54 protein-coding genes and 1 tRNA gene (1 of these 55 cut by a window edge) are annotated in these 56,797 nt (G+C 63.5%); 9 read left to right on the top strand and 46 right to left on the bottom strand.

Translation table 11 applies throughout. From position 1 onward, the window contains the following. From glnL to FUT88_RS01420, 3 genes are all read right to left on the bottom strand, one after another. Positions 1–45: the 5' end (the start) of a nitrogen regulation protein NR(II) gene (glnL, locus tag FUT88_RS01430; protein WP_147213507.1), read on the bottom strand. 1,158 nt of this gene lie to the left of the window's left edge; only the first 45 of its 1,203 coding nucleotides appear in the window; the start codon lies at positions 43–45; its stop codon lies off the left edge, out of view. 7 nt (positions 46–52) lie between these two features. Continuing rightward, positions 53–577 carry a hypothetical protein gene (locus FUT88_RS01425; RefSeq protein ID WP_024975940.1) on the bottom strand — a complete coding sequence of 175 codons (525 nt, stop codon included), beginning with the start codon at positions 575–577 and terminating at the stop codon, positions 53–55. A gap of 158 nt (positions 578–735) precedes the next feature. Continuing rightward, the gene (locus FUT88_RS01420; RefSeq protein WP_147213506.1) at positions 736–2,151 is read right to left on the bottom strand and encodes a 3-hydroxylaminophenol mutase; all 1,416 of its coding nucleotides are present in this window, start codon (positions 2,149–2,151) and stop codon (positions 736–738) included. 468 nt (positions 2,152–2,619) lie between these two features. Between FUT88_RS01420 and FUT88_RS01415 the strand changes: the two genes are divergently transcribed. After that, the gene (locus tag FUT88_RS01415; RefSeq protein ID WP_147213505.1) at positions 2,620–3,096 is read left to right on the top strand and encodes a rhodanese-like domain-containing protein; all 477 of its coding nucleotides are present in this window, start codon (positions 2,620–2,622) and stop codon (positions 3,094–3,096) included. 11 nt (positions 3,097–3,107) lie between these two features. Here the strand turns inward: FUT88_RS01415 and FUT88_RS01410 are convergent, their stop codons facing one another. The 6 genes from FUT88_RS01410 to hrpA all read right to left on the bottom strand — a co-directional run bounded on the left by FUT88_RS01410 (position 3,108) and on the right by hrpA (position 11,821). Then, positions 3,108–3,926, bottom strand: coding sequence for a competence/damage-inducible protein A (locus FUT88_RS01410; RefSeq protein ID WP_147213504.1), 819 nt, complete (start codon positions 3,924–3,926; stop codon positions 3,108–3,110). A gap of 23 nt (positions 3,927–3,949) precedes the next feature. After that, positions 3,950–4,807: an EI24 domain-containing protein gene (locus tag FUT88_RS01405; protein ID WP_147213503.1), complete on the bottom strand. Its 858-nt coding sequence runs from the start codon at positions 4,805–4,807 to the stop codon at positions 3,950–3,952. Between the two features lie 77 nt (positions 4,808–4,884). Continuing rightward, on the bottom strand, positions 4,885–5,859 hold the full coding sequence (locus FUT88_RS01400) for a sterol desaturase family protein (RefSeq protein ID WP_147213502.1): 975 nt from the start codon (positions 5,857–5,859) through the stop codon (positions 4,885–4,887). Position 5,860: 1 nt separating this feature from the next. Next, positions 5,861–6,691, bottom strand: coding sequence for a polysaccharide deacetylase family protein (locus FUT88_RS01395; protein ID WP_147213501.1), 831 nt, complete (start codon positions 6,689–6,691; stop codon positions 5,861–5,863). 16 nt (positions 6,692–6,707) lie between these two features. Continuing rightward, positions 6,708–7,703, bottom strand: a complete 996-nt coding sequence (locus FUT88_RS01390; RefSeq protein ID WP_147213500.1) for a cytochrome D1 domain-containing protein — start codon at positions 7,701–7,703, stop codon at positions 6,708–6,710. 116 nt (positions 7,704–7,819) lie between these two features. Further along, on the bottom strand, positions 7,820–11,821 hold the full coding sequence (gene hrpA, locus FUT88_RS01385) for an ATP-dependent RNA helicase HrpA (RefSeq protein ID WP_147213499.1): 4,002 nt from the start codon (positions 11,819–11,821) through the stop codon (positions 7,820–7,822). A gap of 113 nt (positions 11,822–11,934) precedes the next feature. On the opposite strand from hrpA, the gene argA reads away from it, so the two are divergent. After that, the gene (argA, locus tag FUT88_RS01380; RefSeq protein ID WP_261796847.1) at positions 11,935–13,290 is read left to right on the top strand and encodes an amino-acid N-acetyltransferase; all 1,356 of its coding nucleotides are present in this window, start codon (positions 11,935–11,937) and stop codon (positions 13,288–13,290) included. A gap of 107 nt (positions 13,291–13,397) precedes the next feature. Further along, entirely contained in the window at positions 13,398–13,673 is a 276-nt protein-coding gene (locus FUT88_RS01375) for an oxidative damage protection protein (RefSeq protein ID WP_147213497.1), read from the top strand. A gap of 146 nt (positions 13,674–13,819) precedes the next feature. On the opposite strand, the gene rpiA is transcribed toward FUT88_RS01375, so the two are convergent. Further along, positions 13,820–14,506, bottom strand: a complete 687-nt coding sequence (gene rpiA / locus FUT88_RS01370; RefSeq protein ID WP_147213496.1) for a ribose-5-phosphate isomerase RpiA — start codon at positions 14,504–14,506, stop codon at positions 13,820–13,822. A 150-nt stretch (positions 14,507–14,656) separates the two neighbouring features. Here rpiA and tal point away from each other — a divergent pair, with 150 nt between their 5' ends. After that, positions 14,657–15,616: a transaldolase gene (tal, locus tag FUT88_RS01365; RefSeq protein ID WP_092971445.1), complete on the top strand. Its 960-nt coding sequence runs from the start codon at positions 14,657–14,659 to the stop codon at positions 15,614–15,616. 14 nt (positions 15,617–15,630) lie between these two features. Here the strand turns inward: tal and FUT88_RS01360 are convergent, their stop codons facing one another. Genes FUT88_RS01360 through rnr form a run of 3 tightly spaced genes read right to left on the bottom strand, consistent with a single transcriptional unit; the run spans position 15,631 to position 19,774 of the window. Then, positions 15,631–16,380, bottom strand: a complete 750-nt coding sequence (locus tag FUT88_RS01360) for an SIR2 family NAD-dependent protein deacylase (RefSeq protein ID WP_147213495.1) — start codon at positions 16,378–16,380, stop codon at positions 15,631–15,633. Beyond that, positions 16,380–17,063: a 23S rRNA (guanosine(2251)-2'-O)-methyltransferase RlmB gene (gene rlmB / locus FUT88_RS01355; RefSeq protein ID WP_261796867.1), complete on the bottom strand. Its 684-nt coding sequence runs from the start codon at positions 17,061–17,063 to the stop codon at positions 16,380–16,382. Before rlmB ends, FUT88_RS01360 begins: the two co-directional genes overlap by 1 nt. Continuing rightward, on the bottom strand, positions 17,006–19,774 hold the full coding sequence (gene rnr / locus FUT88_RS01350; protein ID WP_261796844.1) for a ribonuclease R: 2,769 nt from the start codon (positions 19,772–19,774) through the stop codon (positions 17,006–17,008). The genes rlmB and rnr overlap by 58 nt, the downstream gene beginning before the upstream one ends. Before the next feature lie 70 nt (positions 19,775–19,844). On the opposite strand from rnr, the gene FUT88_RS01345 reads away from it, so the two are divergent. Then, positions 19,845–19,929, top strand: a tRNA-Leu gene (locus tag FUT88_RS01345). A 371-nt stretch (positions 19,930–20,300) separates the two neighbouring features. Here FUT88_RS01345 and FUT88_RS01340 read toward each other — a convergent pair. The 17 genes from FUT88_RS01340 to ndk form a co-directional block, all read right to left on the bottom strand. Next, complete coding sequence (locus FUT88_RS01340; protein WP_147213493.1) at positions 20,301–20,873, bottom strand: phosphoribosyltransferase; 573 nt, start codon at positions 20,871–20,873, stop codon at positions 20,301–20,303. Positions 20,874–20,988: 115 nt separating this feature from the next. After that, entirely contained in the window at positions 20,989–22,329 is a 1,341-nt protein-coding gene (locus tag FUT88_RS01335) for an adenylosuccinate synthase (protein ID WP_147213492.1), read from the bottom strand. A 95-nt stretch (positions 22,330–22,424) separates the two neighbouring features. Beyond that, on the bottom strand, positions 22,425–23,588 hold the full coding sequence (locus FUT88_RS01330) for an ATP phosphoribosyltransferase regulatory subunit (RefSeq protein WP_147213491.1): 1,164 nt from the start codon (positions 23,586–23,588) through the stop codon (positions 22,425–22,427). A gap of 54 nt (positions 23,589–23,642) precedes the next feature. Then, positions 23,643–23,843, bottom strand: a complete 201-nt coding sequence (locus FUT88_RS01325; protein ID WP_147213490.1) for a DUF2065 domain-containing protein — start codon at positions 23,841–23,843, stop codon at positions 23,643–23,645. A gap of 76 nt (positions 23,844–23,919) precedes the next feature. Then, the gene (gene hflC / locus FUT88_RS01320) at positions 23,920–24,834 is read right to left on the bottom strand and encodes a protease modulator HflC (RefSeq protein ID WP_147213489.1); all 915 of its coding nucleotides are present in this window, start codon (positions 24,832–24,834) and stop codon (positions 23,920–23,922) included. A gap of 12 nt (positions 24,835–24,846) precedes the next feature. Beyond that, positions 24,847–26,223 carry an FtsH protease activity modulator HflK gene (gene hflK / locus FUT88_RS01315; RefSeq protein ID WP_147213488.1) on the bottom strand — a complete coding sequence of 459 codons (1,377 nt, stop codon included), beginning with the start codon at positions 26,221–26,223 and terminating at the stop codon, positions 24,847–24,849. 55 nt (positions 26,224–26,278) lie between these two features. Continuing rightward, on the bottom strand, positions 26,279–27,532 hold the full coding sequence (gene hflX, locus FUT88_RS01310) for a GTPase HflX (protein WP_147213487.1): 1,254 nt from the start codon (positions 27,530–27,532) through the stop codon (positions 26,279–26,281). 73 nt (positions 27,533–27,605) lie between these two features. Next, positions 27,606–27,845 carry an RNA chaperone Hfq gene (gene hfq, locus FUT88_RS01305; protein WP_004626316.1) on the bottom strand — a complete coding sequence of 80 codons (240 nt, stop codon included), beginning with the start codon at positions 27,843–27,845 and terminating at the stop codon, positions 27,606–27,608. A 301-nt stretch (positions 27,846–28,146) separates the two neighbouring features. Then, on the bottom strand, positions 28,147–29,490 hold the full coding sequence (gene der / locus FUT88_RS01300; protein WP_027677626.1) for a ribosome biogenesis GTPase Der: 1,344 nt from the start codon (positions 29,488–29,490) through the stop codon (positions 28,147–28,149). A 194-nt stretch (positions 29,491–29,684) separates the two neighbouring features. Further along, positions 29,685–30,863, bottom strand: a complete 1,179-nt coding sequence (gene bamB, locus FUT88_RS01295; RefSeq protein WP_147213486.1) for an outer membrane protein assembly factor BamB — start codon at positions 30,861–30,863, stop codon at positions 29,685–29,687. Positions 30,864–30,911: 48 nt separating this feature from the next. Next, entirely contained in the window at positions 30,912–31,547 is a 636-nt protein-coding gene (locus tag FUT88_RS01290) for a YfgM family protein (RefSeq protein WP_147213485.1), read from the bottom strand. Positions 31,548–31,611: 64 nt separating this feature from the next. Next, positions 31,612–32,934, bottom strand: a complete 1,323-nt coding sequence (hisS, locus tag FUT88_RS01285) for a histidine--tRNA ligase (RefSeq protein ID WP_147213484.1) — start codon at positions 32,932–32,934, stop codon at positions 31,612–31,614. 98 nt (positions 32,935–33,032) lie between these two features. Further along, entirely contained in the window at positions 33,033–34,319 is a 1,287-nt protein-coding gene (ispG, locus tag FUT88_RS01280) for a flavodoxin-dependent (E)-4-hydroxy-3-methylbut-2-enyl-diphosphate synthase (RefSeq protein ID WP_147213483.1), read from the bottom strand. A 49-nt stretch (positions 34,320–34,368) separates the two neighbouring features. Continuing rightward, positions 34,369–35,451 carry a helix-turn-helix domain-containing protein gene (locus tag FUT88_RS01275; protein WP_147213482.1) on the bottom strand — a complete coding sequence of 361 codons (1,083 nt, stop codon included), beginning with the start codon at positions 35,449–35,451 and terminating at the stop codon, positions 34,369–34,371. After that, on the bottom strand, positions 35,444–36,241 hold the full coding sequence (pilW, locus tag FUT88_RS01270; RefSeq protein ID WP_147213481.1) for a type IV pilus biogenesis/stability protein PilW: 798 nt from the start codon (positions 36,239–36,241) through the stop codon (positions 35,444–35,446). The genes FUT88_RS01275 and pilW overlap by 8 nt, the downstream gene beginning before the upstream one ends. Next, on the bottom strand, positions 36,238–37,389 hold the full coding sequence (gene rlmN, locus FUT88_RS01265) for a 23S rRNA (adenine(2503)-C(2))-methyltransferase RlmN (protein ID WP_102067006.1): 1,152 nt from the start codon (positions 37,387–37,389) through the stop codon (positions 36,238–36,240). The genes pilW and rlmN overlap by 4 nt, the downstream gene beginning before the upstream one ends. 42 nt (positions 37,390–37,431) lie before the next feature. Next, on the bottom strand, positions 37,432–37,857 hold the full coding sequence (gene ndk, locus FUT88_RS01260) for a nucleoside-diphosphate kinase (protein ID WP_004626298.1): 426 nt from the start codon (positions 37,855–37,857) through the stop codon (positions 37,432–37,434). Between the two features lie 368 nt (positions 37,858–38,225). On the opposite strand from ndk, the gene FUT88_RS01255 reads away from it, so the two are divergent. Beyond that, positions 38,226–38,927: a Bax inhibitor-1/YccA family protein gene (locus FUT88_RS01255; RefSeq protein ID WP_147213480.1), complete on the top strand. Its 702-nt coding sequence runs from the start codon at positions 38,226–38,228 to the stop codon at positions 38,925–38,927. A 94-nt stretch (positions 38,928–39,021) separates the two neighbouring features. Here the strand turns inward: FUT88_RS01255 and rlmD are convergent, their stop codons facing one another. After that, positions 39,022–40,374 (bottom strand): 23S rRNA (uracil(1939)-C(5))-methyltransferase RlmD, encoded by a 1,353-nt coding sequence (gene rlmD / locus FUT88_RS01250; protein ID WP_147213571.1) that lies wholly within the window; start codon positions 40,372–40,374, stop codon positions 39,022–39,024. A 160-nt stretch (positions 40,375–40,534) separates the two neighbouring features. Between rlmD and FUT88_RS01245 the strand changes: the two genes are divergently transcribed. Next, the gene (locus FUT88_RS01245) at positions 40,535–41,398 is read left to right on the top strand and encodes an endonuclease/exonuclease/phosphatase family protein (RefSeq protein ID WP_147213479.1); all 864 of its coding nucleotides are present in this window, start codon (positions 40,535–40,537) and stop codon (positions 41,396–41,398) included. A gap of 37 nt (positions 41,399–41,435) precedes the next feature. On the opposite strand, the gene rpoS is transcribed toward FUT88_RS01245, so the two are convergent. Genes rpoS through surE form a run of 4 tightly spaced genes read right to left on the bottom strand, consistent with a single transcriptional unit; the run spans position 41,436 to position 45,125 of the window. Next, a complete protein-coding gene (rpoS, locus tag FUT88_RS01240; RefSeq protein ID WP_147213478.1) occupies positions 41,436–42,572 on the bottom strand; it encodes an RNA polymerase sigma factor RpoS in 1,137 nt (378 codons plus the stop codon). An 8-nt stretch (positions 42,573–42,580) separates the two neighbouring features. Next, a complete protein-coding gene (locus tag FUT88_RS01235; protein WP_147213477.1) occupies positions 42,581–43,408 on the bottom strand; it encodes a peptidoglycan DD-metalloendopeptidase family protein in 828 nt (275 codons plus the stop codon). A 1-nt stretch (position 43,409) separates the two neighbouring features. Next, positions 43,410–44,354, bottom strand: coding sequence for a protein-L-isoaspartate(D-aspartate) O-methyltransferase (locus FUT88_RS01230; RefSeq protein WP_147213476.1), 945 nt, complete (start codon positions 44,352–44,354; stop codon positions 43,410–43,412). Between the two features lie 15 nt (positions 44,355–44,369). Next, positions 44,370–45,125: a 5'/3'-nucleotidase SurE gene (gene surE, locus FUT88_RS01225; protein ID WP_009238415.1), complete on the bottom strand. Its 756-nt coding sequence runs from the start codon at positions 45,123–45,125 to the stop codon at positions 44,370–44,372. 211 nt (positions 45,126–45,336) lie between these two features. Here surE and FUT88_RS01220 point away from each other — a divergent pair, with 211 nt between their 5' ends. Next, positions 45,337–46,311 carry an NADPH:quinone oxidoreductase family protein gene (locus FUT88_RS01220; protein ID WP_147213475.1) on the top strand — a complete coding sequence of 325 codons (975 nt, stop codon included), beginning with the start codon at positions 45,337–45,339 and terminating at the stop codon, positions 46,309–46,311. A 76-nt stretch (positions 46,312–46,387) separates the two neighbouring features. On the opposite strand, the gene FUT88_RS01215 is transcribed toward FUT88_RS01220, so the two are convergent. The 7 genes from FUT88_RS01215 to FUT88_RS01185 form a co-directional block, all read right to left on the bottom strand. Beyond that, positions 46,388–47,494: an alkene reductase gene (locus tag FUT88_RS01215; protein ID WP_102066998.1), complete on the bottom strand. Its 1,107-nt coding sequence runs from the start codon at positions 47,492–47,494 to the stop codon at positions 46,388–46,390. Between the two features lie 107 nt (positions 47,495–47,601). Then, positions 47,602–48,231, bottom strand: coding sequence for a TetR/AcrR family transcriptional regulator (locus FUT88_RS01210; RefSeq protein WP_147213474.1), 630 nt, complete (start codon positions 48,229–48,231; stop codon positions 47,602–47,604). Positions 48,232–48,322: 91 nt separating this feature from the next. Further along, the gene (locus FUT88_RS01205) at positions 48,323–49,114 is read right to left on the bottom strand and encodes an ABC transporter permease (RefSeq protein WP_027677644.1); all 792 of its coding nucleotides are present in this window, start codon (positions 49,112–49,114) and stop codon (positions 48,323–48,325) included. Positions 49,115–49,137: 23 nt separating this feature from the next. Continuing rightward, entirely contained in the window at positions 49,138–49,950 is an 813-nt protein-coding gene (locus tag FUT88_RS01200; protein ID WP_147213473.1) for an ABC transporter ATP-binding protein, read from the bottom strand. Between the two features lie 65 nt (positions 49,951–50,015). Then, positions 50,016–51,065: an ABC transporter substrate-binding protein gene (locus tag FUT88_RS01195; RefSeq protein WP_147213472.1), complete on the bottom strand. Its 1,050-nt coding sequence runs from the start codon at positions 51,063–51,065 to the stop codon at positions 50,016–50,018. Positions 51,066–51,154: 89 nt separating this feature from the next. Then, a complete protein-coding gene (locus FUT88_RS01190) occupies positions 51,155–52,363 on the bottom strand; it encodes a CaiB/BaiF CoA transferase family protein (RefSeq protein ID WP_147213471.1) in 1,209 nt (402 codons plus the stop codon). A 22-nt stretch (positions 52,364–52,385) separates the two neighbouring features. After that, positions 52,386–53,300, bottom strand: coding sequence for a LysR substrate-binding domain-containing protein (locus tag FUT88_RS01185; RefSeq protein ID WP_027677648.1), 915 nt, complete (start codon positions 53,298–53,300; stop codon positions 52,386–52,388). Between the two features lie 163 nt (positions 53,301–53,463). Here FUT88_RS01185 and FUT88_RS01180 point away from each other — a divergent pair, with 163 nt between their 5' ends. Continuing rightward, the gene (locus FUT88_RS01180) at positions 53,464–54,822 is read left to right on the top strand and encodes a carbohydrate porin (RefSeq protein ID WP_147213470.1); all 1,359 of its coding nucleotides are present in this window, start codon (positions 53,464–53,466) and stop codon (positions 54,820–54,822) included. A 17-nt stretch (positions 54,823–54,839) separates the two neighbouring features. On the opposite strand, the gene recR is transcribed toward FUT88_RS01180, so the two are convergent. The 4 genes from recR to FUT88_RS01160 all read right to left on the bottom strand — a co-directional run. Further along, positions 54,840–55,460 (bottom strand): recombination mediator RecR, encoded by a 621-nt coding sequence (gene recR, locus FUT88_RS01175; protein WP_102066993.1) that lies wholly within the window; start codon positions 55,458–55,460, stop codon positions 54,840–54,842. Next, entirely contained in the window at positions 55,460–55,759 is a 300-nt protein-coding gene (locus FUT88_RS01170; protein WP_147213469.1) for an antibiotic biosynthesis monooxygenase family protein, read from the bottom strand. The genes recR and FUT88_RS01170 overlap by 1 nt, the downstream gene beginning before the upstream one ends. Positions 55,760–55,782: 23 nt before the next feature. Then, complete coding sequence (locus tag FUT88_RS01165; RefSeq protein ID WP_009238427.1) at positions 55,783–56,130, bottom strand: YbaB/EbfC family nucleoid-associated protein; 348 nt, start codon at positions 56,128–56,130, stop codon at positions 55,783–55,785. An 85-nt stretch (positions 56,131–56,215) separates the two neighbouring features. Next, a partial coding sequence (locus FUT88_RS01160; protein WP_325205659.1) for a DNA polymerase III subunit gamma/tau C-terminal domain-containing protein occupies positions 56,216–56,797 on the bottom strand: 582 nt, incomplete at its 5' end.

Below are 56,797 nucleotides of genomic sequence, written 5' to 3'. Positions count from 1 at the left end.
TTCCTGTTCATCGCGGCGTGCCGCTTTGCGGATCAGTCGACGCATGGTTCATCTAGTCCTTGAGATTGCCCAGCTCCCGGCGGATGGAATCGACATTGGCCTGGCTGCGTTCGATGTCGCCCTTCAACTGCGCGGTGCGGTCCAGATACTTCTGATAGTTACGTTCATTGCCCTGGCGCTCGGGCTGGCCGTTGTTGTATTCGGCCTTCAACGCCTGGAGCTTGCGCTCCTCGTCTGCCAGCTCGGCTTCCAGCACCTGGCGGCGTTCACCGTCACGTGCCTTCTGCGTGGCGTTGTCCACGCGGGGGAAACCACCGCCTGCATTGTTTTGCGCCGGCGCGGGTGCAGCCCCTGCACTGCGCGGGCTGCGCGTGCCAGGGACAGTCACCACATCCGGCAGCGTCAACTTCTTGCAGCCTTTCACATTGCCGCTGTTGCGGTACTCCGGCACGCCGTTCGGACCGGTGCACAGATAGACGTCATCGGCGTACGCGGGTGCCTGCACAGACAGCGTGGCAAACACCGCCGCAGCGGCGGCAAGCAGTCCGGATGCGATGCGTGGGGAAGGACGGAACATGAATGGAACCTGGCGGATACGTCGATCGGGCGCCGGAGTCCGGCGGACGATCATTCTAGCCACAAAACCCCGCTTCATAAAAAGGAAGGGCGACCTGCGCCGCCCCTCCTCTCACAACCGTCTCTTCGCCCCGACACATCGCTCGGGGCGCTCGCAGATTACAGCGAGTAGTACATCTCGAACTCGAGCGGGTGCGTCGTCATGCGGAAGCGCGTGACTTCTTCCATCTTCAGCTCAATGTAGGCGTCGAGCATGGCGTTGGAGAACACACCACCGCGGGTCAGGAATTCGCGGTCCTTGTCCAGGTACTCGAGGGCCTGATCCAGGCTCGAGCACACGGTCGGGATCTTTGCGTCTTCTTCCGGCGGCAGGTCGTACAGGTTCTTGTCGGCAGCTTCGCCCGGGTGGATCTTGTTCTGCACGCCATCCAGGCCGGCCATCATCAGTGCCGAGAAGCCCAGGTACGGGTTCATCAGCGGATCCGGGAAGCGCGTCTCGATACGGCGGCCCTTCGGGTTCGCAACGTACGGAATACGGATCGAAGCCGAACGGTTACGTGCCGAGTAAGCCAGTTTGACCGGAGCTTCGAAGCCCGGCACCAGACGCTTGTACGAGTTCGTACCCGGGTTGGTGATGGCGTTCAGCGCGCGAGCGTGCTTGATGATGCCGCCGATGTAGTACAGAGCGAATTCCGACAGGCCGGCGTAGCCGTTGCCAGCGAACAGGTTCTGGCCGTCCTTCCAGATCGACTGGTGAACGTGCATGCCCGAACCGTTGTCGCCCACGACCGGCTTCGGCATGAACGTGGCGGTCTTGCCGTAGGTGTGTGCCACGTTCTGGATCACGTACTTCTGCAGTTGAGTCCAGTCGGCGCGTTGCACCAGCGTGCTGAACTTCGTGCCGATTTCGTTCTGGCCTTGGCCTGCGACTTCGTGGTGGTGCACTTCGACCGGAATGCCCAGCGATTCCAGGATCAGGCACATTTCCGAGCGCATGTCTTGGAACGTGTCGATCGGGGCGACGGGGAAGTAGCCGCCCTTCTTGCCCGGACGGTGGCCCGAGTTGCCGTGTTCGAAGTCCTTGCCCGACGACCACGGAGCTTCTTCGGAATTGATCTTCACGAAGCAACCCTGCATGTCGATGTTCCAGGTCACGCCGTCGAAGATGAAGAATTCGGGCTCCGGACCGAAGTAGGCAGTGTCGCCCAGGCCGGTGCTCTTCAGGTAGGCTTCAGCGCGCTTGGCGATCGAGCGCGGATCGCGGTCGTAGCCCTTGCCGTCCGACGGTTCGACCACGTCGCAGGTCAGGACGAGGGTCGGTTCTTCGTAGAACGGGTCGACGTGTGCGGTGTTTGCATCCGGGACCAGCAGCATGTCCGACGCTTCGATGCCCTTCCAGCCGGCAATCGACGAGCCGTCGAACGCGTGGCCGCTTTCGAACTTGTCTTCGTCGAAGTGCGAAACGGGGACCGAGACGTGCTGCTCCTTACCCTTGGTATCGGTGAAGCGGAAATCGACGAACTTGACGTCGTTTTCCTTCACGAGCTTCATCACGTCTGCAATGCTTTGGGACATGCCATTCTCCTGGTAGCGCAATAACGCAAAGTATTGTGAGCCGGTTGTGTGACGGTTCGCCGCGCAATCGGCCGCAACTCGCCCTCACTCCGAAACATCTTCTTTCCAGCAAGGTCATCCGACACGAACGGACGCCCCCGAAAAAGACCGCGGGAATCTTAGCAGAAACTATGCCAATTCCCGATCGCCAAGGGGCATGCGCTCCCGCAAACAGTGCAGGGCTGCGCCAGCCCATGTCTGACACGGTGCGCAGGCCTCCCACACCGCCCGACTGGCGCCGCTACGACCGGACCGGAGGAAGGGCTGAAGCTGTCCTGGCAGAATAGTCAACGCACCGAATAGGTGCTGAAAAACCCATAAAGCACCGTATAAGTGCATTCATGGTGCGACCGCACCAATTTTGGGATTTTCGCCCGTGCCCTATGACGGCGGCGCTAGAATGATTGTTTCCTATTTCCCCAGATCGCCATGACCGCCACCACGCTCACCCGCGAGTCCCTGCTGGAAGCCGCCGCCGCTCGCCGCGAGGCTGATCAGCTGCCGTACTTCGGCGCGCTGTCGCCACAAGAAGCTGCCGCCCTGCTGGCCGCGGACCCGCAAGCGCGCCTCGTGGATGTGCGCACGCGCGCAGAACTGGACTGGGTGGGCACGCCCGACGTTTCGCCCGGCCAGTTCGTGCATGTGGAGTGGAATCAGTATCCGGGCGGCGTGCGCAATGCCAACTTCCTCAGCGCGCTGGAAGCGGCCGTGCCCAAGGATGCTCCCGTGCTGTTCCTGTGCCGCAGCGCGGCGCGCTCCAAGCACGCTGCGGCTGCAGCCGCGCAGGCCGGCTACGCTATCGCGATGGATGTATTGGAGGGTTTCGAGGGCGCCAAAGACACCGAAGGCCACCGCAAGACCGTGGAAGGCTGGTGCTTCCGTGGTCTGCCCTGGCACGGCGCCTAACGAAAACGGCGTCAGGAACCGGCGGGGGCACCCGCCTCGAAAATTTCTCCGCCCAGCGCCAACGCGCCCTCTCGCAGCACCAGATAGGCGCTCGCTACGGCTTCCGGCGCTCCCTTCACGCCCAGGTCGATGTGCGAGCGGGCATAGCGCTCGCCGCGCGCCGCGTCGCCCACGCTAGGCAGGCTGAAGACCTTCACGCCATCGAACTCTGCTTCGATGCGCTCCATCAGCGGCGTGAGCCGCGACTCCGGCAGGCCGAACACCAGGAACGAGCGCTCCTCGCGCGGCGCGCGGTGGAATTGATCGGCGTAATAGGTGTCGAGCACCCACTCCATCATCGGCCACGCCATCACCGGAAAACCCGGCATGAAATGGTGATGCGCGACCGAGAAACCGGGGATGCGGTTATAGCTGTTCGGAATGATGCGCGCGCCCTGCGGAAACTCGCCCATCTTGAAGCGGTGCTGGTTTTCGGGCGTTGAGACATCCGCCTTGACCGGGTCGCCGTTGGCCGACTCGGCGATGCGCAGCGCGATCTGCTCACGCGCCTCCGGATGCAGCTCCAACGGCACGCCCAGTGCGGCAGCGGCGCATTGGCGCGTGTGGTCATCGGGCGTGGCGCCGATGCCACCAGTGCAGAACACCACGTCATCGCTGGCAAACGTACGCTTGAGTACGTTTGTGATGCGCGCAGGCTGGTCGCCGACGTACTCGGCCCACTCCAACGTCAGGCCGCGCTCCCCGAGCACTTCGATCAGCTTGCGCAGGTGCTTGTCTTCGCGGCGGCCGGAGAGGATCTCGTCGCCGATGATGATCATGCCGAAAGCCATGTCAGTTCCGATGGTTTTTTTGATTATTCGCGAGGCAGGTCGATGGTCGTGACCTCAATCACGCTGACATCGACCATGCGCGCAGACGGCGCTTCGGCGCGCAGACGCGTCAGCGCGCGCAAGCAGAAATGGCCGAACCACAGCGCCGAGAAGACAAAGATCAGCACATAGAGCCAGATGACGGCGATGGCGATGATCGGGAACAGCACAATCGTCACCACCGACGAGACCCACAGCAGCGTCGGTGCCGAGCCGAGCATGCCAACGGCTACGCCGATACCCAGAAGCGGCAGCCGATAGCGCTGCATGATCGCGCGGCGCTCTTCAGCGGTAGCGTGGTCAGCCAGCGCGTCGTAAGTCATCAAGCGGTATGTAAGCCAACCCCACAGCAGCGGGGGGATCAGCGCGAAGAACGGCGGAATCAGCCACAACGGCAGCGTAACGATGGCCACCAGGATGACCACCAGCGTGCATAGCAGTGCATGCGTCAGACTGCCCAGCACCGAGCCGCCCTTGCGACGCTCAAGCTGCGGATAGCTGCGATCAAGAAAACGCATGACCACCGGCACCGACGCTACGCTCACCAGCACGAGAATCGACACGACAATCACCGGTACCAGCAAGGTGATCACGAGCAGCGGCGCGATGGCCGACCACAAGCCTGCCATGCCAATGGCGTTGAGGCCGCTCTTGATCCAGCCCATAAAGGCCCAGCCTTCCACGGCGTTGCGAGCCATGCCGTTCATGGCATCCCAGCCGAAATACAGCACGCCGCCCCAGACAACCACAGCCACGACGAACGGCAGAACCGTCAGGAACAGCATGCGCGGATGCAGTTGCGAAAGCAGCGCGCGGCCAAATGAGCGAATCAGGTCGTTCATGCAGAAATGGGGAAATCAGGGAGCGGACAGCCTAGCACAGCGTGCGGACATGACGCAGGCGCTGCCCCGCCCGGGCTTTACGCGCGGCCGAACAGGCGCTTCACGCCGAGCCACTGCTGACGCAGTACGCCGCGGCCGTAGTCGCGCGAGCGCCCGTCCGGCGCGGGAAGTTGATCACGGATACCGGTGGCGTGGTACTCGGGCGAGAAGATGGCGGTGCCGAACAGCATGTCCCACCACGGGAACAGCACGCCGAAATTGCAGCCGCCCAGCACGCCAGGCTTGCCCGGCACCTCATGCCCCAGCCCAATGGCGTGATGCAGCCGGTGGAAGCGCGGCGAAATCAGCAGCCGGTCGCCGAGCCACCCGAAATGCAACCGCACGTTGGCGTGCTGCAGGCTTTGCAGTAACTGCGAAATGGCCACCAGCAGCACGTATTGCGAGGGTTCAACCCCGATGACCAGCGCCGCAATGGCAAACACCGCACCATGCAGCACATCGTCGAGGATGTGGTTGCGGTCATCGGACCACAGCGTCATCTGCTGCTGACTGTGATGCAACGAGTGCAGGTTCCACCACCAGTGGAATTTGTGCGACAGACGGTGATGCCAGTAGTCGAGCAGGTCGAACAGCACCAGATAGATCAGAAAGCTGACGACAGCAACGGACGTGACGCCCGGCCACCAGTCTTCCACGTTCAGATGCGCCCAGCCCCAGAAACGCAGCTTGCCGTCGAGCTCGTCAATCAGCGGCTGCAGCGTAAAGAACATCAGCAGCGGAAAGAAACCCAGGCGGTGAAAGAGTGTGTAGAAGATGTCGGCGCGCACGGCCTTGCGGTCTTGCAGCGGCTCCACCGGACGCCAGCGCTCGAGCGGGCGGAAGATCAGCAGCAGCACCGCGATCTGCACCAGCCCCATCAGCAGCCACTCGGTGCCTGGGTAGGCATCTTCAACGTAACCGCCCAGGCCGATGGCATAGGTGATCGGCATCACGACGTGCTGGAAGAGCACGTCCTGCGCTTGCGTGAAGGTGTCGGCGATCCAGTCGAACATGTCAGCGTGCCGCTGTGTGTGCCGGGTGGACAGCAAACCAGGCTTGATACTGCGGATGATCGCGCAGCGTGGCGAAGCAGAAACCCTTGCGTTCGAGGCCGATGATCAACGGTTCCAGGTCAGCCGGTGCCCACGGATCCTTGCGCGACCAGATGCCCAGATGCGCCATGGTGATATCGCCGTCGCGCAGGCTGGACAGCGCCTTCTGTAACAGAGCGTCGTTCGGATAACGCTCGGACGGCAACTCGTCGCCCAGGAAACCGGCGGGCGCCCAGGCAACGTGGGCAAACCCGCATTGCTTGGCCCAGCCTTCCGTCGTTGCCGAAAGATGACCTCCTGGCGCCCGCCACAGCGGGTCCATCGGCTGACCGGTCATGGTCTTGAAGCGCTCGGCGCTGCGTTTCAGCTCTGCACAGAATTCAGGCTCGCCCCACACAACATTGCGTCCGCCCTGCTCGCCAAACTGCGGGCGGAAACGGACCTTGCCTGCCCCGGCCTCGCCCTTGTAGTAGACGTGATCAAAGGTGTGTGTGCCGAAGGCGTGGCCGTCGGCGGCAAGCGATTTCCAATAGGGTGCCCAGCCGTCATCCAACGTGCTGTCGCCGTGGATGGTTTTCTCGTTGGCCAGGAAAAACGTGGCGTGAATGCGATGACGACGCAGCGTATCGGCAATCAACTGCGCCTGGCTCATGCTGCCGGTGTCGAATGTCAGGTAGACGGTGCCCTTGCACGCACCGGCATTCACCCCACCGGGCGCAGCCGTGGCCAATGCGCACAGCGCCAGCGCAGCCGTGGCAGCTGCAGCGCGCAACATCGACAGGCCGGATTTCATCGTCGTCTCGTGACGCTCAAATCAGCGGAGCGCGCGTGCGGAAGTAAATACCATGCGGCGAGCGCCCAACCTTGATCTCTTCCACCACCTTGCGGCTTGCGACGTCGACGATTGCCACGCGCTTTGCCCAGCGGCAGGTCACCCACAGTTGCTTGCCGTCGGCGGTCAACTCCATGTCGTCGGGGCCGGGCGGCAGGCCGGTGATGTCGCCCACCTTGGTCAGCGTTTGCTGATCGATGATGCTGATCGTGCCCGACACGCGGTTCGACAGGAACAGGTGGCGCTTGTCGCCCAGCGCACGGAAGTTGTGCGCGCCCTTGCCGGTGGGGATGCGCTTCACGCTGGTGCGGGTGTGCCAGTCGATCACTTCGACGTAATCGGCTCCGGTCATGCCGACCAGCAGGTATTTCTGGTCAGTCGTCACCCACACGCCGGCGGGCGCTGACCCAATGGTCATGCGCCACATCACGTTCTGCGTGGGCAGGTCGATGGCCATCACCTCGTTGGAATCCTGCACGGTGACGAACGCGATCTTGCTGTCGGCGGTAAAGGCAATGTGGCTGGGCGTCTTGGCCGCTGGAATTTGCTTCGCGATGGTCAGCGCATGGCCGTCCCAGCGGTAAATGTCGATGCGGTCCAGACGGTTGCCCGTGGTCACGAACCACTTCTGGTCAGGCGAGAAGCCGATCTGGTAAGGATCGTCGATGCGCGGCACGCGCTGCTGAATCTTGCCTGTGACGGGATCGAGGAAAACGAGGTCGTTGCCGACGGCGTTGGCGACGATCAACGATTTTTCGTCAGGCGTAGCGATCAGGTGGTGCGGCTCCTTGCCGATCGGGAACGTCTCGAGCACCTTGCGGGTGTCCTTGTCGATCAAAGAGACGGTTGCGTCGCCCGAGTTGAGCACGGTGACGACTTCAGCACGCGCCGCCTGCGCTGCCATCAGAGCAGCGGCCGACAGGACCAGCGTGGAAAACCAACGGGAGGCAAACGAGGCGCGCAAGGCAGACATAACGAGAAGATTCAGCAACTTAGCCAGCCATTCTAACGCTGCCGTTTAGGCCACCGCTGACACAAATCAAAAAAAGAAAGCGGGAACTTTCCCCGCTCCCCACACCGCACGGCGAGCTACCGCTGCATTGATTCCCACACCTTCTGCAGCCGCTTGACCGACATCGGCACCGGCGTGCGCAACTCCTGTGCAAACAGGGCGATGCGCAGTTCCTCAAGCATCCAGCGGAACTCTTCCATGCGGGGGTCGCTGCCGCCCTGCCTTTGCACGCGCAGCGCCTTCTCGGCACGTTGGTACTGCTGGATGAGCGGCGCCATCTCCTGCATGCGCTGGGTGTCGCGCGCCGGGTCCGCCTTGAGTTTGTCGATGCGCAGCGCGATGCCCTTCAGGTAACGCGGGAAGTGCTGCAACTGCGCATACGGCGTCGCCTCGATGAAGCGCTTGTGCATCAACGTCCTGAGCTGTGCGTCGATATCGGCGGTGGCCGCAGCAAACGGCTTGGCGATCTGCATTTTGCGCGGCAGTTGCGCGTATTCGGCCAGGATCGCGCCGACCAGCCGCGCAATTTCCTGTGCCAACAACGTCAGGCGTGCGCGGCTTTCGTCCTTGCGGGCACCGAAGCTGGCGTCATCGGTCGGCAGCGGGTCTTGCAGGCAGGCGCGCTCCAGCGTGGCATCCAGGATCTGGTCGCGCAACTCATCCTGCGTACCGAGGTTCATGAACTGGATCGCCATCTGCGACAGGCCCGGAATGTTCTTTTCCAGGTATTTCAACGGCTCGCGCAGTTGAATCGCAAACAATCGCCGCAGGCCCAGGCGATGGATGCGCGCGGCTTCGGCCGGGTCGTCGAAGACTTCCACATCGCAGTGGTCGCCGGCATCGACGAGCGCCGGATAGCCGAACAGCGTCTGGTTGCCCTTGCGGACTTCCAGCAGTTCCGGCAACTCGCCGAAATTCCAGGTCGTCAGGCCCGAGTACAGCGCGGCGTTGGCCGGCGCTTCCGACTTGCCGCTCTTGCCTGCCTTGCCGGGCTTGGCGCCGTCGTTCTGAGCGCCGGCCACGGCGGCATCCTGCGCGGCGATCGACTGGAACGTCTGCTGCGCGCGGCCGCCGAGTTCCGCCCGCAACTGGGCCAGATTGCGCCCCATGTCGAGCTGGCGACCATGCTCGTCGATCACCTTGAAATTCATGAAGTGATGCGCGGGCAGCGTCTCCAGCTTGAAGTCGGCGCGCTTGAGCGCGATGCCGGTCTGCTCGCGCACGTCGGCAATCAAGCGGTCGAGCAGGTCGCCATCGCCCAACCGCACGCGCGAGACGAATCCGGCGGCGTAGTCCGGCAGCGGCACGCAATGGCGGCGCAGCTTCTGCGGCAGGCTCTTCAACAGCAGATGCACCTTCTCCTTGAGCATGCCCGGCACCAACCATTCGGTGCGCTGCGCGGGCACCTGGTTGAGCGCATACAGCGGCACGGTCAGCGTCACGCCATCGCGCGGGCTGCCGGGCTCGAAGTGATACGTCAGGCCCATGTCGATGCCGGCAATCGGCAGCACCTTCGGGAACAGGTCGGTCGTGATGCCGGCCGCCTCGTGCCGCATCAGGTCATCGCGATTCAGGTACAGAAGCTTCTGGCCGCTCTTGCCGCCCGCGCTGGCGGCTTCGGCATACCAGCGCTCAAACGAAACGGTGTTGTAGATGTCCGCCGGAATCTGGCTGTCGTAGAACGCGTAGATCAGCTCGTCGTCCACCAGCACGTCTTGCCGGCGCGACTTGTGTTCGAGGTTTTCAATCTCGCGCACCAAGCGCTGGTTGTGCGTGAAGAACGGCAAGCGCGTTTCGAACTCGCCGTCGACTAGCGCACGACGGATGAACATCTCGCGCGCTTCCTTCGGCTGCATCGGCCCGAAGTGCACGCGGCGCTGCTGGTAGATCGGCAGACCGTACAGCGTGCCGCGCTCGAAGGCCATCACCTGGCCAGCCTTCTTTTCCCAATGCGGATCGCTCCATGACACCTTCAGCAGATGCGCGCCGACCTTTTCCACCCATTCCGGCTCGATGCGCGCCAGCGTGCGACCGAACAGGCGGCTGGTATCGACCAGCTCGCCTGCCACGACCCACTTGCCGGCCTTGCGCGCAATGACCGAACCCGGCCACAGGAAGAACTTGATGCCGCGCGCGCCGAGGTATTCGCGGCCTTTACCGTCGGCCTCCTCGATGCGGACACCGATATTGCCGAGCAGGCCCGTCAGCAGCGCCAGGTGCAACTGCTCATACGTCGGGTCGGATTCGTTGAGCTTCCAGCCCTGCTCTGCCACCGTGGTATGCAACTGTGAATGCACGTCGCGCCATTCACGCAGCCGTACATGCGACAAGAAGTGGGAGCGGCACTGGTCCTGCAATTGTTTGTTCGATTTCTTGTGCGCGATGGCCTCTTCGAACCACTTCCACAGCTTTACCCAGCCGAGGAATTCCGATTTCTCGTCGGCAAACTGCCGGTGCGCCTGATCGGCCTGCTGTTGCAGTTCCTGCGGGCGCTCGCGCGGGTCTTGCACCGACAAGGCGCTCGCGATGATCAGCATCTCGCGCAGGCATTGATGGTCGCGGCCAGCCAGGATCATCCGGGCCACGCGCGGGTCCAGAGGCAGGCGGGCGACCTGCTTGCCGAGCGGAGTCAACGCGTTTTCATCGTCGACGGCGCCGAGTTCCTGCAGCAGTTGATAGCCGTCGGCAATCGCGCGGCCCAGCGGCGGCTCGATGAAGGGGAACTGCTCGACATCCGTCAGCCGCAGCGCCTTCATGCGCAGGATGACCGCCGCCAGCGACGAACGGAGGATTTCCGGATCGGTAAAACGCGGCCGCGCAATGAAATCCGCCTCGTCATACAGGCGAATGCAGACGCCATCGGCGACCCGGCCGCAACGACCGGCGCGCTGGTTGGCCGCCGCCTGCGATACCGGCTCGATCTGCAGTTGCTCGACCTTGTTGCGATACGAATAACGCTTCACGCGCGCCAGCCCCGTATCGACCACGTAGCGAATGCCCGGCACCGTCAGCGACGTTTCGGCCACGTTGGTCGCCAGCACGATGCGACGCGCGTTGGACGGCCGGAACACACGTTCCTGCTCCTGCACGGACAAGCGCGCAAACAGCGGCAGGATCTCGGTATGTGCCGGATGGTGCTTGCGCAGCGCCTCGGCCGCCTCGCGAATCTCGCGCTCGCCAGGCAAGAAGATGAGCACGTCGCCCGGGCCTTCACGGGCCAGTTCGTCCACCGCATCGACGAGCGCCTCGTAAAGATCGCGCTCCTTGTCGTTCTCGTCGCGCTGGATCGGGCGATAGCGCACCTCGACCGGATACAGCCGGCCGCTGACTTCGATAACCGGCGCTGGCCCCTTTGGACCGGCAAAGTGCTCGGCAAACCGCTGCGCGTCGATGGTGGCCGAGGTGATGATCACCTTGAGATCGGGCCGGCGCGGCAGAAGCTGCTTGAGATAGCCGATCAGGAAGTCGATGTTGAGGCTGCGTTCGTGCGCCTCGTCGATGATGATCGTGTCGTAGGCGCGCAGCAGCGGATCGTTCTGCGTCTCGGCCAGCAAGATGCCGTCGGTCATCAGCTTGACCGACGCACCCGCAGACAGCGTGTCGTTGAAGCGCACCTGGAAGCCGACGTGCTCGCCCACCGGCGTGCCGATTTCCTGGGCGATGCGCTTGGCGGTAGACGTCGCGGCAATCCGGCGCGGCTGTGTATGGCCGATCAGCCCGGTGCCGCCCGCGCCAATGCCTCGTCCGATCGACAGGCAGATCTTGGGCAACTGCGTGGTCTTGCCGGAGCCGGTTTCGCCCGAGACGATCACCACCTGGTTGGCGGCGATGGCCTCGGCGATTTCGTCGCGCCGGGCCGACACGGGCAGCGCTTCGGGAAACGTGATCGGCGGGACACGGTTCGCACGTGCGCGGCGCGCCTCGAGCGCCGCGGCGAGCTCTTCCGCGGAGGGCTTTGGGCGGCGCTGCGGACGACCATTGCCGCCGGGCTTGCGCTCGGGCGGCGGCGTGTCTTTCGGCGATTTCTGGGAGGGCGCCGCCGGGCGTGGCCGGGGCGGCTGAGCGTGGGAATCTGACATCGGGCGGGATTATAATCCGCGCATCTTTCCTGCGCCGGCCCGCGCCCCGTGCCGCTTTTCCTCCTCCGCCCGTGACCGCTCGTTCCTCCGCCCCTGCCCCCGGCGTTTCCCTGGTGGCTCACACGCCAGCCTCCGTCGATATCGCCCCGATCCCGCCCACACCCGAGCAGCAGCAATTCGTGGATTGGCTGCGCGAGGTGGCGCCGTATATCCATTCTTTCCGCGACAAGACGTTCGTGATCGGTTTTGGCGGCGAATTGGTCCAGGCCGGCATGCTGGGCGCCCTGGTCAACGATGTCGCCCTGTTGCATGCGATGGGCATGCGGATCGTGCTGGTGCATGGCTCGCGCCCGCAGGTGGAAGAACAGCTCGCCCTGCGCAACGTGAAAACCCAGTTCGTGGATGGCGTGCGCGTGACGGACGGCGCCGCGCTGGAATCCGCCAAGGAAGCGTCGGGCGAACTGCGCCTGGACATCGAAGCCGCCTTCAGCCAGGGCCTGCCGAACACGCCGATGGCCGGCGCGCGGATGTCCGTCGTGTCGGGCAATTTCGTGACGGCGCGGCCGGTGGGCATCGTCAACGGCGTGGACTTCCAGCACACGGGGCTGGTGCGCAAGATCGATGCGGAGTCGATCCAGCACTCGCTGTCCAACCGCAAGATCGTGCTGCTCTCGCCGCTGGGCTTCTCGCCCACGGGCCAGGCGTTCAACCTGTCGATGGAAGACGTGGCCGCCAACACCGCCACGGCGCTCAAGGCCGACAAGCTCATCTTCATCACGGAGCTGCCGGGCATCATGGACCGCGTGGGCAAGCTGCAGCAGGATCTGTCGATGGAAACGGCCATCGAGCGCCTGCGCGACGGCAGCCTGTCGCACGACACCGCCTATTACCTGCAGCACATCGTCAAGGCGATGCGCGGTGGCGTGCGCCGGGCACACGTCATCCCGTTTGCGCTGGACGGCAGCATCCTGCTGGAACTGTTCCTGCACGACGGCGTGGGCACCATGGTGTCGCACACCGATCTGGAATACCTGCGCGACGCCACGCTGGACGACGTGGGCGGCATCGTCTCGCTCATCGAACCGCTCGAGGCGGACGGCACGCTGGTGCCGCGCGAACGCCGGCTGCTGGAGCGCGACATCGCCAATTTCTCGGTCATCGAGCACGACGGCATCATCTTTGGCTGCGTAGCGCTTTATCCGTACCCGAAGGACGGCATGGCCGAAATGGCGTGCCTGATCGTCTCCCCCGACAGCCAGGGCACCGGCGACGGCGAACGCCTGCTCAAGCACACCGAAGTGCGCGCCCGTGCGCTGGGCCTCAAGCGCCTGTTCGTGCTCACCACGCGGACGGAGCATTGGTTCCTCAAGCGCGGCTTCGTGCGCGCCAGCGTGGACGATTTGCCGGAAGACCGCCGCAAGCTGTACAACTGGCAGCGGCGCTCGATGGTGCTGATGAAGAAGCTCTAAACCCTTGGCGCGCGTCGTGGAATCCAAGCCCGGCGGCGCCCGGCCTTTACAATAGCGGCACCTGCGTCGCGCTTGAGCGGCGCTCCCGCCACACAAGAGGAATCCCCATGGCCCGCATGGTCCACTGCGTCAAGCTCAACAAGGAAGCCGAAGGTCTCGACTTCCCGCCGCTGCCCGGCGAACTGGGCAAGAAAATCTGGCAAAGCGTCTCGAAGGAAGCGTGGGCCGGCTGGCTCAAGCATCAGACCATGCTGATCAACGAAAACCGCCTGAACATGGCCGATTCGCGCGCACGCCAGTACCTGCTCAAGCAGACCGAGAAGTACTTCTTTGGGGACGGTGCAGACGAAGCCGCCGGCTACGTGCCGCCGCCTTCGGCCTGATCTGCCGTTACCCATAAAAAAGCCGTTCAGCGGAAAACTGAACGGCTTTTTGTTTGCGCAGCGCCCATTCAACGCGCCGCAAACGGGCACAAAAAAAAACTGCCCATTTGCATGAGCAGCTTTTTTGGATACTGCGCGAACAACGATCAGAAATCCCGACGCTGCACACCCGCTTCCGTCCCGAGCAGCAGCACGTTGGCGCCGCGCTTGGCAAACAAGCCGACCGTCACCACGCCCGGAATATCGTTGACCACCGATTCCAAACCCTTCGGATCAGCGATGCGCAGGCCCACCACGTCGATGATCACGTTGCCGTTATCGGTCTTGTAGATCTGGCCTTCCTTGGTCATGCGCAGGCGCGGCTGACCGCCCAGCGCAGCCAGTTGGCGCGCCACGGCCGCACGTGCCATGGGCACCACTTCGACGGGCAACGGGAAGGCACCCATCGTTTCAACGAGCTTGCTGCCGTCGGCGATGCAGACAAACACGCTGGCGACCGAGGCAACGATCTTCTCCCGCGTGAGCGCACCGCCGCCGCCCTTGATCATGGCGCCCGAGGCGTCGATCTCGTCAGCCCCGTCCACGTAGACGGGGATGGCATCGACCTCATTCAGATCGAGCACCGTGAAGCCGTGGCCCTGCAGGCGGCGCGTCGAAGCCTCGGAGCTGGACACCGCGCCGGCGAAACGTGCCTTGTGCGGCGCCATGGCGTCGATGAACAGATTGGCGGTCGAGCCGGTGCCGACACCCAGCACGGCGCCCTCGGGCACGTTGGCCAATACGTAATCTGCTGCGGCCTGCGCTACCAGCGCCTTCAGTTCATCCTGCGTCATCGCAAACACTCGGTCGGGATCGGAAAACCCGGTAGTGTACCGGATCAATAGAATGGCTCGCGGCCGGCTGGCGGAGCGAAACCTGCGGAGTACAATCGATTCATCCTTCCACCTCCAGCGCAACGCTGGAACGTACTTCGGACTCGCTTCATGACTCAGCTCGATCAACTCAAGCAGTTCACCACCGTCGTCGCCGACACGGGCGACTTCCAGGCCATGCGCGCCTACGCACCGCACGACGCAACGACCAACCCGTCGCTGATCCTCAAGGCCGTGCAAAAAGCCGAATACCGCCCGCTGCTGGAGCAAGCCGTGCGTGACGCCCGCAGCGACAGCGTGGAGGACATCATCGATGCCGTGCTCGTGGCGTTTGGCTGCGAGATCCTGTCGATCATCCCGGGCCGCGTGTCGACCGAAGTCGACGCCCGCCTGTCGTTCGATACCGAGGCGACGGTCGCAAAGGCCAAGCATTTGATTGCGCTGTACGAAGCCCGGGGCGTGGCCCGCGAGCGCGTGCTGATCAAGATCGCGTCGACGTGGGAAGGCATCCGCGCGGCTGACCAGCTTCGCGCAGAAGGCATCCGCTGCAACATGACGCTGCTGTTCTCGCTGGCCCAGGCCGTGGCGTGCGCGGAAGCGGGCGTGCAGCTCATCTCGCCGTTCGTCGGCCGCATCTACGACTGGTACAAAAAGGATGCCGGCGCGAACTGGGATCCGGTCGCCCAAGGCGGCGCGAACGACCCCGGCGTCCAGTCCGTCCTGCGCATCTACAACTACTACAAGAAGTTCGACTACCCCACCGAGGTCATGGGCGCGAGCTTCCGCAATATCTCGCAGATCGTCGAACTGGCTGGCTGCGACCTGCTCACGATCAGCCCGGATCTGCTCGCCCAATTGCAGCAGTCCGATGCGCCGGTCGAGCGCAAGCTGTCTCCGGACAACGCCAACGCGGCCAATATCGTGCGCCTGCCCGCCGACGAGAAATCGTTCCGCTGGCACATGAATGCAGACGCAATGGCCACCGAAAAACTGGCCGAAGGCATCCGCCTGTTTGCAGCCGATGCGATCAAGTTGGAAGCGTTGATTGAGCCGCTGCGCGCAGCGGCATAAGAAGAAAGCCGGCCTTATCCCAGCATGGCGGGCAGGCACACGCCCGCCGGCTGGTGGATCACCAAGTCCGCCGTTGCATCCAGGGCGCTCGGTTCCGGATTCACGACGATCACCTTGGCACCGTGGTCCTTCGCCAATCCCGGCAACCCGGCCGCCGGATAGACCATGCCGGACGTGCCCACCACCAGGCACACGTCACACGTGTTGGCCGCCTCTTCAGCGCGATAGTTCGCCACCAGCGGCAGTTGCTCGCCAAACCACACCACGCCGGGGCGCAGCATCGCGCCACACGTCGCACAACGCGGCGGCCTGCCCGGCTCGGCGGTGGCGATATCGCATTTGCCGCAGCCACCCAGCCACTTGTCCGCAAACAGGTTGCCGTGCAGCTCGATCACCCCTTCGCTGCCGGCGCGCTGGTGCAAGCCATCGACGTTTTGCGTGACGAGCGTCACTGTCTTGCGCTTGGCCAGCGCGGCAATCGCAAGATGAGCGGGGTTCGGCTGCGCCTGCAGCACGCGCTCGCGGCGCTCCTGATACCAATCCCACACCATGCGCGGGTGCTTGCGATACGCGGCCTCGGTGGCCATGTCTTCCGGGTTGAATCGCGACCACAGGCCAGTCAGCGCATCACGGAACGTCGGCACACCGGATTCAGCCGAGACGCCCGCGCCTGTCAGCACCATGATGTGCTGGGCGGCCTCGATCCAGGCGTGGGCCTGGGCCAATGCAGCCGCATCGGATACGGCTGTGGGTTCGATGCTCATTACTTCTTGGCAGGTGCCGCCGCGCGTTGGCGTACCGCTTCGAACAGGCAAACGCCGCTCGCCACCGACACATTCAGGCTTTCCACGCTGCCAGCCATCGGAATGCTGACCAGCGCGTCGCACGTCTCACGCGTGAGGCGGCGCATGCCCTCGCCTTCGGCGCCCATCACGATGGCGATGGGGCCCTTGAAGTCCGCTTGGTAGAGATTCTGTTCGGCCTCGTCAGCCGTGCCGATCACCCACACACCGCGCTCCTGCAACTCGCGCAGCGTGCGCGCCAGGTTGGTCACGGTGATGTAGGGAACCGTCTCGGCCGCACCGCTCGCGACCTTGGCGACCGTCGTGTTGATTCCAACGCTGCGATCCTTGGGCGCGATCACGGCGTGCGCGCCTGCGGCATCCGCCACGCGCAGACAAGCACCAAGGTTATGCGGATCGGTCACACCGTCGAGCACCAGCAGCAGCGGCGTGCCTTCGATGCCGTCGAGCAGCTCATCGAGAGTGAGCGCCAGCGACAGCGACTCTGCCTTGGCAACCACGCCCTGGTGGCGGTCGGTGCCGGCAATGCCGCGCAGACGGTCGGCGTCAGCAGGAATGAGGCGCACGCCCGCTGCTTCCGCCGCTTTCAGGAAATCCTGCATGCGGCGGTCGCGGCGGTTGGCCTCGAAGTAGATTTCGTCGATCGACTTGGCGCCGTGGCGCAGTCGGGCGGTAACGGCATGAAAGCCGATGAGGAGCTTGGATTTAGACATGGCGCGATTGTACCCGTCTGCCCTCGCTCCCCGGCCGCTTTAACGGCTTTAACGCCCCTTGGTCTTGCGCGCAGGCTTGCCCGCCGCCTTGCGCGGCGCAGCGGTCTTGGCGCCACCCTTGGGTTTCGTGCCTCGCGCCGCCTGCTTCTTGCGCGCAGGTTTGGCGTGAGGATGGCCCGGGGGCAGTGCGCGGCCGCCCGGCTCGAACACCGGCTGCTCTTCGATGACGCGATCCAGCGTCTCGTCGAACGACTCCTCCGGCTTGGCCGTACCGCCCAGCAATGCTGCCAGCTGGCGCGGCTTCTTGCGGCCAACCGCCGGCGCGGGCGCGCCGCTGCAGGCTGACGCGCGGCCGTGGCTTCGGGCGCGCCCGTCACCTTGGCCGGACGCAGCGCCTTGGTCGACGGCTCCTGGATCAGGCGGAAATCCATCTTCCGCGCATCCAGATCGACGCGCAGCAACTGCACACGCACGCGGTCGGTCAACCGATAACGGATGCCCGTGCGCTCGCCGCGCAGCTCGTTGCGGGCTTCGTCGTACTGGAAGTAATCGCTGCCCAGCTCGGTCACGTGCACAAGGCCTTCCACGTACAGCTCGTCGAGCTGCACGAAGATGCCAAACGAGGTGACGGCGCTGACGGTGCCCGAGAACTCGTTGCCGAGCTTATCGCGCATGAAGTAGCACTTGAGCCAGGCTTCCACGTCGCGCGAGGCTTCGTCGGCGCGGCGTTCGTTGGCGGAGCAATGCACCCCAAGCTCATGCCAGATCGCTTCGACCTTAGCCTTGTTGACGACTGCAGCCGGCACGCCCTTCTCGGCTTCGGCCTGCAGACGACGCGCCTTGGGCGATAGCGCACTGTTCAACTGCACGCCCGGCGCCAACGCCGGCACATAACGCGTGCGATTCAGGATCGCCTTGATGGAGCGATGCACCAGCAAGTCAGGGTAGCGGCGGATCGGGCTGGTGAAGTGCGCATACGCCGGATACGCCAGCCCAAAGTGGCCGATGTTGTCCGGGCTGTAGACCGCCTGCTGCATCGAGCGCAGCAGCATGGTCTGCAGCATCGGCGCGTCGGGGCGCGCGGCCACCTTTTCCATCAGTTCGGCGTAATCGGCCGCCTGCGGCTTGTCACCGCCGCCCAGCGTCAAGCCGCTGGTTTTGAGGAATGCGCGCAGCGCCTGCAGCTTTTCTTCGGTCGGGCCTGCATGAACGCGGTACAGCGCTGGGTGCTTGTATTTCTCGAGCATCTCGGCCGCGCAGACGTTCGCCGTCAGCATGCATTCTTCGATCAGCCGGTGCGCGTCGTTGCGGGTGCGCGGCAGGATCTGCTCGATCTTGCCCTGCGCGTTGCAGACGATGTACGTCTCGGTGGTATCGAAGTCGATCGCGCCACGCTCGCGGCGCGCCTTGAGCAGCGTCTGATACAGCTCGTACAGATCCTGCAGATGCGGCACCAGCGGCGCCCGCTTGGCCGCTTCCGGGCCCTTCACGTTCGACAGGATCGCCCAGACCTCGTTGTAGGTCAGGCGCGCCTTCGAGTGCATTACCGCCGGATAGAACTGATAAGCCTTGATCTCACCCTTGGCCGTGATCACCGCATCGCAGACCATGCACAGACGGTCCACTTCCGGGTTCAGGGAGCACAAACCGTTGGAGAGCTTCTCGGGCAGCATCGGAATCACGCGGCGCGGGAAGTAGACCGAAGTCGCACGATCAATGGCGTCTGCATCCAGCGGATGGCCGGGCCGCACGTAATGCGACACGTCGGCAATCGCCACGATCAGGCGCCAGCCCTTGGTGCGACCGATCTTGACGGGCTCTGCGTAGACGGCGTCGTCAAAATCGCGTGCATCTTCACCGTCGATGGTGACGAGCGGCACATCGCGCAGATCGATGCGGCCCGCCAGATCGGCATCGCGCACCACGTCGGGCAGCGCTTCTGCCTCGCGCTGCGTCGGCTCGGAAAACTCGTGCGGCACGCCGTACTTGCGCACCGCGATTTCAATCTCCATGCCAGGGTCGTCGATCTCACCCAGCACTTCGACCACGCGGCCGATCGGCTGCACGTAGCGGTCCGGATATTCCAGGATCTCCACGCTCACCACCTGGCCGACCTTGGCCTTGCCCTGCCCCTTCGGTGCGATCAGGATGTCGCGGCCCAGACGCTTGTCTTCGGGCGCCACGACCAGCGTGCCGCTCTCAGAAAGCAACCGGCCGATAACACGCTTGTTGGCCCGCTGCAGGATCTCGACGATCTGCCCCTCCGAACGCCCACGGCGATCGTAGCCGACGGCCCGCACCAGGGCGCGGTCGCCGTGCATGGCCTTTTGCATCTCCCGCTCGGGCAGGAAGATATCGGTCTCGCCGTCGTCGCGCACGAAGAAGCCGAAGCCATCGCGATGGCCAATGACGCGGCCTTCGATGAAATTGGGCTGGTGCGCCAATTCGTAGCGCCCTTTGCGGTTGAGTTCGATCTGACCATCCCGCTCCATGGCGGTCAGACGCTTGATAAAGCCGTCATGCTCCTTGCGCGTGACCGACAGCGCCTTGGCAATGTCGGTGGCAGACAGCGGAGATCCCGACGTGCGCAGCACACCGAGGATTTCCTCGCGGCTCGGGATCGGATAAGTCGGTTGATTCAATTTTTTCTTCTAGAGTGTTGACAGGATCGCTGGATCCCGTAATAATTACAGCTTCGGTACACGCACACCTGCCCAGGTGGCGGAATTGGTAGACGCACTAGTTTCAGGTACTAGCGGGTAACTCCGTGGAGGTTCGAGTCCTCTCCTGGGCACCAGAGTTTAGGAACGGCGCAACGCAAGTTGCGCGTTTTTCTTTTCCGCGACCGGATTATCGTTATTCAGTAGCTGACGCGACATTCCGCGAAGGACGACGGGCATTGTGTCTTGGCTATCGCGCCAGGGCCCGGCCAGGCTCACCGGCCTCACCTGCCCCAGCACTGGGTGGGCTCGAAGCCTAGTGCACCCACAAAGACGCACCACGCTTCGATCAACCGCGCAGCTCGCATTGGGCAGTTCCTGCAAAGCCAATCCGTACGCGGGTTTCGGGCCAATGTTGCAGCCCGTGACAGCAGGTTACCGAAGTGGCACGCACGACGCAAGCCGCACACGCCACTCCATTCACACCTCGACGCAATCGACCAACGCGTCAGGCCGCCGATGTTTCGCCGTTACCGGCCGAACGCGACTTCCCGCGCTTGATCCAGGCTGCCAGATTGTGGGGACGCAGCGTGTCGTACTCCTCGAACGGCTGATGGATCCACGGATTGGTCGCAAGAAACTGCACGGCATAATCCGGCTTGATCTTCGAGCATGCCTTGTGCCAAAGCACAGCGGTGCGCACGTCCGTCACGGCCGGATAGCGCTCTTTCAGGTGACGCCCGACACGCTCCAGCGTGACGCCCGAATCGACCAGATCGTCCACCAGCAACACGCGGCCCGACAGCTCGCCACGCGTCATCGTGATGTACTGCGCGATATCGAGATCGCCCTGCTGCGTGCCAGCGGCCTCGCGATAGCTACTGGTCGCCAGGATGGCCAACGGCAGGTCGTAGATGCGCGAAAGCTGATCGCCAACACGCAAGCCGCCACGCGCCAGGCACAGAATCTTGTCAAACTTCCAGCCCGACTCATGCACGATGAGCGCCAGGCGCTCAATCAGACCGTGGTAGTCGTCCCAGGAGACCCACAGGTGCGAGTCGTCGTTGATCGGCTGGTTCATGGTGTACCTCTTCGTATCGTAAATGCGACGTCAGTTGCCGCTATCGTGTTCTATGAAAACGGCGCTCCATGCAAATTCGCCCGGCTAAGCACCGGGCGAATCTGGGAGCAGCGCGTCAGTCCTTGTAGGGATGACGCAGCAGGATGGTCTCGTCGCGGTCAGGGCCGGTCGAGATCATGGCGATCGGAATACCGGCCACTTCTTCGACGCGCTTCAGGTAAGCCTGCGCGGTTTCGGGCAACGCGTCCCACTCCTTCAGGCCGAAGGTCGAGGTATTCCAGCCAGGGAATTCTTCGTAGATCGGCTGGCAACGCGCCACGGCATCGGAGCCGCGCGGCAGGATGTCGATTTGCTTGCCGTCGAGCGTGTAACCGACGCACAGCTTGAGCGTTTCCAAGCCATCCAGAACATCGAGTTTGGTCATGCACAGGCCCGACACGCCGTTGATCTGGATCGCGCGACGCAGCGCGGCGGCATCCAGCCAACCCGTGCGGCGCGGGCGGCCCGTGACCGACCCGAATTCCTTACCGACATTGGCCAGACGCACGCCGATGGGATCTTGGCGCGCGGGGTTGTCCGCATCATAGAGCTCGCTCGGGAACGGGCCGGAACCCACGCGCGTGCAATAGGCCTTGGTGATACCCAGGATGTAATGCAACTGACCCGGGCCGACGCCCGCACCGGCAGCGGCATTGCCAGCCACGCAGTTGCTCGACGTGACGAACGGATAGGTGCCGTGGTCGATATCGAGCAGCGTGCCTTGCGCGCCTTCGAACATCAGGTTCTTGCCTGCGGCGTTGGCGGCGAACAGCTCGGCGGACACGTCCGTCACCATCGGAGCGAGGCGGTCGGCGTAAGACAGCATCTCGTCCAGCGTTTGCTGGAAATCGAGCGCCGGGTGATTCAGGTACTGCGTCAGGACGAAGTTGTGGAAGTCCAGGTTCTCGCGCAGACGCTCGGCAAAGTAAGCCGGGTCGAACAGGTCCTGCACACGCAGCGCGCGGCGGGCCACCTTGTCTTCGTACGCCGGGCCGATACCGCGGCCTGTGGTTCCGATCTTGGCGGCGCCGCGCTTGGCTTCACGCGCCTTGTCGATGGCCACGTGGTAAGGCAGGATCAGGTTGGTCGCTTCGGAAATGCGCAGTCGGTTCTGCACCTGCACACCAGCCGACTCCAGCTCGTCGATTTCCTTGAACAGGGCTTCAGGCGACAGCACGACACCGTTGCCGATGTAGCACGCGACGCCGTCGCGCATGATGCCCGACGGAATCAGACGCAGAATCGTCTTCTTGCCGCCGATGATGAGGGTGTGGCCTGCGTTATGTCCGCCCTGGAAACGAACCACGCCTTGCGCATGATCGGTCAGCCAATCGACGATTTTCCCTTTACCTTCGTCACCCCATTGGGTGCCGATGACGACGACATTGCGTCCTTGGCTCACTGCTGGTGCGGACATGTTGAATTTGCAGATGGGTTAAAAACGTATTCTACCCTTGTTGCCAGGGGCTTCCCTGAAATTACCGGGTATTTACACAACGTTATGCAACAGCTTCAGATCGAAGCGTTGCGGGGCTTGACGATCCAGCGACCGCTCTCTTCCACGAGCTGGCGGTCGTAGGCAAACTCCTCCAGATCTTCCGGGTGGCCTGGCAGCGACTGGATGACGATTTCGCCCGCGGCGCGCAGCGCGGCGATCGCCTCGCGTAGCTTGGCATCGCCCGACCACGGCGCATGAATGGCGGCGGCACGTGCTTCCACTGGCGAAATGCCTGCAACCTCGCGTAGGTCCAGGGAAAAGCCGGTGGCCGGGCGAGCGCGGCCGAAAGCTTCACCAACCTTGTCATACCGGCCACCGCGCGCCACAGCATTCGGCACACCAGCGACATAGGCAGTGAACATCACTCCGCTGTGGTAGTGATAGCCGCGCAGATCCGCAAGGTCGATGTTGACGGTCGCACCACCTGCGCGCTCGGCCAGCGTTGCCAAGTCGTCCAGCGCACGCCCGATGGCGGGCAGCGCGGGCAACTGCTTACGCGCACGAGCGAGCACATCGACTCCGCCGTACAGCGCCGGCAGCAGATTGATGGCATCGCGCTGCGCCGGCGGCAGATCGGCCGTGATGGTGCGCAGAGCGGGGACATCCTTGGCAGCCAGCGCGGTAAAGAGATCGTCCTGAATGCGCGCGGCAACCGGCGACTGCTCCAGCAACGCGGCCACCACGCCAACGTGGCAAAGGTCCAGACGCACATCGGCCAGACCCGCGGCCGACAGCGCAGCAAGCATCAACTCCTGGATTTCCAGATCGGCTTCCAGGCCTGCGTGGCCATAGATTTCAGCGCCGATTTGCAGAGGCTCGCGCGTGACGTGAAATCCACTCGGACGCGTGTGCAACACCGAACCTGCATAGCACAGGCGCGTCACGCCAGCGCGGTTCAGCAGGTGGGCGTCGATGCGGGCAACTTGCGGCGTGATGTCGGCGCGCAAGCCGATGGTTCGACCAGAGAGTTGGTCGACAAGCTTGAAGGTCTTCAAGTCCAGATCATGACCCGTGCCCGAGAGCAGCGACTCGATGTATTCCAGCATCGGCGGCATGACCAGTTCGTAGCCGTAGGTGCGGAACAGGTCGAGCATGCGGCGACGCAACTCTTCTATCTTGCGCGCCTCGGAAGGCAGCACGTCAGCAATGGATTCAGGCAGCAGCCAATTGGTCGGCATGGCGGTCTCGCTCGGGAGTCTTGGTACGGCAGAAATTCGTAAAAACGCTGGGCGCTAGCGATGCAGCAATCGCAGGAGAATCAGCCCGATCGCCATCGACACTAGGCCAATCACGCGCAGCTTTTCGTCTGGCAGATCGCTCAGCGTCTGGAAGGCACGTCGCCAAGCCCGCGGCGCCACGAACGGCAGGATGCCCTCGAACACGAGCACCAGCGCGCACGCTGCCAGCAAAACGGTGGGGAGTGACTCTTCCATGGGATGCGGTTGGCGAACGAACAAAACCCCGGCAAGCCGGGGTCTGTCCGCCTCAAATGATCAGCGACGCATTGTACTAGCGATGGCGCCCCGTCTGGGCAGCCGGTGCTGCCGGGGAGCTGCCGCCGTTCGGGCTGCGCATGTATTTGAAGAAATCGCTATTCGGCTGCAGAACCATCACGTCCTTCCGATCGCGGAACGATGCGCGGTACGCCTCCATGGAGCGCCAGAACGCGGCGAACTGCGGGTCACGGCCAAACGCATCGGCGTAAATGTCAGCGGCGCGGGCATCACCCTCACCCTTGATTTTCTGCGCATCGCGGTAGGCGTCGGCCAGGACGACTTCGCGCTGACGATCGGCATCGGCGCGGATCTTTTCACCCTCTGCCGCCCCCGTCGAACGCAGCTCGTTGGCCACGCGCTTGCGCTCGGCTTCCATCCGGCGATAGACCGATTCCGTCACGCTGGCGAGCAGATCCACCCGCTTCAGACGGACGTCGATGATGTCCACGCCGACAGACTTGCCGTACTCCTGCACGCCCTTGAGGATGCTCTGCATCACGGCTTCACGATCTGTCGAGACCACGTCGGAAACCGTGCGGCGCGCAAATTCATCCCGGGCGATGGAGTTGATCTTCTGCGTCATGCTGTCCTGCGCGAGGCGGTTATCGCCTTTGAAGCTCACGTAGAACAGACGCGGATCCGACACGCGCCACTTCACGAACCAGTCGACCAGCAGGTTCTTCTTCTCCGCCGTGATGAAACGATCGGCGCCGGCGACATCAATGGTCTGCAGGCGCTTATCCATGAACACAACGTTCTGCAGCGGCGGCGGGAGCTTGAAGTGCAGCCCAGGCTCCTTGATGACCTGCTTGATTTCACCAAAGGCAAACACCACGGCGTACTGCCGCTGGTCCACCACGAACACCACCGACGAGAACACCGCCAGGGCAATGACCAGCGCCACGAAGGCAGAAATCAGACGATTCATAGTGCCCTCCTGTTAGCGCGAATCGCGGTCACGGTTGCGCAGTGCTTCGCGCGAGCGCGAATCTGCGTCATTGGCCGGTGACGGATTGGAGGGAGTCGGCACGCTCTGCGCAGAACCGCTGTCCTGCGCTGAGGCACCAGGCGCAGCGGCCGGACGCGACGTGTCGCCTTGCGTTTGCGCGATCAGCTTGTCCAGCGGCAAATACAACAGGCTGCCATTGCTCTGGTCGACCATGACCTTGGTCGAGTTGGCGTAAATGTCCTGCATGGTTTCCAGATAAATGCGGTCGCGCGTAACCTGCGGCGCCTTCGCATATTCGCGTTGCACCGAGGCAAAGCGAGCCGCATCACCTTCGGCACGTGCGATGACCCGCGCCTTGTAGCCTTGCGCCTCTTCACCCAGACGGGCGGCCGTACCCTTGGCGCGCGGCACCACGTCGTTGGCGTAAGCCTGGCCTTCGGAAATGGCACGTTCGCGATCCTGACCGGCCTTGGTCACGTCGTCGAACGCCGCCTGCACCTGCTCGGGCGGCTGCACACTCTGTACGTTCACGCTAAGGATTCGGATGCCGGTTTTGTATGCCGACAAGATGCGTTGAATCGACTCGGCAAGATTGCGCCCAACGGCATCGCGACCCTCGTACAGCACTGCATCCATCTTGTTGCGGCCGACGATCTCGCGCACCGAAGTCTCTGCCGCCTGCGTCACGAGTTCTTCATCGCCGCCGCGGTCCGTACGGTTGTAGAACAGGTAATCGACCGGGTTGGCAATGTTGTACTGAACCGAGAAACGCACGTCGACGATGTTCTCGTCCTGCGTCAGCATCGACGAGTCCTTCAGGTTCGTGTCCTTGATCTGCGTCGTACGGCCGATTTCAAGCGTGCGCACGCCTGACAGGTTCACGATTTCGTGCGACTCGATCGGGTACGGCAAGCGCCAGTTGATACCGGGCGTTGCCAGATACTTGAAGCGACCGAACTGCAGGATCACGCCTGTCTGGCCTTCCTGAACGATGAAGAAACCGCTCGCCAGCCACAGGCCAACCAGCACCGCCAGCAGGACGCCGACGCCCAGCCCCGAGCCACCACGCCCGTTACCCGGACGCAGCGGCGTGGGGCCGTCGTTACCGTTACCGCTGTCCTTGCGGCCGAACAGGTTGTTCAGACGGCGATTGAAGTCGCGCCACAGCTCGTCGAGGTCCGGAGGACCATCCTGAGGCGGCTTGCTTTGGCGCTTCGGCTCATCTTTGTCTTCGCGCTCGGCATTGTTGTCATCGCCGCGACCCCAGCGCGGATCGTTCAGCGAAAGCAGCACACGCAAGCGGTGCCACAAACCTCGCGCCGGACGCGGCGAGGCCATGGAAGAAGACTGGGTCGAAATCTCGGGCATGAGCGGTCGGGCTTGTCCTGATTGTCTGACTGCGAAGAAGGAACGGGCCATTCTATCAGCCCTCTTCGTCACCTTTGGCGGAAGAACCGCTGCCCGGCAAGCTTTGCGACAGTTCGTCACGGTGCTCCGGCGGCAAATCGCGGCGAGTGTCGAAGCGCGGATCGAAGTCGCCGCCATGCGACGCGGGGTGCTCACGCAGGCGAATCGCGGTCTCGACCAGCGCTTCGCGCAACAGATCAAGCCCGGAGCCTTCGATGGCTGAAACGAACACACGCCGTACGGCGCCGGTTTCGTCGCGCTCGATGCGCGGGCCAGCCACACGCAGCTCCTCCGCCGCGTCGATCTTGTTCATCACGAGAATCTGCGGGATGCCGCTGGCGTTGATTTCATCCAACACCCGATCGACCTGCTCCATCTGTTCATGCTTGACGGTGCTGGCGGCGTCCACCACATGCAGCAGCACGTCGGCGTGCACGGTTTCTTCCAACGTGGCCCGGAAGGCCGCCACCAGCTGCGTCGGCAAATCGCGGATGAAACCGACCGTATCCGACAGCACCACATTGCCCAGCCCTTCGAGGTACAGCCGGCGCGAGGTGGTGTCCAGCGTGGCGAACAGCTGGTTGGCAGCATACGCACGCGCCTTCGTCAGCGCATTGAACAGCGTCGATTTGCCGGCATTGGTATAGCCGACCAGCGAGACAGAAAAAGCGTCGTTGCGGCTGCGTGAACGGCGCTGCGTGTCATGCTGACGCTGCAGTTTGTCCAACTCGGACGACAGACGCTTGGCGCGCTCATCGAGCATCCGGCGATCCAGCTCGAGCTGACGTTCACCGGGGCCGCCGCGCAGGCCGACACCGCCCTTCTGACGCTCCAAGTGACTCCACGCCCGGACCAGACGGGCCGCCTGATAGCGCACGCGTGCGAGTTCCACCTGCACCTTGCCGACGTGGCTTTGCGCACGCTGGCTGAAGATGTCGAGGATGAGGCCGGTCCGGTCCACCACGTGGCGACCGAAAAAGCGCTCGAGGTTACGCTGCTGCGCCGGGCTCAGCGCGTGGTTGAAGATGACGATTTCCGCATCCTCCTCGTCTGCGGCGATCTTCACCTCTTCCGCCTTGCCGGCGCCGATGAACAGCGCGGCGTCGGGCCTGGAACGCTTGCCCGTGACGGCGCGCACCGGCTCAGAACCGGCCGTCGAGGCCAGCAGGGCCAGTTCGCTCAAACTTTCCTGAAAATCATGCTTGCCGAAATCGACGGCGACCAAAATGGCGCGCGTCGGCTCCGAGCTGGAGGTGGGATGGGATGCCAAACGGGGGAATAGAGAAGGGAGAAACGGGGTGGGTGCGTCCCGCCGCGCAGAGGGCGGCGGGAGCGAGGCAGAATCAGGCGTCAGGCGCTTCGTCCACGCGGAAATTCACGGCACGAGCCGGCACCACGGTGGAGATTGCATGCTTGTACACCATCTGCGTCACGGTATTACGCAGGAGCACAACGTATTGGTCGAACGACTCGATGTTGCCTTGCAGCTTGATACCGTTGACGAGGTAGATCGACACCGGCACATGCTCCTTACGCAGCGCATTCAGAAACGGGTCTTGTAGCAATTGCCCTTTGTTGCTCATGGCACACTCCAGATTTATAGGTTTAGTGGTGGGTTATGGGGCTAGGAAGCCCGGGTTCAAGCAGGCGACGGAAAAAAAGTTCGTCAAAAGAGTCGGCCAGACGCGTCCAAATGACGCCAATGGCGCCTGGGGTTTGCAGACACCAAGCGCCATGTCTCGAGAATTTAGCCTTAGAAATCAGGGAAAGCAAACGGAAAACCGATGACCCCGCCATGTGAAATGGCTCGGCCTTTTTGGTGATCCCCCGTTCGAATGCCCCAGCATCACACGCCCCCGCCGCAGAGCACCGCCCGCGCGATGCTCATTCGTTCGATTGGGCGTACGGGTTTTTGTTCGTACGAAATTCGATCCGCAGCGGCGTGCCCTTCAGCTGGAAGGCCTCGCGGAAGCGCCCTTCCAGGTAGCGGCGGTAGGTCTCGGGGATATTCGACAGCGCATTGCCGTGAATCACCACGATCGGCGGGTTGGAACCGCCCTGGTGCGCGTAGCGCAGCTTCGGGCGCGAGACGCCTGCGCGTCGCGGCTGCTGATACTCAACCGCTTCCATCAGCACGCGCGTGAGCTTGGGCGTCGGCAGCTTGACCATGGCGGCAGCATAGGCGGCGTCCACGGACTTCATCAGCGCGCCAATGCCAGTGCGCTCCTTGGCCGAGATGTAATGCACATTGGCGAACGACAGGAACTGCAGCTTGCGCTCCATATCGTGCTTGATGCGATCGCGAGCATGCCCCGTCAGGCCATCCCACTTGTTCACGCCGATCACGAGCGCACGGCCGGATTCGACGATGAAGCCGGCGATATGCGCGTCCTGGTCGGAAATGTCCTGCTGCGCGTCGAGAATCAGCACAACCACGTTGGCGTCCGCAATCGACTGCAGCGTCTTCACGACGGAGAACTTCTCGATGGCCTCGAACACCTTGCCACGCTTGCGCAAGCCTGCCGTATCGATCAGCGTGTAAGGCTTGCCGTTACGCTCGAAATCCACGTAGATGGCATCGCGCGTGGTGCCCGGCATATCGAATGCGATCACGCGCTCTTCGCCGATCAGCGCGTTCACCAGCGTCGACTTGCCCACGTTCGGACGGCCGACGATGGCGATGCGAGTGCCGTGATCGTGCGCGTCGGCTGCCTCGGCAAGCTCGGGGCGCTCGGCAAATGCCAGGTCAAGGGCTTCGGCCACAAGGTCGTTGACCCCGTCGCCGTGGGCGGCCGAGATGGCAGCCGGATCACCCAGGCCAAGTTCGTAGAAATCGCTGGCGACGGCGGTGTAGCGCATGCCCTCCGCCTTGTTGACGGCAAGGAGGATGCGGCGTCCGGTCTTGCGCAGGTAGTCGGCGATCACGCGATCCTGCGGCGCCAGCCCCAGCCGGCCGTCGACGATGAAGATGACGACGTCGGCTTCGACCACGGCCTGGCGCGTCTGCTTGGCCATCTCGGCAACGATGCCTTCCTTGGCGACGGGTTCGAAGCCTCCGGTATCGATGGCGATGAACGGACGGTCGCCGACGCGGCCTTCACCGTAGTGGCGATCGCGCGTCAGGCCAGGGATGTCCGCGACCAAGGCGTCACGCGAGCGCGTCAGGCGATTGAAGAGGGTCGATTTGCCGACATTCGGCCGCCCTACGAGGGCAATGACTGGTTTCATGCTTGTGTGCCGGACGCGAATGGCGCCACGGCAAATTCCGGTTGCTGCAACTGCGGTTGGCATCTGTACGGCCGAATGCCTGATAACACAGATGCAAGACGCCCGCGGAGTACGCGGGCGCAAGTCAAGGCGGCGATGCCGCCCCGATGTGATGCGTGTGCCGCCGCAGCCCCTTCGGGCCAAGGCGGCCAGTGTTACTTTGGCAGATAGCCGTAGACGCCACCGCCGCGGGTCTGAACAACCAGCGTCTGGCCGACCACCACCGGGGCTGCGCCAATGGCGCTGCTGTCGGTTTTTACGCGGGCGACGAACTTGCCGTCGTCACGCGACAGGAAATGCAGCCAACCTTCGGAATCGCCGACGATGACCGCGCGGCCGAAGGCCAGCGGCGTGCCGAGGTCGCGCCACAGCAGCGCGTCGTTCTTCCACAGGTCGGCGCCATTCTGTGCATTAAAGCCGTAGACGATCGACTTCTCGTCGGCGGCGAACAGCCCGTCCTCATCTTGCGTCACACCGGTCGGCGACGAGAAATCGCGGCCCCAACGCGGTGCACCGGTGCTGATATCAAAACACGCCACGCGACCCTGGAAGCTGGCCGCACAGACTTGAGAGCCGTTGATCGACGGTGCGCCGGTCACATCGTTCAGACGCTCAATCTCCGATACGCCACGCGGATACGACACGGCCGCCTCCCAGCGCAGTGCGCCATTGCTGGCCGACAACGCACCCAGTTTGCCACCGGCAAAACCAAGGATGATGTTATCGCCGGCAAAAATCATCGGCAGACTGCTGCGCAGGTTCAGCGCCGACGGAGAACGCTGATAGATCCACTTGCGTTCGCCGTTGGCGGGGTCCAGACCCAGGACGCGGCCATCCGTCGTGCGGACGATCACCAGCCCCTGACCGACCAGCGGCGCCGTCAGGACTTCACCGTTGACGGCAACCTTCCATTTCTGCGCGCCCTTTTCGTCGAAGGCCACGACTGCGCCCTTCTCACCTGCCACCGCCGTCAGCGTGCCATCGCTGCCCGGGCCGGACGTCAGGTCCACATCCGCCTTGCCTTGCCAGACGGTGCGGCCAGTAGCGCCATCCAGGGCGGTCACAGTACCGCCGGCGGCCGACACGTAAACGTTGTTGCCTGCCACCGTCGGCTGCATCACGTAGCGGCCGCTCTTGCCGACGCTCACGCTCCACACCTGGCGCACGGCCAACACTTGCTGAACGTCCTTCAGCTTGGCCGGCTCATGCTTGTTCTTGCTGCTGAACAGCGAGCAACCGCCAAGGACAGCCGTCGCTGCCAGTGCCAGCACTGCCACGCGTGCCGCCTTGGCAACACCGCGCGCGACACCACCCTGCTCAAGTGCGTGAATCATGAAATCGGGATCCTTTTGTTATGCGTTGAATTGCACAGGGTGCACCAATCAGGCGCCGCCCAGGGCATCCAGCTTGAACTGCACGATCTGGCGCGCCGAAGCGTCAGCCGGACCGAACTTCTCCAACGCCAGCTTGTAGGCAGCGCGGGCGTCTTCGTTCTTGTTCTGCGCGGCCAGCAGATCGCCGCGACGATCGGCGTACAAGCCGGCGAAGGCCGGAGCAACGTCGCCGGAGACTAGCGCGATGCCCTGATCGTAGGCTTTCTCGTCGAGCAGAAGTCCAGCTAGGCGCAGCTTGGCGAGCGCCTTGTATTCATCGTCGCGCGCATGGTCGACCGCCCATTGCAGCTGCGCCTTGGCGCCCGCCGCATCGTTGGCTTCGTACAGCGCCTTGGCCGTGGCCAAAGCAGTCATCTGCGCATAAGCCGTGCCGCCGAACTTGTCTTCCATGTCAGTGGCGGCACGCTTGATCTTTTCAGCGTCCTTGCCATCAACCGCCTTCTGTACCTGCTCGTACAGCACGGACGCTTCGCCCGCTTGCTTGCGCTGCCAGTTCTTCCAGCCAAACCAACCGGCCACGGCCAGCAGCACCACGATGGCAATCCACGTGATCACGTTGCCGTTATCACGCCACCAGTGCTTGAGGCTCTCTATCTGTTCCTGTTCTTCGAGGTCGTAGGCCATGCTTTGCAGAGCTTGAATATTGGAAGTGAATCGCGGTGGTTCGCTGGTGAACGCGCTGCCGCGGTCAGTCGTTGTTAGCCACCATGGCGTCGATCAGGCGGTCGACCAGTTGGTCCGACGGCACCGTCTGCTGGGCATCCGCGGTCGGATCACCACGCAGCGGCTTGATCTGAGCAACACCTTGGGTGACTTCATCGTCGCCAATGATAACCGCATAGGATGCGCCACTTGCGTCAGCACGCTTGAACTGCGACTTGAAACTACCGTTGCGGCCTTCCGGCGAGGCGTGAAGGATGACGTCGAGGCCGGCGTCGCGGAGCCGCTCGGCGGCGACCAATGCCTGCACCTGCGCCTCATCGCCCTGGTGGACGATGTAGACGTCGCAACCTTGCGCTTCGGGCTCGAGCTTTTCCTCGCGCAGCAGTTCGATGATGCGCTCCACGCCCATCGCCCAGCCGCACGCCGGGGCCGGCTTGCCGCCGATCTGCTCGATCAGCGGGTCGTAACGACCGCCGCCCGCCACGGTGCCTTGGGCGCCCAGCTTGTCGGTCGTCCACTCAAAGACGGTGAGGTTGTAGTAATCCAGGCCGCGCACCAGGCGCGGGTTGATCGTGAACGGAATATTGTTCGCCTTGAGCAGCTTCTGCACACCCTCAAAGTGCGCGCGCGATTCGTCGCCCAGGTAGTCGATGAGCTTCGGCGCGCCGGCGGCCATGTCCTGCAGCGCCGGGTTCTTGGTGTCGAGCACACGCAGCGGGTTGGTGTACAAGCGGCGCTTGCCGTCCTCATCCAGAATGTCCTGGAAACCTTCCAGATATTTGATGAGATCGGCACGGTGCGCAGCGCGCTCTTCCGCCTGACCGAGCGAGTTCAACTCCAGCTTCAGGCCGACAAGGCCGAGGTCATCCCACAGTCGCTGGCACATCAGGATGACTTCGGCGTCGATGTCAGGACCGGCAAAGCCGAGCGCTTCCACGCCGACCTGATGGAACTGGCGATAGCGACCACGCTGCGGACGCTCGTGGCGGAACATCGGGCCGGTGTACCACAGGCGCTTCGGGCCGTCGTACAGCAGGTTGTGCTCGATCACGGCGCGCACGGCGGCAGCGGTGCCCTCCGGGCGCATGGTGAGTTGTTCGCCGTTCAACGCATCGGTGAAGGTGTACATCTCCTTCTCGACGATGTCCGTCACCTCGCCGATGCCACGCACAAACAATTGCGTCTGCTCAACGATCGGCGTGCGGATCTGCTGGTAGCCATAGGCGCGCAGCATGCTGCGCACGGCGTTGTCAAAGTGCTCCCACAGCGGGGCGTCGCTGGGCAACAAGTCGTTCATGCCTTTGACGCCGGCGATCTTCTGCACGCGTTGTTTTTGTGTATCGCTCATGATGTCACGTTAAAAACCGGCCTCTCGCATTTGGCTCCATGCGGGGCCGGCCGGTCGTTTCCTGCTTCGACTTCGAGTCCCGAAGCCTGATGCCGTTTTTAGACTGTCGCCGAGGCCTGTGCGCCGTAATGCGTCCGCACGTATTCGTCGACGATCGTCTGGAATTCTTCTGTAATGCGTTCGCCGCGCAGCGTTTTAACCTTCACGCCGTCAACAAATACCGGCGCCGCTGGCGACTCACCCGTGCCCGGGAGCGAGATGCCAATGTTGGCGTGCTTGCTCTCCCCGGGGCCGTTGACGATGCAGCCCATCACGGCCACATTCATCTCTTCAACGCCGGGGTACTGCGTCTTCCACTTCGGCATCTGCTCACGCAAGTACGACTGGATGCGCGCGGCGAGTTCCTGAAACACCGTGCTCGTCGTGCGTCCGCAACCAGGGCACGCAATGACCATCGGCGTGAAATTGCGCAGACCCATGGTCTGCAGAATCTCCTGCGCAACGATGACTTCCTTCTCGCGCGGCGCGCCCGGCTCGGGCGTCAGCGAAATGCGGATCGTGTCGCCGATACCTTCTTGCAGCAACACCGACAGCGCTGCCGTGGAAGCGACGATGCCCTTGCTTCCCATGCCGGCCTCCGTCAGGCCCAGATGCAGCGCATAGTTGCAGCGACGCGCCAGTTCGCGATACACAGCAATCAGGTCCTGCACCGCCGAGACCTTGCACGACAAAATGATCTGGCTGCCCGGCAAGCCCAATTCTTCAGCCTTCTGCGCGGACTGGATCGCGGAGGTAATGAGCGCCTCCACCATCACGGCGCGAGCGTCCCACGGCGTTGCGCGTTGCGCATTCTCGTCCATGATGCGCGCCAGCAAATCCTGATCGAGACTGCCCCAGTTCACACCGATACGCACCGGCTTGTCGTAGCGGCAGGCGATTTCGATCATCTGCGCGAACTGCGTGTCCCGCTTGGCGCCCTGCCCGACGTTGCCGGGGTTGATCCGGTACTTGGACAGCGCCTGCGCGCACTCCGGATAGTCCTGCAGCAGCTTGTGGCCGTTGTAATGAAAATCGCCGACCAGCGGTACATCCACGCCCATTCGGTCGAGCTGCTCGCGGATGGCCGGCACCGCTGCGGCGGCGGCGGGCGTATCCACTGTGATACGCACCAACTCCGAGCCCGCCCGCGCCAATTCCTTCACCTGGATTGCGGTGCCGATGGCGTCCGACGTGTCGGTATTCGTCATCGACTGCACACAGACTGGCGCGTCGCCGCCAACGTGCACGACACGGTCACCCCAGCGGATTTCCGCGGCGCGCGAGTTCCGGCGCGGCAGCGGACCCACCAAGGCTGGAGCGCAATCGAGAGGCGTGGAGATTTCCATGATCAGACAAGGCGCGCCGCCTACAGGCGCGCGCCACTTACAAAACGGTTCAGGGCAACGTAGCCCGTGCCACGCGGTTGCGGGCGTACTTCTGAAGGTCGACAGGTGCGCCACCGACGGCCAGCGATGCAACGGCTTCCGCATTACCGAAGACAACCTTGAAAGGAGGTGTGCCGTTCAGATCGCGCGCGTCGCCTTCCTTGGAGATGCCGCTGGCGAGCGTCTTGCCGGTCTTGTCCTTGATTTCGTACCAGGACGAACCGGAGAAACGCACCGATACCGTGCCCGCGCCCGATTCAGCCGGCTTAGCGACTTCTGTCGACGCAGAGGCGACAGGAGCATCGACATTGAGGACAGCCGGCTTCGCACTGGCAGCCGCTACAGCGGGCGCCGGAGAAGCACCGTTGTCCGAACGCGGCAGCGTAGGCGGCGGCGCCAACGGCGCGGTCACCACGCCCGAGGTCGGAGCGGCCGGCGTGACAGGCGTCAACGGTGTTGGCATCGAAGCGGCCGACGTTTCCGCCGGAGCCTGCTCTGGTACAGGAGACGCTTGCGTGGGCGCGGTTTGCTCCGCAGTCGGCGCCTCCTTCGCAGTGGATTCGGCGTTCTGCGTGGCTGCGGTTTGTGTGGCGAACCATTGCTTCAGACGGTCCATACCGGCCAGCGCGCCGGCCGCCACAATGACAGCAACCAGCACGCCAATCAGCCAGCGGCCATTGCCGCCGCGACGCTTTGCAAAGCTGGGCTTGTCGGAGAACGATTCACCCAGCCCGCCCTCCGGACGCAAGCCGATGTTGGTCACCGGCGCACGCGCGTTCAGGCGCGCAAGCTGGTCATCGACATCGACCTGCAGCGCCCGCGCATAGGCGCGGATGAGGCCCTTCGTGAACGTCATGTCAGGCAACGCGCTGACATCCGCCGATTCCACCGCCAATAATTTGCCCGGCGCCACCTTCAGGCGCGTCGCCAGATCGTCAACCGTCAGACGCTGACGCTCACGGCCGGCACGCAGGCGTTCGGAAATCTCGCGCAGCGCATCGTCGCGCTCCGGCGACGATGCGGCTGACGAATTCGAGGCAGGCGCTGTGCCGTGAGAGAAATCGGCAGCGCTTGCCACGTCGCGGTCAGTCATCCCAGGCTCCTCGTTCGAATGCTGCCTCTTCGGGCGCATTGGGGAAGCGGCGCTGCAATTGCGCGCTCCATGCGTTCTGCTGTGAAGTGTCGCCGAGGCGGCGTGCGATGCGAGCGCCTAGCCACAGGCTTTCGGCCGTCGGGTTGCCCCGGCCGTTCACACGTTCGATAAACGGCATGGCACGCGAATATTCGCGGCGTTTGTAATACAGCTGCGCCAATGTCAGGTTGGTCAGCGGATTGTTTGCGTCGATGTAGGTGGCACGCGTCAGACTCTTCTCCGCGCCATCCAGATCGCCCTGACGCATCTGGCAGACACCCAGATTCGTCCATGGCTTGGCTGGGCTGCCGGCGGCCGGGGCCTCGATGGCCTGGCGCAGCATCGCCATACCCTCATCCGGCTTGCCACCTTGCGAGCAGAGGAACCAGCCGTAATTGTTCAGCAGGTCACCATCTTGCGGTGTCGCGGCCAGAGCGCTGCGGAAACTCTCGTCAGCCTGCTCACGTTGGCCGAGGTTCATGTAAGCCAGCGCGCGGATGTGATACGCATTCGGCACGTTTGGATCGATTGCGATGGCGTTCTTGATTTCCTCAAGCGCTGTCGCATTCTGGCCGGCTTCCAAGTATTGCGTCGCGAGCTGTAATCGGATTGCAGCCCGACGACCGGCGTCAGCCTTTTGATCGGGGGCGGTCGTGACTTCTCGTGTCTGTGTCTGGACCGGCGGCGACAATGCGCACCCGGCGGCTGCCAGCGTGAAGACCAGACTGACAGCAGTCGACCAACGCTTCATGCGGTACCCATGCGGTGAGTGGAGTCGGCCCCGACCACGGGGATCTCGACGATCTTGCCAAACTTGCCGCGCTCGGCAAGGCGTGTGCGGTCCTTGACCTCGCCGGCGAGCTGCCCGCAAGCCGCATCGATGTCGTCGCCTCGCGTTTTGCGGATGGTGGTAACAATGCCAGCATCCAGCAGCACTTGCGAGAAGCGGCGGATCTGCTCATTGTTCGAGCGCTTCAACCCCGACTCCGGGAACGGGTTGAACGGGATCAGATTGAACTTGCACGGCACGTCGGCCACGACGCGCAGCAGTTCACGGGCATGCTCGACGGTATCGTTGACACCATCCAGCATGCAGTATTCAAAGGTGATGAAATCGCGCGGCGCGAACTCCAGATAGCGGCGGCAGGCAGCCATCAATTCGGCCAGCGGGTACTTCTTGTTGAGCGGCACGAGCACGTCGCGCAGCGCATCGTTGGACGCGTGCAGCGATACAGCGAGCGCCACGGGCACGTCGCGCGCGAGGCGGTCCATCATCGGCACCACGCCTGAGGTGGATACCGTTACGCGACGGCGCGAAAGGCCATACGCGTTGTCGTCCAGCATCAGCGACAGAGCGGGCACCACGGCGTCGTAATTCAGGAGCGGCTCGCCCATACCCATCATCACCACGTTGGTGATGACGCGGTCGTCCTTCGGCCCGCGACCGAGCTGCTTGCGCATGGCGAATTCGGCCATCCACAGTTGGCCAATGATCTCGCCGGTGCTCAAATTGCGCGAGAACCCTTGCTTGCCGGTCGAGCAGAACCGGCAGTTGACGGCACATCCCGCCTGAGACGACACACACAACGTGCCGCGCGTCTCTTCGGGGATGTAGACCGTCTCGACGGCATTCCCCTGCCCCACGTCGACCAGCCACTTGCGCGTGCCGTCCGACGAAAGGTGGTCGGTAATGACCGCCGGTGCCTGGATGTTTGCGCGGGTCGCAAGCTTTTCGCGCAGCGACTTGGCGAGATCGGTCATCTCGCCAAAATCGGATGCCCCCGACTGGTGAATCCAGCGCTGCAACTGCTTGGCGCGAAACGACTTCTCACCCAGGCTCTCGCAATACGCGAGAAGGCCCTGTGCGTCGAAATCGAGGAGATTCACCACATCGCTCATGACTTGCAACCCGAAACCACAATCCCAGTCTAGTGTTGACGCTTAGCGGCTGTAAATGTTCAGGCCCGGGAAGAAGAATGCGACTTCCACGGCAGCCGTTTCAGCAGCGTCCGAGCCGTGCACGGCGTTGGCGTCGATGCTGTCAGCGAAGTCGGCGCGGATCGTGCCCTTCTCTGCCTTCTTCGGGTCGGTTGCACCCATCAGATCACGGTTCTTGGCGATTGCGTTTTCGCCTTCCAGCGCCTGGACCATCACCGGGCCCGAGATCATGAAGTCCACCAGATCCTTGAAGAACGGGCGCTCCTTGTGCACGGCGTAGAACTGCTCGGCTTCTGCGCGCGACAGGTGGATCATCTTGGCTGCGACGATCTTCAGGCCTGCACCTTCGAAGCGGGCGTAGATCTGGCCGATGACATTCTTGGCCACGGCATCCGGTTTGATAATCGACAAAGTGCGTTCGAGCGCCATCAAAAACTCCAAAAAATGAAGGTGTTACGTGAAAGATAAACGTTAGATTCTAACACGGGAGGGCACTGGATTGGATGTCAACCGGTGCAACCGGATGTCGCGTACGCTGGCAGCGCTGGGAGGCGACATAGTCACTTACCACGGAGCGGTCCGTCGGCCTGACGAACACGCCTTAGCATCCCCTTATTGAGAGCACGAAAAGTCACCCAGGAAGGGTATTTTCCATCGCGATCGCCCACCTGCGGCCGGAACCGCGTGGCATGCTGACTCTCCAAGTAAGGACGAGGCGGCTTGCAAAAGCGGGCTTCGGATGCCACATTCGCTGTGTCGTCGCATTGTCTGCAATGTCATTCACCCAAGGAGTTCGCATGGACAACCAACTCAACACGTACGGTTTTGGCGCTTCCGGCACCGCCGGCGCGTTGGCCGTCCGCAACCGCGTGCTGCGCAATACCTATTGGCTGCTCGCGCTTTCCATGATCCCCACCATCCTCGGTGCCTGGATCGGCGTTACTACCGGCTTCAACCTGATGGGACGCAACCCGCTGATGGGTTTCGTCATCTTCATGGCAGTGGCTTTTGGCTTCTTCTACGCCATTGAGCGCTTCAAGAACAGCGGCGTTGGCGTGGCATTGCTGCTCGGCTTCACGTTCTTCATGGGGCTGATGCTGTCGCGGCTGATCGGCATGATTCTGGGCTTCTCGAATGGTGCGTCACTGATCATGACGGCGTTCGGGGGCACAGCGGTCATCTTCGGCGTGATGGCGACGGTGGCCACGGTCAGCAAGCGCGATTTCTCGGGCCTGGGCAAGTGGCTGTTCATGGGCGTGCTGGTGCTGATCGTTGGCTCGGTAGCTAACATCTGGCTGCAGCTGCCCGCGATGATGCTGACCATCTCGGTGCTGGCCATCGCGATCTTCTCGGCGTACATCCTGTTCGACGTGCAGCGCATCGTGAACGGCGGCGAGACCAACTACGTGACGGCTACCCTGGCCATCTACCTGGACGTCTACAACATCTTCACGAACCTGCTGGCGATCCTGGGAATCTTTGGCGGAAATCGCAACTAAGCGAAATTCAGCCTCACAAGCGCCAGCGATGGCGCAAAAAAACCGGCGCACCAGGCGCCGGTTTTTCTTTGTCTGCGAAACGCCCGACGAACGGTCAGTCGCGCTCGAATACCGCCATCGACTCCACGTGCGACGTGTGCGGGAACATGTTGACCACGCCCGCTCCGGCCAATCGATAGCCGGCTTCATGTACAAGCAAACCCGCATCGCGCGCCAGCGTCGCCGGATTGCAGGACACGTAGACGATGCGCTTCGGCAGCAAATCAGCCGCTTCACCGCCACGCTGCGACAGTTCGGCCAGCGCCTTGGAAACAGCCAGCGCTCCTTCGCGCGGCGGATCGATCAGCCACCGATCGAACTTGCCCAGCGCGGCAATATCATCGGCCGACACCTCGAACAGGTTGCGGCAAGCGAATGTTGTCTTCGCGTCTAAGCCGTTGTATTGGGCGTTGGCAAGCGCACGTGTGGTGAGCGCCTCGCTGCCTTCGATGCCCATGACTTCGCGTGCCCGCGTCGCCATCGGAAGCGTGAAGTTGCCGATACCGCAGAACAGGTCAAGGAGCCGATCGCCCGGCTGTGCGTGGAGCAGCTTCAGCGCCCGCGACATCAGCACCCGGTTGATCTGGTGATTGACCTGCGTGAAATCCGTCGGCTTGAACGGCATCGTGATGCCGAATTCCGGCAGCGTGTACGTCAGCGTGCGATCGACGGGATGGAACGGATAAACGGTGTCCGGCCCCTTGGGCTGCAGCCAAAACTGGACGTTGTGCTGATCGGCAAAAGCGCGCAACTCGGCCTCATCCTCGGCGGTAATTGGCTCCAGATTGCGCAATACCAGCGCAGTTACGTCCTGTCCGACCGCCAGTTCGATCTGCGGCATGCGTTGTACGATCGACAGGCGCGCCACCAACTCGCGCAACGGCACCAGCAGCGCGGATACGTGCGGCGGCAGCACTTCGCACGACGTCATGTCGGCCACATAGCTGCTCTTGCGCTCGTGAAAGCCCACCAGTACACCGCCTTTGGCCGCAACATGGCGCACGGTCAAGCGCGCGCGATAGCGATAGCCCCAATCCGGACCGGCAATTGGCCGGAACACCACATCCGGACGCAGCTTGGCCAAATGCCACAGGTCGTCCTCCAGCACACGCTGCTTGATCGCGACCTGCGCGCGCGAATCCAGATGCTGCATGGAACAGCCACCGCACACCCCAAAGAACTTGCACTGCGGCGTCACGCGCGAAGCGGACTGGCGCAGAATGGTCACCACACTCGCCTGCTCGTACGAAGGCTTGACGCGGTGACTGCGGTACATCACGCGCTCCCCCGGCAAAGCGCCTTCCACGAAAACAACCTTCCCCGGCGTGCCATCCTCGTTCGTCAAACGTCCGATGCCACGCGCTTCGCCATCGAGCGAGACGATGTCCAGCGGGCCTGCCACCGGCATTTCCGGCTTACGGCGCCCGCGGGGCTTGGCGGGCGGCGTGTCCGGCGCGACCGTTGCTGGAACAGAAGAGGAAGGCGTGACGTTAGGTGCAGCTTGAGACACGAGCGAGCCTGGGCAAAATGAGGACAAGGGCGGCATTGTAAGACACCGGAGGATCAGCATGGGCACCATCATCCTGACGTGGAATATCCAGTGGGGCCGTGGCGCCGACGGGCACGTCAGCATTGCGCGTCAACTCGCGCAAGCACGTGAGATGGCCGAGTTCGATGTGCTGTGCCTCCAGGAAGTCACGTCCGGTTTCGGCGATCTGCCAGGCGGGCCGGGCAGCGATCAATGGACTGAACTCGCTGACGCGCTTGGCCCCGAATACACCGTGATCGAAGGCTTCGCGCTGGAGCGCCACAACGGCATGCATGTGCAGCGCTTCGGCAACGCGATTGCCACACGCCTGCCCGTGCATCACATCCGGCGCCACGCTTTACCTTGTCCGGCGGATGCCACACCGTATATGCCGCGCATGGCCATCGAGGCGACCGTGCAGGCGCCGTTTGGTGCCTTGCGCATCATCACCACGCATCTGGAGTACTACTCGGAGCGTCAACGCGTGGCGCAAATCGATGCCCTGCGAGCCATCCACGCGGAAGGTTGCGCGCGTGCGGATCATCCGTCTGTGCTTGGCACCGAGCCCGAAGCGGGTCCTTTCCGCCCACTCGCACAGACGGCCGCAACCATCATTTGCGGCGATTTCAACTGCAAGCCGGACTCCACGCCTAAACGCCTGGCGACCGTGCCGTTCAGTCAGGAACCCGCTTTGCACGACGCGTGGGAGATTGCCCACGGCACAACGCCGCAGCCGCCGACTTTCGGCGTGCACGACCGCACCGACTGGACCGAACCGGCCTACGCGTGCGATTTCATGCTGATCAGCGATCCATTGAAACCGCGCGTGCTGAGGACGGAAGTCAACAGCACCACGCAAGCATCGGATCACCAACCGATGCTGCTGGAGCTGCGGAACGACTGAATGAAATTGGAGGAGAAAGAAGAGAGGCAGCGGCGCCTTACAGCACCGCGTCTTTACGCACGCCTTGCGAAGCGAAATGGCGCTTGAGCTTGACCAGCGCTTCCTGCTGAATCTGACGAACGCGTTCGCGCGTCAGGCCCATCTCGGCGGCCAGCTCTTCCAGCGTCGCAGGCTCAATGTAGTTGAGGCCGAAGCGGCGCTCCACCACATAGCGGTGCTTGTCGGACAAGCGCGCAAGCCACGACTTCATCAGCAGTGAAAGCTCGCGATGTGCCACCTCTTGATCCGGCGAGGCGCCATGCTCGTCCGAGAGGAAATCGAGCAGGCTCGTGCCCGGATCAAGATCGAACGGCGTATCCAGCGAAGTCGTGTGCTCATTGAGCGAGAGCACGTCCTGCACTTCCTCTGTGGTCTTGCCGAGCAAGTGAGCGATGTCTTCAAGGCTCGCGTCCCGGCCGTCCACACCGCTCTTTTCCAGATGACGCTTGGCACGCAGCACCTGGTTGAGTTCGCGAATCACGTGCACCGGCAGACGAACCGTACGCGCCTGATTCATGATCGCGCGCTCGATGCTCTGGCGGATCCACCACGTTGCGTACGTCGAGAAGCGGAACCCGCGCTCCGGATCGAACTTTTCGATCGCGTGCATCAGACCCAGGTTGCCCTCTTCGATCAGATCGAGCAGCGGCACACCGCGATTCAGATAGCCTTTGGCGATGCTTACGACCAGGCGGAGGTTGCGCTCGATCATGACCTGGCGCGCGGCAAACTCGCCGGCCTTGGCCAACGTCGAGAAATGCAGTTCTTCGGCTGGCGTCAGCAGCGGCTTGATGCTGATGCGATTGAGATAATGCTGAACCGTGTCGGCGGCCAGTTCGGCCTGAAGCACCTTACGGAAATCTTCCTCCGGTGCAACCTCCTCGGCCTCCTCACCCTCTTCCTCATCTTCATCCGGCTCGTCGGCGCTGTCCGACGTGTCGTTGAGATCAGCAGAATCGGAGACAGGTAGATCGTCGACCAGCGCGTCGACGACTTCGATCTCTTCAGCAGGAGGCTGTGCCGCGCTGCGCGCACGCCGCCCCGCGCGCCCATTTGGGGTGCGCTGGCCCTCTACAGCAGCGTCGATGTTGTCATCGGCGGGGGTGACGGGCGTGGCGGCTTTCTGGCGCGGCATGCATTCCTCTATTGAGGCGGCAAGTAGCGCATCGGATCGACCGGCTTACCGTTGCGGCGCACTTCAAAATGAAGCTTCACGCGATCCGCATCGGTACTGCCCATTTCGGCGATCTTCTGCCCTTTCTTGACGGTGGATTGCTCGGTGACCAGAACCTTATCGTTGTTGCCGTAGGCGGTCAGGAACGTGTCGTTGTGTTTGATGATGACAAGATTCCCGTACCCACGCAAGGGTCCAACGTGGATCACTTTTCCGTCGTCGGCAGCGACCACCGCGTCACCACGTTTGCCGCCAATGTCGATGCCCTTGTTGCTCTTGTCATCGAAACGGTTGATGAGCGAACCGCGTGCCGGCCAGGCCAGCGAGATTGCGTTGTCAGTTGCCCCGGCAGGAGCGCTGGACGACACTGCGGACGGCGGCGTGGCGGGCGTCGAATCGACCGGTTGCGTCGTCGTGTTAGGCGGGCGAACCGGTGTGACGACGGCCCCGGTGCTGCTGACATCTGCGTTCGGCGGAACAACGCGTAGCAGCTGATCGACTTCGATCTGGTTAGGGTTGGCGATATTGTTCCAGGCCACCAGATCGCGGGGCGCCTGGCCGTTACGCAGGGCAATGCTGTACAACGTATCGCCACGCTTGACCCGATAGTAGCCGGGGGGCGGCGGCTCTTGCGACGTGGCCCCGGTGCTGCCGGCGCGCGAGGTGCGATCGAGAACAGGGGCTTGGTTGCCGGAGGATGCGCAAGCCGCCAATAGTGCGGCCGACACCATCGCCACGGCGAGCCGGCCTGCGCGTGCGGGGCTTGGACGGTTCATGGAGCTCCGGGAAATGAACATGCTAAACAGTTCCTGATTTTAACGGGACAAAGAAAACGCCTTCAAGCGCGGTACTGTGAAACTGGAAGCGGCTGCGGCGCTCGATGAGAACGAGCTGCTGCGCCGGGCCGCTGGTGCGGTCGGTGGCCACAGGGGCAATCAGCCGGCCGCCCACGGTGAGCTGGTCGAGCAGCGCCTGCGGCACCTCCAGCCCCGCCGCCGCCAGGATGATGGCGTCGAACGGCGCGGCCTTCGGGAGCCCCAGCATGCCGTCGCCATAGTGCAGACGGATGTTTGGCACGCGGAGTGGCCGCAAGTTCGCTTTGGCTTTTTCATGCAGCGGGCGAACGCGCTCGATCGAGTACACCTCGTCGGCCAGCTGCGCCAGAACCGCTGCCTGGTAGCCGCAGCCGGTACCGATTTCCAGCACGCGCGCGAGCGGCATGCCAGTACGGTCGGGCCGCCCGCTCAATAACAACTCGATCATTCGCCCGACCACTGACGGCTTCGAGATCGTTTGCTGATGGCCGATGGGCAATGCGGAATCTTCGTAGGCCTGCGAGGCCAGGCCGGCGTCGACGAACAAATGGCGCGGCACGGTGCCAATGGCTGCCAGCACGCGCTTGTCGCTCACGCCCCCGGCTTGCACACGGCCAACCAATGCCTGACGCGCCCGGTCCGACGCCATGCCGCCAGCCGCCGCGTGCGCCGCCGCCGTGCGGGCCTGCACCGCGCTCGCAGCAACGGCGCCAACCGCCGCGTCGACCCCCGCCACGCGCTGCGGCGCAGGTGCCGGGGCGGAAATCGGTGACGCGCGTTCGACCGATGCCGCACGCGCCGGCGTCGGGCGTGACACGGCGCTCACCCCGGACGAGATTCGCGTTTCACGCTGGCGTTCCACTGGCTTGCGCTCGACCACTGCATCGAGCGGCAACGGAAAACGCCGGTCGCGCGGACGTTCAGACATGAGCCACCATGCCGATCATGGCGTCTGCCAGCGGCGCACGGTGCGCAGTTGGGCCGTATCGGTCAGATCAAGCTGCAGCGGCGTCAGCGAGACGAAGCCATGCGCAACGGCGTGGAAATCGGTGCCTTCGCTCGCATCCTTTGCATCGCCGGCGGCACCGACCCAGAAGATCGGCTCGCCGCGCGGATTGGCCTGCCGGATCACGGGCTGCGACTGGTGCCGCTTGCCCAGACGCGTCGCACGCCAACCTGCCAGCTCGGCGTACGGCAGATTCGGGATGTTGACGTTCAGCAGGACCGGCCCGTCGAGCGGATCGGACAGATAGCGTTCGACCACCTCGCGGGCCACGCGCTCGGCGGCGTCGAGGTGCGTCCAGCCCTTGTCGGCCTGCGAGAACGCAATCGACGGGATACCGAACAGGTAGCCTTCGATGGCGGCGGCGACGGTGCCGGAATACAGCACGTCTTCGCCCATGTTCTGGCCCTGGTTGATACCGGAGACGACCAAGTCGGGCTTCTCTTCGATCATGCCGGTGAGGGCTATGTGCACGCAATCCGTCGGCGTGCCGTTGACGAAGCGAAAGCCCTTCTGGGCACCTTCCGTCGCCTCGAACACCGAAAGCGGACGCTGCAGCGTAAGCGAGTTCGATGCGCCGCTGTGGTTCTGCTCCGGCGCGACCACCGTCACGCGGCCCAGCGGGCTCAGCGCACGATGCAGCGCCGCGAGCCCGGGCGCGAGGTATCCATCGTCGTTGGCAATGAGAATATGCATGGCGCGGATTGTAACCGAGCAACGTTCGCGAATCGTGCTCCTGCACACGTTCTGCACGCTTACAAAAAATGCGTCGACAAGCGTCGCGATTCATCGCACTCGGCCAAATCGAACGACCGTGCTTTTATTCGGTTACACTGCCGGACGAGATCGCGTGCGATGCATGCGAGATGGCGAACAATCCAACGCAAGACTGTTGAGGAGACACATGATGAAAGCCGTCGTCTGCAAAACCTGGGGCCCGCCCGAATCGCTGGTGATCGAAACGCTGCCGGACCTTTCGCCCGGCGCCGGCGAAGTCGTGATCGACGTAAAGGCCGCGGGGGTGAATTTTCCTGACGTGCTGATCATCCAGAACAAGTACCAGTTCAAGCCGGAGCTGCCGTTTACGCCCGGTTCGGAAGTCGCGGGCGTGGTCAACGCCGTCGGCGAAGGCGTGTCGCATCTGAAGGCGGGCGACCACGTGATCGCGTTTCTTGGCCAGGGTGCGTTTGCTTCACAGGTCAAGGCCTCGGCCAAGGTAGTCATGCCGATGCCGCCGGGCATGGCGTTCGACACCGCCGCGGCGTTCACGCTGACGTACGGCACGTCGCACCACGCGGTGGTCGATCGCGGGCAACTGAAGGCCGGCGAAACGATGCTCGTGCTCGGCGCGGCGGGCGGCGTCGGGCTGGCGGCCATCGAGATCGGCAAGGCGATCGGTGCGCGCGTCATCGCTGCGGCATCGAGCGACGAGAAACTCGCAGTCTGCAAGGACCACGGCGCCGACGCTGTCATCAACTATTCGACCGAAGACCTGCGCGAGCGCATCAAGGAACTGACGGACGGCAAAGGCCCCGACGTGATCTACGACCCGGTCGGCGGCATCTACGCGGAGCCGGCGTTCCGCTCCATCGCCTGGCGGGGCCGCTACCTCGTGGTCGGATTTGCCAACGGAGAGATCCCCAAGATGCCGCTGAACCTTGCGTTGCTGAAAGGCGCATCGCTGGTGGGCGTGTTCTGGGGCGAATTCGCGCGCCGCGAGCCGAAGGCGAATCTGGCGAACATGATGCAGATGCTCGGCTGGATGCAGGAAGGCAAGATCCGGCCGCATATCTCTGCGCGCTATCCGCTGGAGCAGACAACGCAGGCGCTGCTGGACATGGCGGCGCGCAAGGTGACGGGCAAGGTCGTGATTCAGCCTTAAAAACGTCAGCGCTGAACAAAAAAAAGCCGCGCAGGTTGATCGCCTGCGCGGCTTTTTTCTTTGATGCAACGGATGATCAGGCCGCTTCTTCCAGCGTCGGGTAGTCGGTGTAGCCCTTTTCCTGGCCGCCGTAGAACGTTGCGCGATCCGGCTTGTTGAGCGATGCGCCGGCACGGAAGCGCGCCACTAGATCGGGATTGGCGATGAACGGACGACCGAACGCAACGGCATCCGCCAAACCGGAGGCGATCATCTGCTCGCCCTCTTCCGCCGTGTATTGGCCGCACACGATGAGCGTGCCCTTGAAGGCATCGCGCAGTTGGCGACGGAAATCGTTGCTCAGCTCGGGACCGCCGGCCCAATCCGGTTCGGCGATGTGCAGGTAGGCGATGCCGCGCTTGGTCAGCTCGCGCGCAAGGTACAGCGCGCTTTCTTCAGCTTGTTCATCGGCAATGTCGTGCGCGACGAAGTGCGGCGAGAGGCGAATGCCGACGCGGTCTGCACCGATCTCTGCGATGGCGGTGTCGACGACTTCGAGAATCAGTCGGGCGCGGTTTTCCAGGGAGCCGCCGTACTGGTCGGTGCGCTGGTTGCTGTTGGTCGACAGGAATTGGTGCAGCAGGTAACCGTTGGCGGCGTGGATTTCAACGAAATCGAAACCGGCGCGGCGTGCACGCAGCACGGCCTGGCGGTATTGCGCAATCACACCGGGGATTTCTTCCGTGGCCAGGGCACGCGGCTCGCTGGTCGGCACATTGGCGGGGGTGCCGTCGGGCTGCACGACAAAGCTCTGTGCGCCCTTGGCGACGATGGCCGACGGCGCGACGGGAGCCTGGCCGTTTTCCTGCAGCAGCGTGTTGGAGATGCGGCCCACATGCCACAGTTGTTGCGAGATGCGGCCGCCCTTGGCATGCACAGCATCCACCACCGCCTTCCAGCCGGCTTCCTGTGCGTCGGTGTACATGCCCGGGGTCCAGGCGTAGCCCTGACCCTGGCGGGAAATTTGCGTGGCCTCCGTGACGATCAGGCCAGCGGTTGCGCGCTGGGCGTAGTAAGTCACGTTCAGTTCGGTCGGCACGTCACCCGGCTGGCCGGCGCGCGAGCGCGTAAGCGGCGCCATGACGACACGATTGGCGAGGGTCGTACGGCCGGTCTGAACCGGGGACAGCAGTTGTTGAGTCATATCAGCTCCTGAAATGCACTATTCGACCGGTCATCTAGAACCGGAATCAAAGAAAAAGCGAGGAACGTGCCTCGCCGGCAGTCGGTTTCGTTTCGTTTCGCTCGACGTCAGTGTTTGGGCTTGGCCAGCAGCATTTCCGTTTGCGCGACGCAGCTCTTGAACGCGTCGACCGTGCGGTGCGCCTTGGCCAGCAGTGCACCGCCCATCCACATGGCGTACAGGCCTTCGGCCAGTTCGTGCGCGTCCTGCACGGGCCCCAACGAACCGTCGGCGACACCGGCCTCAATTGCGGCGGCGATGCGCTCGACCATGCGCGTCATCCCCTTCGACAACACCTTGCGCATCGGTTCCGACAAATCCGACACCTCTCCCGATAGCTTGACCGCGAGGCACGTGACTTCGCATGCGCTGCGCTCATGCAGATCGATCCAGGCCATGAAATAGCGCAGCAGCCGCTCGCGGGCGGTGAGGCGTGTGTCGTTGAAGAGGCTGACCACGCCCGCGTCGTAGTCCTGGAAATAGCGCTCCAGCATGGCAACGCCAAAGTCTTCCTTGGAGCCGAAGTAGTAATAGAACGAACCCTTCGGCACCTGCGCACGGCCCAGGATTTCCGCCAACCCGACGGCCGAAAAACCACGCCCGAGGATCAACTCGGCACCGGCGTCCAGAATGCGGTCGCGGGTGTCGTGCCGGGCTTCGGCGCCTTCAGCGGTGACGGGTTCGGGGTGCTTGCTCATGATGGGTGGCATTGTAGTAGACCGACCGTCTAGTTGCATGACCCTGCTCGCGACAGGGTCGATGTGACGTTTGCGTCGTCCGCGCGCTCGCTCAGAGCTTTTCCGTCTCGCCGCTCTTCGGTTGCCAGCGCATCAGGCGTTTTTCCATCAATCCGACGAGCCAGTCCAGGACGAGCGCGAAGACCGTCAGCACGACGATGCCCGCAAACACCGTGTTGATGTCGAACGTACCCTCTGCCTGGAGGATCAGGTAGCCGACACCGCGTGCGGAACCGAGATACTCCCCCACCACCGCCCCGACGAACGCCAGGCCCACCGACGTATGCAGCGACGAGAACACCCAGCTCGTCGCGCTCGGCAGATAGACGAAGCGCAGCAGTTGCCGCTGCGATGCGCCTAGCATGCGCGCATTGGCCAGCACGACCGGGCTGACTTCCTTCACGCCCTGGTAGACGTTGAAGAAGACGATGAAGAACACGAGCGTCACCGCCAGCGCGACCTTTGACCAGATCCCCAGCCCGAACCACACGCCGAAGATCGGCGCCAGGATCACGCGCGGCATCGAATTGGCCGCCTTGATGTACGGATCCAGCACTGCCGAAGCCGCCGGGCTCAGCGCCAGCCACAAGCCGGCGCCCAGGCCAGTAGCGGTGCCGATGGCAAAGGCCAGCACTGTCTCGGCCAACGTCACGCCAAGGTGTTGATAGATATCGCCTTCAGAAACGAACCACGCCCAGATACGCTGGGCAACGATGAGCGGTTCTCCGAAGAAGAACGCAACTTCCTGCGAGCGCGTGGCGAAGTGCCACACGCCCAACGTGACGACCAGCAGGCCAAGCTGCCAGGTGCGCAGCGCGAATGGAGAAAGCGGACGGTTAGCCATGGATGCAATCGATCAGATTCAGGTCAAGCCACGCGGCGGTGCTGCGCATAGCCTTTGAGCACTTCTTCGCGCAGGACGTCCCAGATGCGCGAATGCAGGTCGACAAAGCCGGCCTGGTCACGAATCTCGGCCACATCGCGCGGGCGCGGCAGGTCAATCGTGAATTCGCCGATCGGATGCGTACCGGGGCCGGCGGCCAGCACGACCACGCGGTCGCTCATGGCAATCGCTTCGTCCAGATCGTGTGTGATGAACAGCACCGCCTTGCGCTTGGCGGCCCAGAGGTCGAGCACCTCGTTTTCCATCAGCTGGCGCGTCTGGATGTCGAGCGCAGAAAACGGCTCGTCCATGAGGATGATGTCGGGGTCGAGCACCAGCGTTTGCGCTAGGCTCACGCGTTTGCGCATACCGCCGGAAAGCTGATGCGGGTAGCGGTCTTCAAAGCCAGCCAGCCCGACGCGCGCGAGCCACGACATGGCGAGGTCACGCGCCTCCTTGTCGAGCATGCCCCGGAACTCGAGCCCGGCCATCACGTTGTCAAGCGCGCTGCGCCATGGCATCAGCGCCTCTGCCTGGAACATGTAGCCGGCACGACGGTTGATGCCGACCAGCGGCTCGCCAAACACGCGCACCTGCCCGGAAGACGGCTGCAACAGCCCCGCCGCCAAATTCAGCAATGTGGATTTGCCGCAGCCGGTGGGGCCGACCACGGAGACGAACTCGCCGGCATGTACCTCCAGCGAGGTGTTTTGCACGGCGGTGTAACGCTGGCCCGGCGTGTCGGGCGAGATGAACGTGCAGGTGATCTGATCGAATGAAAGCGCGGGATGCGGCATGGTCTGCGGTCCAAAAAGCAATGCGCCCGGGCAAAACCGGGCGCGTTGCTGAAAGCCTGTCGAAATTACTTGTACTTGGCGTTGGCCTTCTGCACGAAGGTATTGGTGAAGGTCTGGTCGAGCTTGATCTGCTTGCCCTTCACTTCCGCATCGAACTCCGACAGCGTGCGCAGCGCCGTGGCGGGGCCGTCGGCGGGCATCGTGCCGTCCGGCGAAATGGCCTCGCGCACCTTGTCCCATGCCGCCAGATAGAGCGCGCGGTCACCCAGCAGATAGGCGTCCGGCACCGTCTTGACGATGTCCGACGGGCCGGCCTTCTGCAGCCACTTGAGCGCACGCACCATGGCGTTGGTCATCGCCTGCGTCGTGTTGGGATTCTTCTGGATGAACGCGGTGGACGCGTACAGGCAGCCGGCCGGCATGTTGCCGCCAAACACCGCCTTGGTATCGGCCAGCGTGCGGGTATCCGAAACCACGCGAACTTCATTCTTCTGCGTGAGCATCGACATCACCGGGTCCAGGTTGGCCAGGGCGTCGATCTGGCCTGCACGCACGGCGGCAATCGCCCCGCTGCTCGGGCCCACGCCGATGATCGACACTTCGTTCGGCTTGATGCCGGCGCGCGCCAGTACGTAATTGACCATGATGTTGGTCGACGAACCCGGCGCCGTCACGCCGATCTTCTTGCCCTTCAAATCGGCGATCGACTTGTAGTTGGGCATCGTCTTGTTGTTGACGGCCAGCACGATCTGCGGGGCACGCCCCTGCAGCACGAACTCCTGGTACATCTGGCCCTTGGCCTGCAGCACCAGCGTGTGCTCGTAGGCACCACTCACGACGTCGGCGCTACCGCCCACGACGGCCTGCAGCGCTTTCGCACCGCCGGCAAAGTCGACGATTTCAACGTCCAGGCCTTCGTCCTTGAAGTAACCCAGACGCTCGGCAATCGTCAGCGGTAGGTAGTAGAACAGCGCCTTGCCGCCCACCGCGATGGTGACCTTGCTTTTTTCAGGTTTGCCCTGTGCCAGAACGGCGGGGCTGGCAGCCAGCAGGCTTGTCGCGCACAGTGCTGCGCCCATCCACTTTGCCCAGCGCCCAATGACTCGTGTCCCCATGCCTGTCTCCTGTTCTGTGGCGTTCACTGCCTTGGCGGCGATATTACCGCAACGATTTGCAACACAACATGCGGGATCGTCCTAGCTGCTTAGCTTTTGGCTTCGGCAACGATGCCCTGCGAAACGAGCGCGTCGATCTGCGCATCGGTGAGGCCGTGGCCGCGCAGGACATCCCGCGTGTGCTGGCCCAGGCGCGGCGCGCTCGCCTGCACGGCGCCCGGCGTAGCCGAAAGCTTTGGCACCACGCCCGGCATCTCGACCTGGATGCCCGACTGCGCGCGCACGGTTTCGATCACGCCGCGTGCGCGGTAGTGCGGGTCGGCGGCAATGTCGGCGATGGTGTAGATCGGGCCGCTGGGCACTTCGGCCGCATGCAGCGCGGCCAGAACATCTGCGATGGGCAAGGTGCTCGTCCACGCGTTGATGGCTGCGTCGATTTCCTCGGCACGCGCGGCGCGGCCGTCGTTGCGGGCCAGGCCGGGATCGTCAGCGAGGTCTTGCCGGCCCATGTGTTGCATCAGGCGGCGGAAGATGTTGTCGCCGTTGGCGGCAATCAGAACGTATTCGCCACCGGCGCAGCGATAGGCGTTCGACGGTGCGATGCCCGGCAGCGCCCCGCCCGCCGGCTGGCGGATCGCGCCAAACACCGAATACTCCGGCAGCAGGCTCTCCGTCAGGTTGAACACGGATTCATACAGCGCCACGTCGATCACCTGCCCCTTGCCGCCGCGCGCGTCGCGTTCGTACAGCGCCAGCAGCACGCCCAACGCGCCATGCAAACCGGCGATGGTGTCGCCGAGCGACAGCCCCGCCCGGGCAGGCGGGCGCCCCGGCTCACCGGTCAAATAGCGCAGGCCGGCCATGGCTTCGGCAATGGCCGCAAAGCCCGGCTCATCCCGTTTGGGGCCCGTCTGGCCGTAGCCCGACACGCGCAGCATGATCAGTTTCGGGTTGATGGCGGAAAGCGCTTCGTACGACAGCCCCCACTTTTCCATCGTCCCCGGGCGGAAGTTCTCGATCAGCACATCGGCTTCAGCAGCCAGCTTGCGAACAACCTCCTGCCCTTCCGGGACACGCAAGTCGACGCAGACCGATTGCTTGTTGCGCGATTGCGCCTCCCACCAGACTGACGTGCCCTCATGCAGCATCCGCCATTTGCGCAACGGATCGCCTTGCCCCGGCGGCTCGATCTTGATGACCTGGGCGCCAAAGTCGGCGAGCGTCTTGGCAGCAAACGGCCCGGCGATCAGCTGCCCGAGTTCGAGCACACGGATGTCCTGCAAAACCTGTGTCGGCATGGTCGTATGGAAAGCGTTGAATTCAGAGTGCGGTGGGGTTGCCGAGCAGATGCGTCATCAGCAGGCGCGCGGAGCTGGTCAGCGCATCGGGGTCGCGCACGCCCACCAGCAGGCGGCGATGTGCCCATTCGTCTTGGAGCGCCACGAGCGCCAGGCCCGCGCCCGGCAGGCTCGATACATGCCCTTGTGCGGCGATGCGCGGCAACACGCCCACGCCCAGGCCAGAGGCCACCATCCGGCAGACGGCTTCGAAGCTGCGTACCTGGATGCGCAGGCGCAGCGGCTTGCCGAGCCGAAGGCTTTCGTCGACCAGCTGCGCGGCCAGCGACGTGCCCGGCGGCAGGCTGACGAAATCGAAATCCACGGCGTCGGCGAAATGGACCTGCTTGCGCCCGGCCAACGGATGACCGCGCGGCGTGACCAAGGCGAGATCGTCTTCCCGGTAGTCGAACGATTGCAGCCCGTCGCACGGCGTACCGGCCGCGAAGATGCCGAGATCCGCCCGGTTCTCGCGCAGCGCGGCGACGATATCGCCGCTGTCCTGCTCCTCCAGCGCGATGCGGATGGCCGGATTGGCCAGCATGAACGCGGCCAGGTCATCAGCCAGGAATTGCGTAATCGACGAGGTGTTGGCCCACACGCGCACCAGCCCCCGCGTGCCGGCGGCAAAGTCCGACAACGCACCCGCCATGCGCTCGACGTCCTGCAGGATGCCCACGGCGTGGCGGAAGCACGCCTGGCCGGCTTCAGTCAGCTCCACGCCCGCGGCATGGCGATACAGCAACGGCGCGCCCACGGCCGCTTCCAGATCGGAAATCCGCTTGCTCGCCGCGGCCACGGCCAAGTGCGATTGGCGGGCCCCAGCCGAGATGCTGCCCAGCCGGGCCACCGCCACAAACAGGCCAAGGGTGACGAGATCGAAGCGAGCGAGATTCATCGCGGAGAGCTGAAGGTGGGAAATACACAACATCGATGCAATATCAGGGCATGTTTCCTGCGTGTTTCATCCGGCCGTCATCCGCCCACGGTTAACATGGCGGGCTTTTGGCCGTTCCCCGATCCGAGAAGGGATTCTAACGGCGTTCTCCCTGCTTGCTGCCATGTTGCTTCCGTTCCGTCTTGCCCGCCTGACTGCCCTGTGCGCGCTCTCCCTGAGCGCCGGCCACGCCTTGGCAGCTGAAAGCACACCAGATGACAGCAGCAAGTGGGCGATCAACGATCCAGAGCGCTTTGCCGTCCACGGCCAGGCGACGTACGTCTGGCAGCACGACCTGTCGTTCCACTCGCCGTACAGCGGGCCGAACAGCCTGTCGGGCAAATCGACAACGAGCTATTCGGTCACGACGACGCTCGATCTGGGCATGCGCCTCTGGCAAGGCGCTGAAATCCATATCAACCCTGAAATGGCGCTCGGCCAGCCGTTCTCGGGTCTGCATGGCCTGGCTGGTTTCACCAATGGCGAGCTGGCCAAGACCGCCGGCCCCGACCCGACGCTCTACCGCGCACGCGCTTTCTTCCGCCAGACGGTCGGCCTGGGCGGCGGCACCGAAGACCAGGAAGCCGAGATGAATCAGTTTGCCGGCCAGGTCGACAAGCGTCGCTTGGTCTTCACAGCCGGCAATTTTTCGGTGCTCGACGTGTTCGACGGCGTGACCTACGCGCACGACCCGCGCACGCAATTCCTGAACTGGTCGTTCCTCACGCACGGCGCGTTCGACTACGCTGCTGATGCCCGCGGCTACACCTGGGGCGCCGCCCTGGAGTATTACGACGGCGACTGGGCGTACCGCATCGGCCGCTTCATCCAACCGGAAGAATCCAACGGCCTGCCGCTCGACACGCGCATCGGCCGCCACTACGGCGATGTGTTCGAAGTCGAGCGCAGCCACACGCTCGCAGGGCAGCCCGGCAAGCTGCGCGTCATGCTCTTCCGCAACCGAACCAATATGGCGCGCTACAACGATGCCCTCGCCCTGGGTCAATCGACAGGCAGCGCGCCGGACGTCAGCCTCACGCGACGCGACAACACCAAGGTCGGTGTCGGCATCGGCGGCGAACAGCAGATCAACGACGACATTGGCGTCTTCGCTCGTGCGTCGTGGGCGGATGGCAAGACGGAAACCTACGCCTTCACGGAAATCGACCGTTCGGTGTCGTTCGGCACGATCGTCAAGGGCAGCAAATGGGGACGTTCGGAAGACACGGTGGGCCTGGCCGCGGCCATCAACATGCTATCGCCTGATCACCGCCGCTACCTGCAGCAAGGCGGCGTGGGCGTATTCCTGGGAGACGGCAAGCTGAACTACGCGCCCGAGCAGATCGTCGAGGCGTTCTATAGCTTCCAGGCGGCCAAGCACCTGTGGATCAGCGCCGACGTGCAATGGATCCGCAACCCCGGCTACAACGCGGATCGCGGTCCCGCCGTGTTCTTCGGTACGCGCCTGCATACCGAGTTCTGAAGTTCAGGTGCGCCGGCTCAGAGCTGGCGCCGATCCAGCACCGCGCGGGCGATGGTGCCCGCGTCCACGTATTCCAGCTCGCCACCCACCGGCACGCCACGCGCCAGACGCGTCGCCTTGATGCCGCGCGCCTTCAACATCTCGCCGATGTAGTGCGCCGTCGCCTCGCCTTCGCTGGTGAAGTTGGTGGCGAGGATGACCTCGGTGCACGGTCCGCCCAGCGCAGGATCGGTTGCGCGGGCCAGCAAGCGTTCGAGGTGAATCTCTTTCGGGCCGATGTTGTCCAGCGGCGAGAGCCGGCCCATCAGCACGAAGTATTGGCCGCGATACGTCAGCGTCTGCTCGATCATCATCTGATCAGCGGGCGTTTCCACCACGCACAGGACCGATGCATCGCGGCGCGTGTCCAGGCAGGTCTCGCAAACTTCCTGCTCGGTAAAGGTATTGCAGCGGCTGCAATGCTGGATGGATTCCGTCGCGTCGGACAGCGCCTGGGCCAGCTGCGCCGCGCCCTCGCGGTCATGCTGCATCAGGTGATAGGCCATGCGCTGGGCAGACTTGGGGCCGACCCCCGGCAGCACGCGCAGGGCCTCAACCAGCATCTGCAGCGCCGACGGCGTGCCCGGAGCGTTACGCATCACGCGTGCTCCAGCACCGTCGTGTGGTGCAGAACTTCCGGCATCGGGTCATAGAAGTGATGCAGCAGCGCGCGCCAGCGCTGGTATTCGGGCGACTGCCGGAAGCCGATGGTGTGGTCTTCCAGCGTCTGCCACTGCACCAGCAGCAAATAATCGCTGGTCTTCTCGATGCAGCGCAACAGCGACAGCGTAACGAAACCCCGCATCGCGCCGATGATGTGACGCGCCTCGGCGAAGGCGGCCTCGAAGGCAGCTTCCTGGCCGGGCCTGACGTGCAGCAGCGCAGATTCCAGCACCATGGCGCGATCCTGATCAGCGTCGATTAGAACGGCAGCTTGAAGCCGGGCGGCAACATGCTCGCCATGCCGCCCAGGCCGGAAGTGAGCGAGCCCATCTTCTCTTGCGTGGTGGCCTCGGCCTTTCGCACGGCGTCGTTGAACGCAGCGGCGATGAGGTCTTCGAGCAGATCCTTGTCCTCGCCTTCGGCCAGAAGGCTCGGGTCGATCGACACACGCTTCACGTCGTTCTTGCAGGTCATCACCACCTTCACGAGGCCAGCGCCCGACACGCCTTCCACTTCGATCAGGGCGAGTTGCTCCTGCGCCTTCTTCATGTTTTCCTGCATCTGCTGGGCCTGCTTCATCAGCCCGGCGATCTGGCCTTTCATCATGGTCGTTGCTCCTTGAAATGGGTCATGCAAGGCGCGCCGCTCAGTGGGCGCGCCGATGTTCAATGTTCAGGTCTGGGGATGCGGTTCAGTGCGCGTGCGGTTGGATCGAACCGGGGACGACCTGCGCCGCAAAATCCCGCACCAACGCCTGCACAAACGGGTTGGCGGCGATGGCGTCTTCGGCATTGCGTTGACGCTCAGCGCGCTGCTCGGCATCGACAGCCGCCGCGGTGGCGCGCGCAGGCCCGATATCGCACACCACGCGAACGGGCGAGCCGAAGTGTTCTGTCAATGCTGCCTCCAGGCGCTCGACGACGTTGGCGTCGGTCAGCGGGGGCAGCGGAACACGCAGGCGCATCGTTACGCCTTCCACGGCCGCCAATTCGCTCTGGTAAGCCAGTTGTTGGGCAAGACCGCGAATCGGCAGGCTCGCTGCCAGCGCCGGCCAATTGCCGTCGAACGTGGTCAGACCGCTAGCGCTCAGGTCAGGCGGCGTAGCTGCCGCTACCGGCTCTGGAGCGACCGCCTTGGCCGGAGCGGGTGCCGCTACCGGCGCCTCGATCTGTGCGGGACGTGCTACCGACTCAGGCGCCCCAGGGCCCACGCTCGAAGCGGAATCCCAGCCGGCAAAGGCTGCATCCATCTCTTCAAGCGACGGCGGAGCCAA

Source organism: Ralstonia sp. TCR112 (assembly GCF_007997035.1).
GTDB classification, from domain to species: Bacteria; Pseudomonadota; Gammaproteobacteria; order Burkholderiales; family Burkholderiaceae; genus Ralstonia; species Ralstonia edaphi.
This window is presented reverse-complemented; position numbering and strand designations above follow the sequence as displayed.

Bases quoted from the DNA above. Each gene is read 5' to 3' on its own strand.
- FUT88_RS01425 (WP_024975940.1), bottom strand. From the start codon at position 577: ATGTTCCGTCCTTCCCCACGCATCGCATCCGGACTGCTTGCCGCCGCT.
- FUT88_RS01420 (WP_147213506.1), bottom strand. From the start codon at position 2,151: ATGTCCCAAAGCATTGCAGACGTGATGAAGCTCGTGAAGGAAAACGAC.
- FUT88_RS01415 (WP_147213505.1), top strand. From the start codon at position 2,620: ATGACCGCCACCACGCTCACCCGCGAGTCCCTGCTGGAAGCCGCCGCC.
- FUT88_RS01410 (WP_147213504.1), bottom strand. From the start codon at position 3,926: ATGGCTTTCGGCATGATCATCATCGGCGACGAGATCCTCTCCGGCCGC.
- FUT88_RS01405 (WP_147213503.1), bottom strand. From the start codon at position 4,807: ATGAACGACCTGATTCGCTCATTTGGCCGCGCGCTGCTTTCGCAACTG.
- FUT88_RS01400 (WP_147213502.1), bottom strand. From the start codon at position 5,859: ATGTTCGACTGGATCGCCGACACCTTCACGCAAGCGCAGGACGTGCTC.
- FUT88_RS01395 (WP_147213501.1), bottom strand. From the start codon at position 6,691: ATGAAATCCGGCCTGTCGATGTTGCGCGCTGCAGCTGCCACGGCTGCG.
- FUT88_RS01390 (WP_147213500.1), bottom strand. From the start codon at position 7,703: ATGTCTGCCTTGCGCGCCTCGTTTGCCTCCCGTTGGTTTTCCACGCTG.
- hrpA (WP_147213499.1), bottom strand. From the start codon at position 11,821: ATGTCAGATTCCCACGCTCAGCCGCCCCGGCCACGCCCGGCGGCGCCC.
- FUT88_RS01375 (WP_147213497.1), top strand. From the start codon at position 13,398: ATGGCCCGCATGGTCCACTGCGTCAAGCTCAACAAGGAAGCCGAAGGT.
- rpiA (WP_147213496.1), bottom strand. From the start codon at position 14,506: ATGACGCAGGATGAACTGAAGGCGCTGGTAGCGCAGGCCGCAGCAGAT.
- tal (WP_092971445.1), top strand. From the start codon at position 14,657: ATGACTCAGCTCGATCAACTCAAGCAGTTCACCACCGTCGTCGCCGAC.
- FUT88_RS01360 (WP_147213495.1), bottom strand. From the start codon at position 16,380: ATGAGCATCGAACCCACAGCCGTATCCGATGCGGCTGCATTGGCCCAG.
- FUT88_RS01340 (WP_147213493.1), bottom strand. From the start codon at position 20,873: ATGAACCAGCCGATCAACGACGACTCGCACCTGTGGGTCTCCTGGGAC.
- FUT88_RS01335 (WP_147213492.1), bottom strand. From the start codon at position 22,329: ATGTCCGCACCAGCAGTGAGCCAAGGACGCAATGTCGTCGTCATCGGC.
- FUT88_RS01330 (WP_147213491.1), bottom strand. From the start codon at position 23,588: ATGCCGACCAATTGGCTGCTGCCTGAATCCATTGCTGACGTGCTGCCT.
- FUT88_RS01325 (WP_147213490.1), bottom strand. From the start codon at position 23,843: ATGGAAGAGTCACTCCCCACCGTTTTGCTGGCAGCGTGCGCGCTGGTG.
- hflC (WP_147213489.1), bottom strand. From the start codon at position 24,834: ATGAATCGTCTGATTTCTGCCTTCGTGGCGCTGGTCATTGCCCTGGCG.
- hflK (WP_147213488.1), bottom strand. From the start codon at position 26,223: ATGCCCGAGATTTCGACCCAGTCTTCTTCCATGGCCTCGCCGCGTCCG.
- hfq (WP_004626316.1), bottom strand. From the start codon at position 27,845: ATGAGCAACAAAGGGCAATTGCTACAAGACCCGTTTCTGAATGCGCTG.
- der (WP_027677626.1), bottom strand. From the start codon at position 29,490: ATGAAACCAGTCATTGCCCTCGTAGGGCGGCCGAATGTCGGCAAATCG.
- bamB (WP_147213486.1), bottom strand. From the start codon at position 30,863: ATGATTCACGCACTTGAGCAGGGTGGTGTCGCGCGCGGTGTTGCCAAG.
- FUT88_RS01290 (WP_147213485.1), bottom strand. From the start codon at position 31,547: ATGGCCTACGACCTCGAAGAACAGGAACAGATAGAGAGCCTCAAGCAC.
- hisS (WP_147213484.1), bottom strand. From the start codon at position 32,934: ATGAGCGATACACAAAAACAACGCGTGCAGAAGATCGCCGGCGTCAAA.
- ispG (WP_147213483.1), bottom strand. From the start codon at position 34,319: ATGGAAATCTCCACGCCTCTCGATTGCGCTCCAGCCTTGGTGGGTCCG.
- FUT88_RS01275 (WP_147213482.1), bottom strand. From the start codon at position 35,451: ATGACTGACCGCGACGTGGCAAGCGCTGCCGATTTCTCTCACGGCACA.
- pilW (WP_147213481.1), bottom strand. From the start codon at position 36,241: ATGAAGCGTTGGTCGACTGCTGTCAGTCTGGTCTTCACGCTGGCAGCC.
- rlmN (WP_102067006.1), bottom strand. From the start codon at position 37,389: ATGAGCGATGTGGTGAATCTCCTCGATTTCGACGCACAGGGCCTTCTC.
- ndk (WP_004626298.1), bottom strand. From the start codon at position 37,857: ATGGCGCTCGAACGCACTTTGTCGATTATCAAACCGGATGCCGTGGCC.
- FUT88_RS01255 (WP_147213480.1), top strand. From the start codon at position 38,226: ATGGACAACCAACTCAACACGTACGGTTTTGGCGCTTCCGGCACCGCC.
- rlmD (WP_147213571.1), bottom strand. From the start codon at position 40,374: ATGCCGGTGGCAGGCCCGCTGGACATCGTCTCGCTCGATGGCGAAGCG.
- FUT88_RS01245 (WP_147213479.1), top strand. From the start codon at position 40,535: ATGGGCACCATCATCCTGACGTGGAATATCCAGTGGGGCCGTGGCGCC.
- rpoS (WP_147213478.1), bottom strand. From the start codon at position 42,572: ATGCCGCGCCAGAAAGCCGCCACGCCCGTCACCCCCGCCGATGACAAC.
- FUT88_RS01235 (WP_147213477.1), bottom strand. From the start codon at position 43,408: ATGTTCATTTCCCGGAGCTCCATGAACCGTCCAAGCCCCGCACGCGCA.
- FUT88_RS01230 (WP_147213476.1), bottom strand. From the start codon at position 44,354: ATGTCTGAACGTCCGCGCGACCGGCGTTTTCCGTTGCCGCTCGATGCA.
- surE (WP_009238415.1), bottom strand. From the start codon at position 45,125: ATGCATATTCTCATTGCCAACGACGATGGATACCTCGCGCCCGGGCTC.
- FUT88_RS01220 (WP_147213475.1), top strand. From the start codon at position 45,337: ATGAAAGCCGTCGTCTGCAAAACCTGGGGCCCGCCCGAATCGCTGGTG.
- FUT88_RS01215 (WP_102066998.1), bottom strand. From the start codon at position 47,494: ATGACTCAACAACTGCTGTCCCCGGTTCAGACCGGCCGTACGACCCTC.
- FUT88_RS01210 (WP_147213474.1), bottom strand. From the start codon at position 48,231: ATGAGCAAGCACCCCGAACCCGTCACCGCTGAAGGCGCCGAAGCCCGG.
- FUT88_RS01205 (WP_027677644.1), bottom strand. From the start codon at position 49,114: ATGGCTAACCGTCCGCTTTCTCCATTCGCGCTGCGCACCTGGCAGCTT.
- FUT88_RS01200 (WP_147213473.1), bottom strand. From the start codon at position 49,950: ATGCCGCATCCCGCGCTTTCATTCGATCAGATCACCTGCACGTTCATC.
- FUT88_RS01195 (WP_147213472.1), bottom strand. From the start codon at position 51,065: ATGGGGACACGAGTCATTGGGCGCTGGGCAAAGTGGATGGGCGCAGCA.
- FUT88_RS01190 (WP_147213471.1), bottom strand. From the start codon at position 52,363: ATGCCGACACAGGTTTTGCAGGACATCCGTGTGCTCGAACTCGGGCAG.
- FUT88_RS01185 (WP_027677648.1), bottom strand. From the start codon at position 53,300: ATGAATCTCGCTCGCTTCGATCTCGTCACCCTTGGCCTGTTTGTGGCG.
- FUT88_RS01180 (WP_147213470.1), top strand. From the start codon at position 53,464: ATGTTGCTTCCGTTCCGTCTTGCCCGCCTGACTGCCCTGTGCGCGCTC.
- recR (WP_102066993.1), bottom strand. From the start codon at position 55,460: ATGCGTAACGCTCCGGGCACGCCGTCGGCGCTGCAGATGCTGGTTGAG.
- FUT88_RS01170 (WP_147213469.1), bottom strand. From the start codon at position 55,759: ATGGTGCTGGAATCTGCGCTGCTGCACGTCAGGCCCGGCCAGGAAGCT.
- FUT88_RS01165 (WP_009238427.1), bottom strand. From the start codon at position 56,130: ATGATGAAAGGCCAGATCGCCGGGCTGATGAAGCAGGCCCAGCAGATG.